Origin of the sequence: Eudoraea sp. (assembly GCF_039969275.1) — a bacterium.
Lineage (GTDB): Bacteria > Bacteroidota > Bacteroidia > Flavobacteriales > Flavobacteriaceae > Eudoraea.
In genome coordinates this window covers 115344-172767 of the sequence record NZ_JBDVOC010000014.1, presented here as the reverse complement: position 1 = coordinate 172767, position 57424 = coordinate 115344, and the positions used below count along the sequence as shown (strand labels likewise).

The window sequence follows — 57424 nt, the reverse complement described above, 5'->3', positions numbered from 1 at the left end:
GTGATGTGTCATATTACACTGCTGAAGGATTAAAAAATCTCAAAGAAGAATTAAATTACCTGAGGGATGTTGAAAGACCTAAATCCTCTCAGGCAATCGCTGATGCAAGGGATAAGGGTGATTTATCTGAAAATGCCGAGTATGATGCGGCTAAGGAAGCACAGGGATTACTAGAATTAAAGATAGCTAAACTGGAGGAAACTTTGTCAAATGCCAGATTAATTGATGAAACTCAACTAGATACTTCTAAAGTACTGGTACTTTCGACTGTAAAACTTAAAAACCAACAAAATGGCATGGTTTTAAGCTATACACTTGTAGCTGAAAGTGAAGCGGATTTAAAGTCTGGAAAAATTTCTGTTACTTCACCAATTGGCAAAGGCCTTCTTGGTAAAGAAGTTGGAGAGGTTGCGGAAATTACAGTACCCAATGGGACACTAAAATTTGATATTCTTGAAATAAGCAGGAATTAAAAAACTTTAATTTTTTATATTTAATCCTGTCAATATTGACAGGATTTCTTTTTAACAAATAATTGATTGTGGCAAGTATTTTTACTAAAATAATAAATGGCGATATACCTTCTTACAAAATTGCAGAAGATGATAATTATTTTGCCTTCCTGGACATTAATCCTAACGCAGCGGGGCATACCTTATGTGTACCTAAGAATGAAGTGGATAAAATAATGGATATGGAGGAAGCTGAATATTTAGGGTTAATGGCATTTTCCCGAAAGGTTGGTAAAGCCATCGAAGCAGCTATAGACTGTCAACGAGTGGGGATTACAGTGATAGGTTTGGAGGTGCCCCATGTGCATGTACATCTTATTCCCTTAAGTAAAATGGCAGATGCAACCTTTATGAACAAAATGAAATTTTCATCAGAAGAATTTGAAGATATTGCCCGGAAAATTCGTTCTAAAATGAAATAATACCGCTTTGGAATAGGTAGAATAAAGCACTGACAATAATAATAGGCGACAGTATAAGAATATAAAATAATGCAGTGAATTTTGTACTCGCTTTTTCCGGATTAACCATTTTTTGGTAATACTCAAATATCCGCTCAATATCTTCAGTCCAATTTACGGGGTAAATAATACTTTCACATGTATTGCATTTAATTTGATGACTAACCTTAGCGGTAATCTTATGATAAAGCCTTCCAAATAAGTGCTTTTGATAAAACGTGATTTTCATGTCCTGATTAAAGCATTCAGGGCAATTATTCGTGATGTCGGCCTCTTTAATAACAACTAATTTTTCTTTTGCCATTATTGCTGATCTGATTTTATTGATATCTGCATTATAGTACCTTCCTTGCTCGAAGAAAGCACTCTTACTTTTCCTTTATGATACTCCTCAATTATCCTTTTAACAAGAGATAATCCTAAACCCCAGCCTCTTTTTTTTGAAGTGTAACCAGGATTAAAAATAGAATTGAAGTCTCCTTTCGCTATTCCATGTCCGGTATCTGAAATTAATATGTTAACAAATTTGCCGTCCGGAACAATTTCGATGGCAATATCACCTTTGCCTTTCATGGCGTCAATTCCATTTTTGACCAAATTTTCAATGGTCCAATTATATAAAGAACGGTTTAAAAGTACGGGAAGTTCTTCAACCTTAGAGGAAAAAGTAAAATGAATAAGTTTAGAACTTCTGAGTTTTAGATATTCAAAGGCACTCCTGGTTTCTTTAACAATGTCGTGTTCTTGAAGTTTTGGGAGTGAACCTATTTTAGAAAAACGATCTGTTATGTTCTGTAATCTTCCAATATCTTTCTCAATTTCTTTGGTAATATCCGGGTTTATTTGTTCGCTCTTCAATAGTTCATTCCAACCAAGAAGTGAGGTTAACGGGGTGCCAATCTGGTGGGCAGTTTCCTTTGCCATTCCCGCCCATAGTTTGTTTTGTTCCGATGCTTTGTTGGTTTTAAAGAAAAAGAAGATAACTGCAGCAAACAGAAATATGATTAATAAAAGAGCAATAGGGTAGTATTTTAATTTATTTAATACTTCTGAATTACCGTAATAGAGTGTAGCTAATTGCTCATTGTTATAATCAATAGAAATAGGTGTATTTTCTGCTTCAAATTTTTTTATCTTTTTCTTTAAATAAATTGTATCAACAACTAATTCTTCCGGCATGTTGTTGGTCCTTATGGATCCATCCATATTTACCAGAATCATAGGGGTAGAGGTATTGTTTTGAAAGATTTTAACGTGTAGATTCCCCAGATCCCTGTCCTCTGAAGACTGCAATAATTCGGACTGAGCTGTAGCCCAAATCTCCATTTTATGGCGCTCTTCTTCCTTGAATTTTTTAAAAAAACTATTGGTATTCCAAAGAATAAGACTCACAATAACAAAAGATGCTATTAATAGAAATAGATTTGAAGTCTTCTTTTGGGAATTAAAATTCATCCTTTCGGTTAATTAGCATTAAAGATAACTGAAATTGGCCTAAAATGTTGTGTTCTACAAGCGAGTTAAAGTTTTAAATGGGATACAATTTATATACCTTTGTTTTGATGCAAAAAGCTATATCGTTAATCCCTTCTGAAATTACTACCGGGCAGTTACATTCTTACCTTTTAGGTGCGGTTGGACCCAGGCCGATAGCTTTTGCAAGTACTATTGACGAAAAAGGAATTCCAAACCTTTCACCCTTTAGTTTTTTTAATGTCTTTAGTGCTAATCCACCTATTTTAATTTTCTCACCTGCCAGAAGAGTACGGGATAATACTACTAAGCATACACTAAATAATGTGCTTAAAACAAAAGAAGTGGTTATCAATATTGTAAATTACGAACTCGTACAACAAATGTCTTTGACCAGTACGGAATATGGTCAAAATGTAAATGAATTTACAAAGGCCGGATTAACCATGTTAGACTCAGATTTGGTTAAACCATTCAGGGTTGCGGAATCCCCTGTCCAGTTTGAATGTAAAGTTACAAAGGTTGAGACTTTAGGCAAGCAAGGGGGAGCTGGTAATCTGGTTTTTGCAGAAGTTGTTAAAATGCACATCCAGGAATCCATTTTAGATGAAAATGGTTCAATAGACCAATTTAAGATTGATCAGGTTGCACGAATGGGAGGTAATTGGTATAGTAGGGCCAATAAGGGCATGTTTGAGGTTCCAAAACCACTTTCCAAGCTTGGAATAGGGGTTGATAATATACCTGAAGACATAAGATCAATGAAAATGCTTACAGGGAACGATTTGGGCTTATTGGGAAATGTTGATAGAATTCCGGATAAAAATGATGTTGAAGAATTTAAAACAACAAATGATCAAATTAGGTCAATTGTCAAAAACAAGGATACAAAGGAATTACGTAGAATAACAAGAGAATATTTAGATAATAATAAGATACTTTCGGCATGGAAAGTATTGCTAATAAATACAGATTTAAATGGAAATACAAGGAAAAATTAAATTGATTGATGAGACTAAAACCTTTGGAAATAACGGTTTTAGAAAAAGAGAGGTGGTTATTACAACTGAAGAACAGTATCCCCAACATATATTGGTGGAATTCGTTCAGGATAAGTGTGATTTGCTTAATAAGCATAATGTTGGAGAAACTGTAAAGATTAGCATTAACCTAAGAGGAAGAGAATGGACAAACCCTCAAGGGGAGGTTAAATATTTCAATTCTGTTCAAGGATGGCGAATTGAAACTTTACAACCCGATCAAGGGGATAGTGGAATACCACCTGTGCCTCCAATTGAAGCATTTGAACCGGCCGAAGAACTAAATGAAGAAGATCATGACGATCTGCCATTTTAGATAAACGCCCTTTTCAGCTGCGGATTATTTTTAAGTTGACGGGTAATTTTAAGAACTGTTTAACTTGAAAAACAAGAATAGCGATATTTACTTTTTAACAGAGCTGTTAGAATTTCCTCCGGCGGAAAATGCTAATGCCGATGGTTTACTGGCAGTTGGAGGGGATTTATCTCCTGAAAGATTACTGCTGGCATATAAATCAGGGATATTTCCCTGGTTTAATGACGATTCTTTGATCTTATGGTGGAGCCCGGATCCCAGGATGGTCTTATTCCCTCATAAGATTAGGATTTCTAAAAGTATGCGACAAATTTTGTCGGGTACCCGGTTCACTTTAACCAGGAATAAATGTTTTAAGGAAGTTCTGGAAGCCTGTGCCGAAATAGAGAGAATGGGGCAGGAAGGTACCTGGATTACCAATAGTATGAAAGAGGCCTATTTACGATTGCATGATCTCGGGTTTGCAAAGTCGTATGAAGTTTGGGAAAATGAAAAATTAGTAGGAGGCCTTTACGGAATTGATCTGGGACAGTTATTTTGTGGTGAAAGTATGTTTTCTAAGGCGAATAACGCATCCAAATTTGCATTTATTAATCTGGCCAGGGACCTCGAAGAGCGTAACTATAATTTCATAGATTGTCAGGTTTATACTAAGCATTTGGCAAGCTTAGGAGCCGAAGAAATCCCGAGGAAGGAATTCCTAAAACTATTGCAGAACAGCATTTAGCGTTGTAAGAAAGAGGAATCTGTTTAGAGTGGATCAAGAATAATTATAGTATAGGTTGTATTTTTTCTAACCTCATGAAACCAAGTAGAAATCGTTTATTCCTGGTTAATATAGAACATGATCATAATTGGCCGGAAGGGATTCCTTCATTTTTTTAAAAGCTCCATCCGCTCCAAATAAAATTTCATAGTCTATAAACGCATCTTGAATTTTTCCTCGTACGATTAAATCGTAATTTACAGATGGGATTAACAGATTTTGAAATGCATTTTTAAATGTAGTTTCAATCATTTCACTGGAGGTAACAATATACTGCTGGTAAATCTTTCTTATTTTATGTTTCACAAACTTTTCTTTTAGAAACTTTGTGATTTCCATCCATGAATCTGAAGGGACATCTACTTCTTTAATTAGAATTTCAAAATTCAGAGGACTGCCCCATTTATCAAATTCAATACTATAATTCAATTTATCCTTTTTAAACTTTGCTCCATAAGTTGTTCGAGAGGTATCGGTTTCTTTATAGAAACGCATTTTTTTATAACCTTGAAGTTTGTCATTAATGAAAGTATGAGCTGCCTCTGGGAACTGATTTTTTTTAATGCGGTGTTCCCGCTCAACCTTTACCTGAGAATTAACAATTGTGAACTGAAATAAGATCAATACTAAAACTGGCAAACTCTTATACCTCTTCATATCTAAAACAATTTATCTCATGATCATTTACCATTCCTGTAGCTTGCATATGGGCATATACCACTGTACTACCCACGAATTTGAAGCCTCTTTTTTTAAGGTCTTTGCTAATGGTGTCAGATAAAGCCGTATTTGCAGGGCCTTCTTTGTGGTTCTCAATTTTATTTTTTATGGGTTGGTCATCTACAAAGTCCCAAATGTATGAACTGAAACTTCCTAATTCTTTTTGTATCTCGAGAAATGCCCGGGCATTGGTAACGGTAGCTCTAATTTTAAGTTTGTTCCGAATGATACCTGCATCCTGCAGCAAAGCGTCAATTTTTAGTTGATTGTAGGTTGAAATCTTTTTATAATCAAAATTGTCAAAGGCTTTCCTAAAATTTTCTCTTTTCTTAAGTACAGTCAGCCAACTTAGTCCTGCCTGAAAGGTTTCAAGGACAAGGAATTCAAATAAGGTTGCATCATCTTTTACCGGCACGCCCCATTCTTTATCGTGATAAGCTTCATACAGCTCATTTCCCAAACACCAACCACATTTGTGAATTTGCATTAGTCCAGATCTTTTATATAAAGATATGGCATAAATCTGAATTGAATTATTTAAGCAAGATATGCTGTTCAGAGTCAGATAAGGATTGTTGTCATGAGGAGCAAAAATTAATATATATGTTGTTATTTTACAAACCAAACGACTAAACCGAAATGCAAAAAAACAATACAAGAACAATGACAGATTTAATAAGGGATAGCTTATATAATGCCATGTCTTATTACGAATATCGAAAATTAGTAGACGAGTTCGCACAACTGGGAAAAACAACCGGTAACGAACAGCAAGAATCTCTGATTAACTATACGCAATTAAATAGTAAGCGTATGAAGCGTTGGGATAAAACAATTAAACTCCCGGAATGGGGAAACGAACTACTAAAGAAATTTGACAAACCGGTTCTTTGGATCGTTTTAACCGAAAGTTGGTGTGGGGACGCTGCCCCTTCAATTCCTGTAATGAACAAATTGGCAGAATCTTCGGCAAATATTACATTAAAGTTGGTTTTGAGGGATGAGAATCCCGAATTAATGAATCTTTTTCTTACTAATGGTAGCCTGTCAATTCCTAAACTCATCATGGTGGATCAGAAGAGTATGCAAGTCTTAAATACATGGGGTCCAAGACCTTCTAAGGCAACCAAAATGGCAGAAGCATATAAAGCAGAATACGGTGAACTTAGTCCGGAATTTAAGCAAGACTTGCAGCTTTGGTATAATAAAGACAAAGGTGTAAATATCCTGGATGATCTAAAGGAATTACTTACTTTGAAATAGGTAGGTAATAGTTCCTTTTTGTGTAGTTCTTGACGAGGAACTGAATTTTGCCTTTAGGGCATAGGAAATAGCGTTATCCACAAGGCAGCCATTGGATGTATTAGAGCTTTTTGCATTAAAATTAGCATCAACTACATTGCCTGAAGCATCTACTTCAATATTCACCACAACTCTACCCCCCTCAATACAGGTGTAAATGGGTGGCGGAAGCACATAATTAGAACGATCAACTAATGAATATGAAATGGAAGTCTTTCTTTTTTCAAGCTTATTTGTAAATTCTTTTTTCTTTGCCTCAGCTTCCTCTAGTTGTTGTTTTTTTTCCTCTCTATTTTTTACTAGATCCTTAAGACTGGCCGCATATCCCGAATCTGAATTCAAAAATTCTTTGAATTCATCTTCATTCATCGAAGCTTCTTTTTCTTCTAATATTTCTTCAAGTGTTTTTAGAGGTTCCGGTTCTTCCAAGCTGGATTTGGCTGTTTCGTTAAAAGCCATGTGACTTTTTATGGGATCTGCTTTTGCCATCTCTTCCTGCCTCTCCAATTCTTCAATTATTTTTTCAAGTTCCTCGTCGGCCAAGCTCAGTTCAATTATATACTCTTCCTGCTCCTTAGTTCCCAAGTGAATATTAAAAAGTAACAATATCACTATAGAAAGAGAGAAGAAAGTAATTATAATAGAAAGCTGACTTCGATTCAGGTCCATATTGCTATAACCAACTTTTTAATAATATATTTCACTCAATAGCTCATTTTAAAGCTGTTAAACTTTCATCATTTCTTTAAAATTAGCCGGTGTCACCGCATTATTTACGTTATAACCCCCTATTTTGGTTCTTCTAAGGGATGATAAGTGGCCTCCGGAATTCAATGCTTTTCCAAAATCATGGGCGATAGATCTAATATATGTGCCTTTACTACATTTTATCCTGAATTGTAATTCGGGCAGATTTATATCCAAAATCTCAAATTCCAATATTTCTACAATCCGGGCTTTTATCTCCAATTCCTTACCTTCTCTTGCATATTCATACATTCGCTTTCCATCTTTTTTCAAGGCTGAAAAAACAGGAGGTTTTTGAGCGATCTGTCCGAGAAACAAAGCTTTTGTCTTGTGAATTAGTTCATGGGTGATATGATCTGTTGGATATACATTATCCACTTCTGTCTCTAGGTCGTAAGAAGGGGTTGAAGAACCTAATGTTATGGTGCCCTCATATTCTTTGGGCATACCTTGAAATTCATGAATCCGTTTCGTGAATTTCCCCGCACAAATTAATAAAAGCCCACTGGCGAGGGGGTCTAGAGTTCCGGCATGGCCAACTTTAATTTTTTTTAATTCGTATCTTTTTCTAATCGCCCATTTTACGGCATTAACAGCCTGAAAGGATGACCATTCCAAAGGTTTGTCAATTAGAATAAGTTGCCCTTTTAAAAAATCTTCCTTGGTTTTCAAGACAATAAATTAGGAGAAAAGATACATAATTAAGGATTTAACCCCAAAGACCAAAGCCAATGGCAATACATCCAACAACAAAACAATAAATAGCAAAGTAACTTAACTTGCTTTTTTTTACGAGTTGAATCATCCAGGTACATGCCGCTAAACCAGCTATGAAGGCAGCTATAAAACCTGCGCCCATTGCAATAGTTTGCTCACTTTGAAACTGGAGCTCTCCACCAATAATATCTTTAGCCATTTTACCTATTATAAGAGGCACAACCATTAAAAATGAGAATCGGGCAGCTTTAGTCTTATCTACACCCAGCAATACGGAAGTGGATATTGTAGCTCCACTCCTGGAAATACCCGGTAATATGGCAATTGCCTGAGAAACGCCTATGACAAAAGCATTTAAATATGTTACTTTTTTCTGAGTTTCTCTAGCCTTATCCGCAAGATATAGGAGCAAAGCTGTAATAAGAAGCATATAGCCTACAAATGCTACATTACCTCCAAAAAAACCTTCCAGCTGCGATTCGAACAGTAATCCCACTAGTGCTGCAGGAATCATAGATATAACGATCTTTAAAGAAAAACGGGTTTCCTCGTTCCACTTAAATTGAAATAATCCTTTGATAATTTCCCATACGTCTTGCCTAAATACTACAATTGTACTTAGGGCTGTGGCAAAATGCAGCACCACAGTGAACAATAGGCTTTCCTCCGGGATAGAGTTATCGCCCAAAATGGCCTTCCCTAATTCCAGATGACCACTGGATGAAACAGGTAAAAACTCCGTTAATCCCTGGACTATGCCAAGGATAATTGCGTCTATGATTTCCAATTAATTATTTTTCTTCTTATGCGGATTTAATAAAATGGCATATATCTCAATCCCTAAACCTATTAGGACTAACGTTGGTGCCAATCGAATTCTTCTGAAGTTATATATATCCGGATTAAATACATTTGGGTCATCACTTCCTCCTCCGCTCATTAAAATAAATCCAAGAGCCATACAGGCAAGCCCTATAAACATAAAGAGATAGTTTCTTCTCTGGAAGATAAATTCAGGCTTTGGAGCCTGACTTTGCTTATTTTTTTGCTTTTGACTCATGCTGCAAATTTAATAATATAAATCATCTGTTCTGAGATTAAGAAAACGTTGTGTGGCAAAATAAGTACTAATTAATGAAATAAGCACACCTAAAACAAAAACACTAACAAAGAGGATACTCAATATCATAAAGTCCTGTAAAAGGTTTAATTCTGGGAAATTCATGTCAACATAATAGAGAACAGTTCCCAATGCCATAAGTGCTATTAATGAACCCAGCATTCCTAATTTAATATTTGTCCAAATAAAAGGCCTTCTGATAAACCTTTTTGTAGCACCCACCATTTGCATTGTTTTTATAATAAAGCGTTTAGAATATATGGACAAGCGGATAGAACTATTAATTAATAAAACAGCTATAAGCGTAAAAATGGCACTAGCTATTAATATCCAGAAGGAAATCCTTTTTACATTATCTGTGAGCAGCGCAATAAGAGGCTTGTCATAACTTACTTCTTCTACATAGTCCTTTTTGGCCAATTCTGATGCAATTTCCTCTACTTGTTCTGTGGATACAAAATCTGCTTTTAAAGCCACATCAATTGAATTTTTAAGAGGATTATATCCCAAAAAGTCCAGGAAGTTTTCACCAATTTCTGCACTGTGCACCTCAGCTGCTTCTTCTTTGGAGACATAGACCGCAGATTTAGTATAATCTGACATTACAAGGCTTTTCTGCAATTGATCAACTTCAACTTCCTTGGCATTGTCCTTTAAGAAAACAGATATTTTGATTTGTTCTTTAAAATGATCCGCTAATTTTTTGGTGTTTAGTACCAGAAGACCTAAAACACCCAATAAAAAAAGCACAAGTCCAATACTCAAAACCACTGAAAAGTAGGAAGAGATCAATTTGCGTTTTTGATAGCGTTCAAAAGATTTGCTCATAGTGGCATATGAATACGTAAAAATAGGAAAGTAAATTGAATAAACTTATTTTTGCGCGGTATCGGTTATAAACAAAAATTATGAGCTATAATTTTAGGGAGATTGAAGCTAAATGGCAAAGATATTGGGCGCACAAAAACACATTTAAAGCGATCAATGGCTCGGAGAAGGAGAAGTATTATGTTTTGGATATGTTTCCTTATCCCTCAGGGGCTGGTCTTCATGTTGGACACCCTTTAGGTTATATAGCCAGTGATATTTATGCCCGTTACAAAAGACATAAAGGATTTAATGTTTTGCATCCAATGGGCTATGATTCCTTTGGACTTCCGGCTGAACAATACGCCATACAAACAGGACAACACCCATCTATTACCACGGAAGCCAATATTGCCAGATATAGAGAGCAACTGGATAAACTGGGATTCTCATATGACTGGCAGAGGGAAGTTCGCACTTCTGACCCAAATTATTACAAATGGACACAATGGGTATTTATTCAACTTTTTAATTCCTGGTACAATAAAAGCAAGGATAAAGCTGAAAAAATAGAACAGCTTATAGAAATTTTCAAAAAAGAAGGGAATACCAATATCAACGCATCCTGTGACGAAGACACCCCATTATTTACTGCCGCAGAATGGAATGAGCTGAATTCAAAAAAACAGGAAGAATTATTATTAAAGTACAGGTTGACCTACTTAGCAGATACAGAGGTTAATTGGTGTCCTGCCCTTGGAACTGTTCTTGCTAATGATGAAATTGTTAATGGAGTCTCTGAGCGTGGAGGACATCCAGTGGAACGAAAAAAAATGACCCAATGGAGTATGCGTATTACGGCATACGCACAACGCCTGCTCGATGATTTACAAAAAGTAGATTGGCCTCAGTCTCTTAAGGACGCCCAGGCAAATTGGATTGGCAGGTCTGTAGGTGCTTCGGTTACTTTTAATACAATACCTTCAGATAATAACAATATCTCCCACCCCATTGAGGTATTCACTACCCGGCCGGATACAATTTTTGGGGTTAGTTTTATGACTCTTGCTCCAGAGCATGAATTGGTATTAAAAATAACAACAAAAGAACAGAGAGAGGAAGTTGACAACTACGTTCAAATCACTTCCAAACGATCTGAACGAGATAGGTTGGCAGATGTAAAAACTATCACTGGTGTTTTTACGGGCGCATTTGTTGAACATCCTTTTACCAAGGAATCAATACCGATTTGGATAGGAGATTATGTTTTAGCCGGCTATGGGACAGGAGCGGTTATGTCTGTACCAAGTGGCGACCAACGCGATTATGATTTCGCAAAGCATTTTAATATCCATATTCCTAATATTTTTGAAGGCATAGATATATCCGAAGAAGCATTTGCAGATAAGGAATTGACCATAATTGCCAATTCTGAGTTTTTAAATGGATTAAATTATAAGCAAGCCACTAAAAAAGTAATCTCCGAACTGGAAAATATTGGTCAGGGGAGAGGGAAAGTTAACTATCGGCTTAGAGATGCAGTTTTTAGCCGTCAACGCTATTGGGGTGAACCTTTTCCCGTATATTATGTTGATGGAATGCCTAAAATGATTGATGAAGACTGCCTTCCCTTGAAGTTACCGGAAGTAGAAAAGTATTTGCCAACAGATACCGGGGAACCACCATTGGGGAATGCTACAGAATGGGCCTGGGATATGCAGAAATCTAAGGTGGTGAACAATAGTTTAATTGACCATGTAAAAATTTTCCCCTTAGAGCTCAATACAATGCCCGGATGGGCAGGGAGCTCACAATATTTTAACCGGTATATGGATCCGGAAAACGATAAGGCAATCTTCTCCCAGGATGCTATTAACTACTGGAAGGAAGTAGATCTTTATATTGGTGGTGTTGAACATGCCACAGGCCATTTATTATACTCCCGTTTTTGGCAGAAATTTATGTTCGACAAGGAATTGGTTCCTCATGAAGAGTATGCTAAAAAATTGATTAATCAGGGGATGATTCTGGGTACAAGTGCCTTTGTTTATAGAGAGGAAGGAACAAATAAATTGATATCCAAAGGTTTAATAAATGACATAAATGTAAGTCCATTACATGCCGATGTATCTTTGGTTAATTCTTCAGATGAATTGGATATTGAAGCATTTAAAGAGTGGAGACCAGAGTTTAAAGATGCTGAGTTTGTTTTGGAAAATGGAAAATACATTGTTGGCCGTGAGGTTGAAAAAATGTCCAAATCTAAATACAATGTCGTAAACCCGGATGAAATATGTGAGGAATATGGTGCAGATTCCCTGCGTATGTATGAAATGTTTCTTGGGCCACTGGAACAGGCGAAACCGTGGAATACGGCCGGGATCTCAGGAGTATATGCTTTTCTAAAAAAACTATGGCGGCTTTATCATTCCGGCCCTGATGGTGATTTTCAGATTACGGAGAAGCCACCTTCAAAAGAAGCGCTAAAATCACTTCATAAAACAATCAAAAAAGTGGAAGAGGATATTGTAAATTTCTCATTCAATACTTCGGTAGCAACCTTTATGATTTGTGTTAATGAGCTTTCTGCCCAAAAGTGTACGAGCAGAGATATACTAGAGCCCCTTGCAATTTTGATCTCACCCTACGCACCTCATATTTCTGAAGAACTTTGGGAGAAGTTAAGGCACATAGAATCTGTTTCAACAGAGCCATTTCCAAAATTTGAGGCAGACCACCTCATTGAAAATAGTAAGGCCTATCCGATTTCATTTAATGGGAAAATGCGTTTTACTATTGAACTTCCTTTAGATATGGGTAAAGAAGAAATAGAGTCCGCCGTTATGTCTCATGAAAAAACTAAGGCACAACTTCAGGGTCGAATTCCCAAAAAGGTGATTGTGGTACCGGGGAAAATTGTAAATATTGTGGGCTAACTTTGCGGGCTATCGTTTATTTTTTGATTTGTGGACTCAATTCCTGTGAAAATGACAGTGCTGTATTATCAGCAGCTCAATTCTTTTTTTCATGATTTTACTACTGCACAATATTATTACATAAAAGAAATTTTGCGATAGAATAAATTGAAAAAGGTACATTTTGTCAGTATGAAAGACCCTGCACTAAATTGGCTGGGTTTTTGTTATTTAATAAGTACTTTTAAATTAGCAAAAAACGAAATTATGACGATTTATTATATATTACTCGGTGCCATTGCCCTCGTAAGTTGGTTGGTAAGCAGAAAGCTAAAAAGCAAGTTTAATTATTATTCCAAAGTTCATTTGCGCAATGGTATGAGTGGTGCAGAAATTGCAGAAAAAATGTTGAGTGATCATGGCATAAGAGATGTTAAAGTAGTCTCCACTGCTGGAATGCTCACAGATCATTATAACCCAAAAACCAAAACAGTTAATCTTAGCGAAGGGGTATATAACCAGCGAAATGCGGCAGCAGCTGCCGTTGCAGCCCATGAATGTGGCCATGCAGTTCAGCATGCACAGGCCTACGAATGGCTTTCAATTCGCTCTAAATTAGTTCCTGTAGTTAGCGTAACATCGGGGATGTCTACTTGGGTAGTTTTTGGAGGGCTTATATTGGCGGCTTCAACGGAAGGTGCGGGTGGACAATTAGGGTTTTATATTGCAGTAGCAGGGCTAATTATGATGGGGTTTGCTACCTTATTTAGTTTTATTACGCTCCCGGTTGAATATGATGCCAGTAATAGGGCTTTGGCATGGTTAAAAAGGAAGAACATAGTTTCACAGGAAGAATACAAGGGTTCTGAGGATTCCTTGAAATGGGCCGCAAGAACTTATGTCGTTGCTGCAATTGGCTCTCTTGCATCTTTGGTTTACTGGGGCTTTCAGGTATTCGGTGGAAGAGATTAGTTCCTGTACAGGAATATTTTTGGCCTGCTAAATTGTAATTTGACGGTCTATTTGCTGATCCAGAGATATGAAGGTTTCTGTCCTGGAAACACCCTCAATCTGCTGAATGTTTTTGTTCAACAAATGCATAAGATGTTCATTGTCTTTGCACAAAACTTTGATAAGGATAGACCAATTGCCAGTAGTATAATGGCACTCCAGGACTTCTGGTATTTTTTCCAATTGCTTCACAGCTATCGGATTACTCATGGCCTTATCCAGAAAAATTCCAATATACGCCATGGTCGTATAACCCAAAACCTTTGGATTTACAATGAATTTAGATCCGGCGATTAGACCGGATTTTTCCAGTTTTCTTAGTCTTTGATGAATAGCAGCTCCTGATATTCCAATATTCCTGGCAATTTCTAATATTGGCTTTCTTGCATCCGCCATAAGAAACCTTAGGATTTTTTTATCAATCCCGTCAATTTTTACATTTTCATTACTGGATTTCATGTACAAGCTTTCATATAATGCCTAAAGATACCAAAATTAGTTGCAAATATTAACCTGCGACAGAATCAGGATTATAACCTAAATAAGGTACATAATACTCCTTAAATACTACTCCATAGGTGGCTAACTCTTTTAAAATTGGTTCATAAACTTCCTTGGATATAGGAATCTGTACTCCCGGAGTTGAAATTTTTTTATTAAGTATCAGTAAAGTTGCAATAGCCACAGGTAAGCCAACAGTTTTTGCCATTGCTGTATGTGTATGATTTTCACCAATCACCACCATATTAGCATCAAGCTGTTGTTTTTTCCCATTCAATTCAAATCCGAATTTATGGTACATGACTATCATATCTTTATCATCATGCGCCATGGTCCAGCTGTCTTCCAATACTTTTTGCAGCATCTGAGCCGGAGAGGCATTTTTTATAGGAATAGTTTTTTTTGAATCAAACAAATTTAATTCCAGTAGTTTACCCCACATGATATCGTCCTGATCAATTTTGAGATAGTGTCTGAGTTTAAGTTCAACGGAATCGGTTGGTGAATAAGGTAGAAAAAGATTGGTAAATTCCCTGTAGGACATACCTTCAGAATTTTCTATAGTATAACTATCATCTGTCATACCTAATTGAACAAACATATTCCACGCTTTGGAAAATCCAACACGTCTCATGGTGCCCCTGTAAAGAGTTAGCGCATCCTCCAAACCATATACTTCCCTGTAGTTCAAAGAATCTCTGTTTGCATAGGCTTCGAATGCTCCATACCCTTCTATAGTCATAAATTCCGTCCTTCTGAAAAGTTTATGATAGGGTATATATTTATAGGTGCCCTCCTGTATAAATTTAGCAGTTCCACCTTGTCCGGCAATTACAACATTTCTTGGATTCCAGGTAAATTTGTAATTCCATAGGTTATTATCACTTTCAGGAGCAACCAGGCCACCTGTAAAAGATTCAAATAGCAACATTTTACCCCCCTTGTCCCTTATTCTATTAATAAGTTGCATGGCACTCATATGGTCTATCCCAGGGTCTAAACCAATTTCATTCATAAAAATTAATCCGTTTTTTTTAGCTTCAGCATCTAATGCTTTAATTTCTTTACTTACATAGGATGCGGTAACCAAATGTTTTTTAAAACGAATGCAATCTTCGGCCACTTTCATGTGAAAACGTGCCGGGAGCATAGAAATAACAATATCTGAGTTTTTAATGGCCCTCTCTCTTTCATCATCCTTAAAAATATCCAACTTTATAACTTTACACGAAGGATGGTTTTTTATCTCATCAGGAATTATCTTGGTATTGAGATCACCAATAGTTAAATGTAGTTTTTCTGAATCTGCTTTTTCCAGAAAGTAATCCAACAAATATGAGGTAGATTTTCCCGCCCCTATGACTAATATTTTTCGTGACATCAAATTTATTTTCTGTTCGAAGTATTGCGGGGACTAAGGTATCAAATTGTTACATTTGTCAGAAATATGGCCATTTAAGTTATGAACAAAACAATTTTCTGTACAGGGGTTTTCTTTGGAGTATTGGCCGTGGTTTTAGGTGCTTTTGGGGCTCATGGATTGAACAATCTTGTGTCTTCAGGCGAGATAGATACTTTTAAAACAGGTGTGACTTATCAAATGTATCACGCACTATTTTTATTAATCCTTGGTGGTGTGAAAAGCATGCCCGAAGAGGAGAAGAAACTGGTTTATTATTTGATTGTTTCAGGGATAGTTTTTTTCTCATTTTCTATTTATTTGTTAGCTACTAACAGCCTGACTGGCTTTGATTTTAGAACGATAGGCTTTATTACACCAATTGGCGGCCTTCTTTTGATTTTGGGATGGTTGATTTTTGGCTATCGTGCTTATAGAAAATTATAATAATCAAGGAGAATGGCTTTAATAACTGATCCACGATTTGATACGTTTTTAGCTACTAGAACAAAATATAAATGGCAATAAAGAGCATTTCAATGAATTCAATTTCGTTAAAAGAGTACGGCCTGGAAACCGATCGGATATTTTACCAATTAGATCCTGAACAACTTCATCAGATGACCCTTGAACGTGGTATGGGTAAGGAGGCATCAAACGGAGCCTTGGCTGTTAACACAGGAGAGTTCACAGGACGTTCCCCAATGGATCGTTTTATTGTTAAGGACGATATAACCGAAGATAAAGTCTGGTGGGGGAATATAAATATTCCATTCTCTCCTGAGAAATTTGATTCGCTTTATACTAAGGTGATCACTTACTTAAAGGACAAGGATGTATTTGTAAGGGACTGTTATGCCTGTGCAGATAGTAAATATCAATTAAATTTAAGGGTCATCAATGAATACCCATGGTCCAATTTATTTGCACATAATATGTTTCTTAGACCTCAGGAAGAGGAATTAGCGAATTTTGAGCCGGAATGGACTGTGATGAATGCACCTGGGTTTATGGCAGATAGTGTGGTTGATGGAACTAGACAACACAATTTTGCCATTCTTAATTTTACGCGAAAGATTGCTTTAATAGGTGGTACGGGTTATACTGGAGAGATTAAGAAAGGAATTTTCTCTGCTTTAAACTTTATCTTGCCTTTATACAAGGATACTTTACCTATGCATTGTTCCGCCAATGTTGGGGAAAAAGGAGATACAGCCTTGTTTTTTGGACTTTCCGGTACCGGTAAAACAACCTTGTCTACAGATCCATTTAGAAAATTGATTGGAGATGACGAACACGGATGGACTGAAGAAAATACAGTTTTTAATTTCGAAGGCGGATGTTATGCCAAGGTTATCAATCTAAGTGCGGAAAAAGAACCAGAGATCTATGCCGCAATTAAAAAAGGCGCAATTTTGGAAAACGTTATTCTGGATTCAAGAGGGAAAGTCGATTATGATAACACGTCCATAACTCAAAACACCCGGGTAAGTTATCCTATTGATCATATTTCCAATATTAAAAGACCTTCAATTGGAGAAGACCCCAAAAACATTTTTTTCCTTACAGCAGATGCCTTTGGAGTATTACCTCCTATATCAAAATTAACTCCCAGTCAGGCTGCATATCATTTTATGTCAGGATATACCGCTAAGGTGGCCGGGACAGAGGCAGGGGTAGTTGAACCTGTACCTTCATTCTCTGCATGTTTCGGAGCGCCGTTTATGCCTTTACATCCGGCAGAATATGCAGAAACATTAAGCAGAAAAATGAAAGAATCTCAGGTTAATGTTTGGTTGGTTAACACGGGATGGACCGGTGGACCTTATGGGATTGGAACACGAATGAAATTAAAATACACAAGAGCCATGATTCGCGCTGCACTTAGTGGTGACTTAGGATTGTACACCTATGATTCCTACCATATTCATTCTGTTTTTGGTGTAGCACAACCACGGACTTGCCCGGGTGTCCCTACTGATGTTTTAAGCCCGAGAGCAACCTGGAATGACGATAAGGCATATTATGATACTGCATTTAAACTTTCCAATGCTTTTCGTGAGAATTTTAAAAAGTTCGAGTCTTATGCCAATGAAGAAATAAGGAGAGGGGGACCCCAGCGTTATAACTATTAATTAAAAAGGTCTCAGTAAATGAGACCTTTTTGTCGAGTTTTTATTTTTTATTGACACTGGTAATGTACTTCTGTAAAGCCATTGTCATCGATGGAGTTTCAGGTGTCGGAGCTTTTATATCAATTCGCAGACTGGCTTGAGTTGCTGCTAAAACGGTTGAATTTCCGAATACCGCAATTCTCGTATCATTTTGCTCAAAGTCGGGAAAATTTTTAAGTAATGATTCTATACCTGATGGGCTAAAAAATACCAGAACATCGTAATAGACATTTCTTAAATCCGAGAGATCGCTTATAACAGTTTTATAGAAAATACCTCGATCCCAGTTAATACCCAGTTCATTTAAGGCATCGGGAATAGCTTGTTTTAAAACATCTGATGAGGGCAGTAAAAAAGATTCCTCTTTATATTTTTTAAATAAATGAAGTAATTCACTAAAATTTCTTTTGCCCACATAAATTTTTCGTTTCCTGTAAACTACATATTTCTGGAGATAAAAAGCTACTGCCTCAGATTGGCAGAAGTATTTCATGGAATCCGGAACTTTAAAACGCATTTCTTCAGCTATTCTAAAGAAGTGATCAACAGAATTTCTACTGGTGAGGATTATGGCCGAATAATTTTTAAGATCAATCTTCTGTTGCCTTACGCTTTTGGCGTCTACCCCTTCAACATGTATGAAAGGCCTAAAGTCTACCTTTACTTTTTCCTTTTCAATTAGCCTTAGGTATGGAGAATTTTCCATTTTTGGTTCTGGTTGGGACACCAAAATCGTTTTTACCTTCATGTATCTTAGTCTTTTAGATAATTCGCGATGATTACAAAGGGTGCAATTTCGAGAGCGCAAAGGTACAAAATAAAATAGAAAAAGTAGCCTGAGATTAATTTTTGATAATTTTTTATAATAGTTATCCAGCCAACAACATTCACTACTACTATTAGAAAAATGGCAATAAACACTACAATTTTCGAATCTTTAAGTACATAAGTAAGGATAATATTGGCTGCTAACATGATGATACTGCTGTAGTTAAGGTAGGACAGCTTTTTAAAAATGAATTCGGAGATTATCTTATTATTATTGAAGACAAACCCACCCCCCATTTGCAGCAATATTTTACCAAATAAGAACAAGAATAGAAACCCGAGAATAATTGAAAAAACAACTGGATATAGGTCACTTTCTGAACTGGACAAAATAGTTGAAGCCAAATAGATGAAAAGTGAAAAATTTAGAAGTTGGAATATTGTAAAAAAGATATTAAACCAATTTAATAGTTTATCCTTTTTATTGTACATAAAAATATACTTGTTATTAAAAGGGAGTATAATAAAATTTAAAAACCTGTTGTAAAATAAATTCTTAGCAATAACCATAAATAGTATACTGGAAAAGATAATTACTGTTATCCAATCTATATTATTGATTACTCTTTGAACAGGTTCCATTATGGCAATTTAACGTTTTCCCCATTTAAACCCCAATAAAGTCCGTTTTCAGAAATACTAATCTTAAAATAGTAAGCATCGCCAATGTTTGGTTTTGGCATTAGAAGTCTAAAGCTCGTCGTATCTTTAGATTTAAGTAAGTTTTTTTCTGCCTGGGTAGGATTGGCCGGAATCTTTTGGACTTCTCTGACGTTTTTATATTTGTTTAGAAATATCACCCCAAACTCAAGCTTGGATATTTCAATATCCTTAGCATATGGATTGTAGATTGAAAAGTTTAAATATTTGTCCTCCGATAATTCAAGAGGAGTATTAACAATAGTTCTCAACTTTCTAAACGATTCAAAATTCTCTATATAGACACCATAATGCTGATCTCCTTTTGCATCGTAATAAGAAATGTCGCCTTTGTCTAAGAATTTGGAGACATAAAGTATTGTTTGCCCTTGTACCAGATTTTCAGACTCGTCTAATGAATACTGGTTTGGCCTAAATCGTATATTATTGAGTGAATAGGAGGTGTTACCGGAATAGAACGTATACATAGGTGCGTCGGTATAAGAATTTTCGAATACTACAGGAGTTGTCCCAATCTGAGAGCTTATTTCATTTACCCAATCTTTATTTCCATGTGATTCATAAACAATGGGAAAAAGCGGGAGATAGATCAATCCAATTCTGAGGAACATTAAAATTACAATGTTAGCTGTACCAAGGATCAGAATCCATTTTCTCGTAACCTTATCCAGGAGTATTTGATTGTAAACCACTACAATCATTGGAATACAAATAACAACTAACCATTGTGTTTGTATGCGTCTGTTAAAACTGGAAATGAAAAAGAATAGGATGATACCATAAATCAAAAACAAAAGTGCACTGTTGAATTTATCAGACTTTTTTGTTTTAAAAAGAGCCCTGTATATCCATGGAAAAGTTAAGCCGAAAAGTGCTATTAGGTTAACAAAAAACCCTAAAGAAAAATCGCCAAATTCGTAGGCTCTGTTTGGCCTTTCAAACAAATGATACTTTATAGAAACAAAGTCATTATTAAATAACCATATAAAATGGGGGGTATAACTAACCAGTGCAATTAGTACAGAAAGCCAGGCATATTTGTTAAAGACAAGGCGTAGATTAGATATCAATACCAACAGTATTACCAGAACAGCATTGTATTTGCTGTACATTAAGCCAGCCATGACAAGTCCCAAAAGAATAGATAAACCTATGGATGGGGACTTTAAAAACTTCTTATATATCAATAAAAATACCGCAGTAAAGAAAAGTAATGGTGTATCAGGTAGTGTTAGGAATCCATAAGCATGAATAAGGGTCATTGAGAAAACCAAACTAAAATAATGAAGTATATATTTATTCTTTCTATGGTCATCTATTAAAAACCAGAGGACTATATAGGTGCCAGCAGAAAGAACAATACCTATAAGGCGAACTCCTAATTCTCCATTAAAAAACAGGCTGCTCATCTTGACGATCAAAGCAACCATTGGTGGATGATCAAAGTAGCCCCAAGCCATATGTTGAGCATAATACCAATAGTAAGCTTCGTCAAAAATTAGTTCAGTAAAATAACCCTGTAATAGATTTATTATAAAAATTGCTGCTAATAAATAAAGGAAAATTCTGGGTAGTTTAAGTTTCATTACGGTTACCGATTCGCTTCAAAATTACAAATTATAGCACTAATTAATTCCTTTAAAGAAACGATAAAATTACTTTTGTATTTTCTGCTAGACCTTTTAAAGTAGTATTTTTGTCAAAATTACCAAAAGGCAAATGACAGATAGCTTAGTAATAATTCCAACGTTTAATGAAATTGAGAATATTGAAGCTATTATAGATGCTGTTTTTCAACTTAAAAAAGAATTTGATGTCTTAATTGTTGATGATAATTCCCCGGATGGTACTGCAAATAAGGTCATTGAATTACAAAATAAATATCCTAAGCAGTTGTTTCTCGAAGTAAGAAACGGCAAATCTGGTTTGGGGACTGCTTATATTCATGGTTTTAAATGGGCATTGGCAAGAAAATACGATTACATTTTTGAAATGGATGCCGATTTTTCTCATAGACCCTCAGATTTACAACGATTATACAGAGCGTGCCTTAATGGTGCAGATGTGGCCATTGGGTCGCGCTATAAAAAAGGAGTAAATGTAGTTAATTGGCCACTTTACAGAGTTTTATTGTCCTATGGAGCCTCTTTTTATGTAAAACTAATTACTGGAATGCGAATTCATGATCCTACAGCAGGCTTTGTCTGCTATAACAGAATCGTTTTGGAGGCGATTAACCTGGATACAATAAAATTTGTAGGATATGCTTTTCAGATAGAAATGAAATTTAGGGCATACCTAAAAAAATTTAAAATTGAAGAAGTCTCCATCATTTTTACAGATCGGGAGCTGGGCAAATCTAAGATGAGTTCTTCAATTATCTGGGAAGCAATATTTGGTGTTATCACAATGAAATTCAGAAGTTTTTTTACTAAAGATTAAGTTATGGATAAAACACTCATTAAAAATGCTATTATCATAAATGAAGGAGTAAGATTTGAGTCCGATATTCTAATTCAAGATGAGATTATCACAAAAATTGGCAGTAATCTTTCTTCAAACGGGGCAAAAATTCTGGACGTAGCCGGGAATTTTGTTTTACCTGGGATAATAGATGATCAGGTGCATTTTAGAGAGCCCGGACTTACCCATAAGGGCGATATAGCTTCAGAAAGCAGGGCGGCCATTGCAGGTGGAATAACCTCTTACATGGAACAACCCAATACGAATCCGCAAACGACCACTATAGAAAAATTGGAGCAAAAATTTGAATTAGCTTCCAGGACTTCATATGCTAATTATTCCTTTTTATTTGGTGGTACCAATGACAACCTTGAGGAAATAAAAAAACTTGATAAATATGCCTGCTCAGGCATAAAATTGTTTTTGGGATCTTCTACAGGAAATATGCTGGTGGATAATGAAGAGGTCCTTGAGCGAATATTTAAGAATACAGAACTAGTGATTTCAGCACATTGTGAAGATGAAAAAACTATTAGAGAAAACACACAGAAATACAGAGCTATATATGGCGATGATATTCCTGTTGAATTACATCCGTTAATACGAAGCGAACAGGCTTGTTACCTTTCTTCATCCCGGGCGATTGCCCTTGCAGAGAAAACGGGGGCTAGATTGCACGTTTTTCATGTTTCAACAGGCAAAGAGACCAATCTTTTTAGAAATGACATTCCACTTGAACAAAAAAAGATCACGGCAGAAGTTTGTATTCATCACCTTTGGTTTTCAGATAAAGATTATTCGGAAAAGGGAATGTTAATTAAATGGAATCCTGCTATTAAGACCTCCACAGACAGAGATCAATTATGGCAGGCATTATTGGATGATAGAATTGATGTTGTGGCAACAGACCATGCTCCACATACTCTGGATGAAAAGAAAAATATTTATATGAAGGCACCCTCTGGTGGCCCCCTTGTTCAGCATGCATTAACGGCTATGTGGGAAAAAGTTTTTGAAGGAAAAATCACTGTAGAGAAAGTTGTTGAAAAAATGTGCCACAATCCTGCTAAATTGTTTCAAATTGAGAAACGTGGTTATATAAAGGAGGGCTTTTATGCAGATTTAGCAATAGTAGATGTAAACTCACCCTGGACGGTTGATAAAAACAATATTTTATATAAATGTTCATGGTCACCTTTTGAAGGTAATAGGTTTAGAACAAAAGTCACTCACACATTTGTTAATGGACATTTGGCTTATGATAAAGGACAATTTTCCAGTTTCAGGAATGCTAAAAGGCTTACTTTTGATAGATAATGATGCGTAAAATATTCCTCTTAATAACATTTATAATTCTTTTCTCATGCGGAGAGGAGGTCATTGAGAAGCCCGTCAATCTTATTTCTAAAGAGAAAATGATTGATATCCTTCACGATCTGGCTATTATAAATGCGGCTAAGACTACCGGGCCCCGGGTAATGGAAGATAAGAATTTTGCTCCCATGCAATTTATTTACGACAAATATGAAATTGATAGTATACAGTTTGTCTCGAGTGATTTATATTACGCATCCAGGCCTTTGGAATATGAAGATATTTATAAGAAAATAGAAGAGAGAATTATAAAGCAAAAAGAGGGTTTTGAAAAACAGAAAGAGAAAAAAAAGGACAGTTTAGATCAGGAGAAGGAGGAAGAGTGAGCCTCTATATATTTTTGACATGAATAGGAAACACATGATTGAATTAATTCATATTCCATATTAAGTGCTTCCTGTACTTTTAAATTATCATACACCTGTGGATGTCGTAAAGATGTGAGCCCTTGTTTAGTTAACTTCCTTTTTTTGGATATAAATAAATTTATAGCCCAGTCCATTCTCCAGAAAACTTCTAATTGCCAAAATTTCAGCCCAATCTTAGGTGCTGGTTTGTTAAACGCGAGCGAGATTGTCTCTAAAATACTTTTATAGGACAAATTTTCTGCTACAGCAATAAAGCGCTCATTTTTAATAGGAGAATCCATAAGTTGATCCATTATTTTAACAACATCTCCTACCGAAATAAATCCCGTACCACCCGGGAAGTAATATTTCATACCTTTCGCAGCCGTTTTAAATAGTAACCCACTACCGCTTTCCCAATATCCGGGACCCAGGATAATACCAGGATTAACAATTACTACAGAGAGGCCTTCCTGAGCACCCCTCCAGACTTCCATTTCGGCAAAGTGTTTTGAAGATGCATATACATTTGCATAGGTATCATTCCATTCATTTTCTTCATTGATCCGTTCACCTGTTGTAGATTTGCCTATTGTTGCAATAGAACTTACATAGCACAATTTTTTGATATTCTTATCAATACAAAGATTTACAATATTCTCCGTACCCTTCTTATTTATTTTTTGTAGAGCATTAAAATCACCGGGATCAAATGAAATAAATGCAGCACAGTGATAAACCAGAGTAACTTCCTTAAATGCCAATTCAAGAGCAGGGATATCATTAATATCGGCTTCTATCCATTGAATCTTATCAAATAACATCTCAGAATTTTCATGATAATATGAAAATACCTCCTTTACTCTCTGAATATTGCTATTTTTTCGATGAATAGCCTTAACAGATGCACCCTTAGTGAGCAAATGCAACATTAGATGGGACCCTACAAGTCCAGTTCCTCCTGTGACTAAAACCATGGGTCTAATTTACTCATTTCGGTTGGATAAATTTGTTCAATGAGTCAAGCTGCTGGCTATTTCTATTATATTTGCAGCAACTATTTTAATAGATTACAAAATGACTTCAAACTTTGTTTCGGAACTAAAATGGAGGGGAATGGTACACGATGTTATGCCGGGAACCGAAGAGCATTTACTTACTGGGATTCAATCTGCCTATGTTGGGATAGATCCAACTGCAAATTCACTTCATATTGGTCATTTGGTAAGTGTAATGATGTTAAGACATTTTCAGCTCGCAGGTCATAAACCCTATGCCTTGATTGGCGGAGCAACAGGTATGATAGGTGATCCTTCCGGTAAATCAACTGAAAGAAATTTATTGGATGAAACTACCTTGCGATTAAATCAGGAAGCAATTAGAGAGCAATTGTCCCGTTTTCTTGATTTTGATAGCCTGGCAAAAAATTCTGCGGTACTTGTTAACAACTATGATTGGATGAAAGATTTCACTTTCCTCGATTTTATTCGCGATGTTGGGAAACACATTACAGTTAACTATATGATGGCCAAAGAATCTGTCAGGAAAAGGCTTTCACCAGATGAAAAAGAAGGTATGTCTTTTACTGAGTTTACATATCAGCTGGTTCAGGGGTATGATTTTTTATATCTGTTTCAGAATTATAATTGTACGCTTCAAATGGGTGGGAGTGACCAATGGGGAAATATTACAACCGGAACAGAACTAATTCGCAGAATTGGAGGGGGTAAAGGATATGCACTCACATGTCCTCTTATTACTAAGGCTGATGGAACTAAATTTGGAAAAACTGAGGGCGGTAACATCTGGCTGGACGCCCATAGAACATCGCCTTATAAATTTTATCAGTATTGGCTAAATACATCAGATGAAGATGCAGAAAAATACATTAAAATCTTTACTTTTTTGTCTGAAAGTGAAATTGAAGATTTGATTATAGAACAGTCTCAGGCACCTCATTTACGAATATTACAAAAACGCCTGGCGCAAGAAATTTCCATTCTGGTTCATTCCAAAGAAGAATATGAAAATGCAGTGATTGCCAGTTCTATTCTTTTTGGAAAATCAACTTCTACAGATCTTAAGAGCTTAGACGAGAATACTTTTTTAGATGTTTTTGACGGAGTCCCTCAAGCGGAGATTTCCAAATCTGAAATGGATAATGGATTGGATATGATTGCTGCATTAGCTGCCAAAACAGGATTTTTAGGTTCTAATGGTGAAGCACGGAGAGAACTAAAACAAAATGCCATTTCCGTTAATAAGGAAAAAGTAAAAGAAGATTATTTAATAACGGAAACAGATTTGATAAACAACAAATATGTTTTACTTCAGCGAGGTAAAAAGAATTATTTTATCCTGGTTGTAAAATCTTAAATTGGGGGTATTAATGGAGGAAATTGATTTTTTTGACTTCAGAGCAGTACTGCTTTTAACCTTTGTTCTGTTCCTGATTATATTTATTCGCTTTTTAATTGTTTCTGGAGCGTATCACTATGCATTTTTCTTTTTGTTTCGAAAAAAATTTGATAAAAGAATATTAGATCATACTGCGTTAAAGAAGAAGCAATTATACAAGGAATTATATTGGTCTGCTATAAGCGGGTTGATTTTTGCGATTTTTGGAATATTGATTTATTTTTTATGGTCAAAAGGGGTTACGGCAATCTATGTGGATTTAAACGCCTACCCATTATGGTATTTACCAATTAGTGTATTATTAACGCTATTTATTCAGGACACCTATTATTATTGGATACACCGTTGGATGCACAAGCCGTCTGTCTATAAGTATTTTCATAAGATTCATCATAAAAGTGTACACACTTCAGTATTGACCTCTTTCTCATTTCATCCATTGGAGACTGTGTTACAGGCTATTATTCTTCCATTAATAGTTTTGTTTATACCTATGCACTATTACGCTTTGCTATTTATGCTATTAATCATGACTATTTCAGCGACAATTAATCATGCCGGAGTTGAAATATATCCTTCAGGAAAATATGGAAAGTGGTTTGGACATTGGATAATTGGCGCTACTCATCACGATCAGCATCACAGAAAGTTCAATTATAACTTTGGATTATACTTTACATTTTGGGATAAGTGGATGGGAACGGAAAGTCCCGAAAGTATTGGGAAATGATTTAAGTAATTTTAAACCCCTGATACTAAAGCACCATTAAATTACAGCCGCGGACGTCTGAATGATCAAATCTGCCTAATACTTCAAAACTCCCATCTTTATAGATCCTGCCAAGATCCTGAGTTGCAATAAACGAACACGAATAAATATTGGCGAGATCTATGATGTTTATTCCTCCTACTTTACCAAAAGATTCAGTTGTCAAAGGATCTTCTGTTTCTCGTATAGAAACAGACATCCAGGGAGGACAATTGAAAATTCCGTTAGCTTTGGAATATGCCTGAGAAAGAAGTTCAGTCATGCCGTATTCCGAGTGAATGGCATCAAGGCCAAAACTGTTTTTAAGGATATTATGTAATTCATCCCGCACCAATTCAGTTCTCCTGCCTTTCATCCCGCCTGTTTCCATAATAATGGTATTTTTTAATTTCAGTGAATGATGCTCGGAAATGTTTAGTAAGGCATATGAAACACCAATAAGGATGCTTTTACCAGCAGATTGATCCAGGCTTTCGAGGGTCTTTAATAGATCAACTTTGTTATCAAGATAAAAACCACTCTTCGGATTTTCACTTTTTTTAATAAGGTCTTTTACCATATAGATAAGTGAAGAGCCTTCACGTTCCATATAAGAAGGTAATAATGCCAGAACGCAATAATCCTCAATATTTCCATAGAAATGTTCAAAGGTTTTCAAATAGCTTTTCACATAAATAGACAGCTCTGAAACATAATGTTTGCTAACAAGTTGTCCCGTTGTCCCGCTGCTTTCAAAAACGATCTGAGGTTTTTGGTTCTTGGCTATTACTTTTTTGGATTTGAAAAATTCAATTGGTAAATATGGAATATCTTTTACTGTATTTACATTAGACCTAGATTTACCCAAATAACTGCAAAACTTCTGGTAAATAGGATTGTTGTCATACTGAAAATTAAAAATCTCCAATGCAAGATTGTTGAACTGAGATAATGTTTTGATCTCAAAAATTTTATTGATATCCATATCGACTTGAAGACTACAAAAATAGTTAAAATAAAAAAAGCTCCTCTGGGGAGCACAATAATGGATATTTGTGAAATGCTATTTAACAACCAGTTTTCTGGTCATTGTTTTGTTATTCTCTTCCACTTGAATTACGTAAACACCTGGTGAAAGCCTTCCTATATTGAGCATATTTGTTGAAATCCGATCCTGAAGTACTATTTTACCAAAAACGTCGTACACGGTTACATCTTTACTCTGATTATTTAAAGTTTTAATGTAAACGATGCCATCAATAGCTGGATTTGGATAAAGCGTAAAATTGGAAATTTCTTGTTCCTTTTCACCTATAGCCCGTGGCTTTTCCTGTCCGGAAAGCACTAAAGTAAAGACCAGTAAAAAGAATACGTAGGCTTTTTGCATCAACATTGATTTGGGATCAACTAAGTAAATATATGATAATAGCTTTTCTCCTGATAGAAATTGTTGTGAAAGCTAAATTTTTGTAGGTAAACTTTTATAGTTGTAACATTCATCGATGAATTATGCATTTAATCGATAAATAATAAATTTTATAAGGAAGTTGTACCGAATATTTTTTTGAGGGAGTAAATCTATTTAATTATCAATTTTCTAGTTGCTACCCTATCTTTTTCATATACTCTTAGGACATAAACCCCGGCAACTAAATTAGAGACATTCAACTCCTTTCTTAGAATTGTTGTCTCAAGCCTTTGAGTGCCAAAAACATCAAAGATTAGTATTCTTTTCGGGGCATTCGATGCAGTCTGGATATAAACTTTTCCAGTGGAAACGGGATTTGGATATAGCTTAAAACCCTCTATTTCGCCCCCAGGGTTTTGCGCTTCCTGGCCGTAGCTAAAAGAGATAAAAAGAAAAAATAAAACAAGGTAGATTTGCTTCATAAACACTATTCAACAATAGTAATTATCACAAATATAGAAATTTTAGTTCTCCATTATACTCCATGAATTTGTTAAATAACTAATATTCGATAAAATGCATCCATAGATACTGTTAAACTGGAATAGAACTTTAAAACCCCTAATATTTGACTCTTTGGTGTTATTTTAATGTTATCAGCATTAAATCAACGTTAAGTAATTAAAGCATATTAGTATTATCTTTACTTTTGGTCTGAATGATCAAAGAATAAACCCATGAAAAAGCAGGACATTAAAATTCTATTGGTAGATGATGAACCGGATATTTTGGAGATTCTAAAATATAATCTTTCTTCCCAGGGATATCAGGTATTTACTGCTAAGAACGGAATTGAAGGTGTAGAGAAGGCAAGGAAAAAAACTCCCCATTTGATACTTTTGGATGTAATGATGCCTGAAATGGATGGGATAGAAGCTTGTGATGTTATTCGAAATACAAAAGGATTGGAAAATACCTTAATTACCTTTTTAACAGCCAGAGGAGAGGATTATTCTCAGGTAGCTGGTTTTGATGCAGGTGCTGATGATTACATCACCAAACCGATAAAACCAAAATTATTGGTAAGTAAGATAAAGGCTTTGTTAAGGCGATTAAATGAAGAAAAGAATCAGGATGAAGATATTCTGAAGGTCGGAAATATTGAAATTAATCGCGAGGAATACAAAGTAATCAACAACGGGAAAGAGATTATTCTCCCAAGGAAAGAATTCGAGCTTTTGGCCTTATTAGCCTCAAAACCAGACAAGGTATTTAAACGTGAAGTAATATTGGATAAAGTCTGGGGACAGGAAGTAGTTGTTGGAGGCAGAACAATTGATGTACATATTAGAAAACTACGCGAAAAAATTGGGGACAATCATTTTAAAACTGTCAAGGGTGTAGGCTATAAGTTTGTATTGTAATGTCTACAAGGTTAAAAAAGTCATATAAGTTTGCATTCCGTTCCGCACTCTTAATTACTATCATTCTTGCATTATCTTTAAGTCTTTTTCTGTTGTACAAAAAACAGTTAGAAGACACCTGGCTTGAACTACTGGTTTTTACTATAATGGTTTTTGTAATATCTTTTACTATAATTCAGGTTCGTGTCGAGAAATATATCTACCGAAGGATTAAGAAAATTTATGATGATGTTTCTTTATTGGAGTCTACTTCTTTTACCACCGATCCTGTTACAACAGACATGAAAACGCTGACAGAGGATATAGAAAAATTTGCAAAGGACAAAAAAATTGAAATAGACACACTAAAAATCCGTGAGGAATACAGGAAGGACTTTTTAGGTAATATTTCACACGAACTTAAGACCCCTTTGTTTACAGTACAAGGCTATATTCTTACACTTCTAGATGGTGCCTTGGCGGATAAAGCAGTTAGGAAAAAATATTTACAGCGAGCCCAAAAAGGTGTGGAAAGACTTATTTATATTATCAAGGACCTTGATCTGATTACAAAATTAGAGGTTGGAGACTTAAACTTGGAATTAGGTGCCTTTGATATAATTGAACTTATACAAAGTGTATTTGAATTGGTAGAGATGAAGGCAGGTAAAAAAAACATCTCGCTTACTTTTGACATGAATTATGAAACTCCAATCTATGTAAAGGCCGATAGGGATAAAATACAGCAGGTGTTGTCTAATTTGATAGTGAATTCTATAAAATATGGTCATCGTGATGGTACTACCGAAGTAAGTGTGGAAAACCTTATCAGGAATAAAGTGATTGTAAGAATCACCGATAATGGTGAAGGAATTCCTGAAGAACATATCCCCAGACTTTTTGAGCGATTTTACAGGGTTGATAAAAGCGGTAGCAGGAAAGAAGGCGGCTCCGGTTTGGGATTGTCAATCGTAAAACACATAATTGAGGCACATGGCGAAAAAATATATGTTGAAAGTGTGGTGGGTGTAGGATCGGAATTTTCATTTACCTTAGAAAAGACTCAACTTAAAGCTGACTAAATCTGCTCTCCGAAAGAATTCCTTAGTTTTACTGAAACAAAATAATACCCTTTGCTTTGGGAAGTAAAAATAAACTCAAACGATTTGAACAAAACAAGACTTTCAGCCATGTTATTGAACCTGGCAGGGATGAACTAATAGAGGGTAAATTTCCTTTAAAAGGAAAATGGAAGAGTTTTTTTAATAATGACAATCCGATAGTTTTGGAACTGGGTTGTGGTAAAGGAGAATATACCATTGGCCTGGCCAAGCTGGATGGATCGAGGAATTTTATAGGTATTGATATTAAGGGTGCCAGGTTGTGGAGGGGGGCTAAAACCGCCCTGGAGGAGAATTTAGGGAATGTTGCCTTTTTACGAACGCAGATAGAACTAATAGATTTAATCTTTGCCGAAAATGAGGTAGATGAAATCTGGATTACTTTTCCAGACCCACAACTAAAGTATAAACGAACGAAACACAGGCTTACAAATAAGGCCTTTTTGGATAAATACAAGTTTGTACTTAAAGATAAAGGTATAATCAACTTAAAGACCGATAGTGAATTTATGCATGGGTACACTTTGGGATTATTACATGGCTTAGGTTGTGAGATTTTATATGCAAATCATGATATTTACAAGAATGAGGGGAGTCCAAAAGAAGTGATGGATATAAAAACTTTCTATGAAAAGCAGTATCTTGAAAAAGGAAAACCAATTACATATATAAAGTTTACTGTCAATTAACCAATGACGCATTTAATTATACTTTTTTTTGTGACTTTTTCAGCTGCTTTTATGGCAACTGTTCCTCCGGGATTGCTAAATATGAATGCTGCCCAAACAAGTGTTAAAAAAGGGAAACTAAACGGAATTATGTTTAGTCTAGGGGTCGCTACCATGATCATGATGCAGGCGTACATTGCAGTAATGATTTCAAAATTTCTATTCAGACATCCTGAAGTCATAGATTTACTACTTAAGATCGCATTAGGTGTTTTTACTTTTTTTGCACTTTATTTTTTTATTTCAGCAAAACGGGAAAAAACAAAAAAAATAAAAATTGTAAATGTTAGTAAAAGGAATAGTTATTTTAAAGGAATGCTCCTCGCTGCTCTTAATTTACTTACCATTCCTTACTATAGCGGGCTTAATGCTATGTGGAATGCATCTGGCTGGATTAAATTTGAAATTTGGGATATTCTAACGTTTATTATAGCAGCCGGTAGTGGAACTTTTACAGTGCTTTATTTGTACACCGTATATTTTTATAAATTAGAAGCCAAAACAGACCGCTTTTCTAAAAATTCGAATTACATTCTTAGCGCTTTAATGATGGTCTTACTGGTAATTACGATTTTTAGAATATTTTATTAATAATATGAATCCGGAAAATAAAAACTTCTTTCAGAAAGTTTACGAAATATCCAGGCAGATTCCCTATGGGAGAGTTACTTCTTATGGCGCTATAGCAAAGTATTTGGGAGCGGCCAGGAGCGCAAGGATGGTGGGATGGGCTATGAATGGAGCAGGGACAATTGAAGGTGTTCCCGCACATAGAGTTGTAAATAGAAAGGGTTTATTAACCGGAAAACATCACTTTGACGGCACCAGCTTAATGCAACAATTGTTAGAAAATGAAGGCCTCAAAGTAAAAGATAATCAAATAGTAAATTTTGAAAAATACTTCTGGGATCCCGCCAAAGAATTGCCTTCAGAGATCTATTAGTTTTGTTTCTACTAAAATTTAGAATACTTCCTACACTATATATGGCAAATCTATATTGATATTGTCCTTTTCAATACCACAACTTTATAGTTTCGCACCTATAACTTATCTTTGTTGTTTAGAATCATTTTACATAAAGACATAAATACCACAGCTCATGAAGTTGGATAAGAAAGAAATACTAAAAGCTTTAGAAACTATTACAGTGCCAGGTGAGGGGATGAATATGGTCGAAAGTGGGGCTGTAAATAATATTCAGGTGTTTGGAGATGAGGTGGTAGTAGATATTGCCATAAATAATCCAAGCCTTCAGGCAAGGAAGAAAACAGAAGTCGAAATTTTGAAGGCCATTCACAGGGAGGTTTATGAAAAGGCAAAAATCACTGTAAATATTAAGGTTGATGCTCCGGTTAAGCCAGAGGTGAATGAAATTAAAGGAAAACCAATACCCGGAATACAAAATATAATTGCTGTCGCTTCCGGAAAAGGTGGTGTTGGGAAATCTACAGTGACAGCCAATTTGGCCGTAACGCTGGCAAAGATGGGATTTAAAGTTGGTTTGCTGGATGCAGATATCTATGGTCCTTCAATGCCCATTATGTTTGATGTTGCAGGTGAAAAGCCCTTAGCAACGAATATAAATGGAAATTCAAAAATGTTACCTATAGAAAACTATGGGGTAAAGCTTTTATCTATTGGTTTTTTCACTCAACCTAATCAGGCAGTAATCTGGAGAGGGCCTATGGCGTCAAAAGCTTTAAATCAAATGATCTTTGACGCGCATTGGGAAGAATTAGATTTTATGTTGGTCGATTTACCACCGGGTACAGGTGATATACATTTAAGTATTATGCAATCTATGCCGATTACTGGTGCTGTAGTTGTAAGCACACCTCAGGAGGTAGCTCTTGCAGATGCACGTAAAGGCGTAGCAATGTTTCAACAGGAGGCCATCAATGTACCTGTTTTAGGAATTGTTGAGAATATGGCTTACTTTACTCCGGAGGAGCTTCCAGATAACAAATATTATATCTTTGGAAAAACCGGGGCAAGAAATCTGGCTACTGATCTGAATGTTCCATTTTTGGGAGAAATACCTTTAGTTCAAAGTATTCGTGAGGCTGGAGATATTGGAAGACCTGCTGCTCTTCAAAAAGCCACTCCGGTCGAAAAAGCCTTTGAGGAACTTACCAAGAATGTAGTTCAGGAAGTTGTTTCACGAAATAAAAGTTTACCACCTACTGAAGCAATTAAGATAACAACAATGGCCGGTTGTGCTGCTGCTAAAAAGAACTGATCATGACATCTGAGGAACTCAAAAGTACTGTTGAAAAAGCGTTGGATGAAATTCGCCCATTTTTACAAAGTGATGGGGGAGATATTTCATTAATATCTATTGATAACGATAAATTGGTAACAGTAAAGCTGGAAGGAAATTGCGTAGGGTGCAGCGTTAACCAAATGACGCTGAAGAGTGGGGTGGAAATGACAATTAAAAAGCATGCTCCGCAGATAGAAAAGGTGATCAATATTGATTAGAAGACGCCCTTCTTAGCATGATACTGACATTATAGTTAAATACAGATCATTCTGCATAACTAAATTCTTGCCTGGTAAGTAAATAAATTATAATATCTCCCTTCTTTCGCAATAAGTGATTCATGTGTACCTTGTTCAACAATTCTACCGTTCTCAATTACTAAAATCTGATCAGCTTTTCTAATGGTACTCAATCGATGGGCAATTACAAAAGTCGTTCTTCCTTCTGTAAGATGCGATAAACTTTTCTGAATTAAAGCTTCGCTTTCTGTGTCTAAATTTGATGTAGCTTCGTCTAAAATCAGTATACGGGGATCCGCTAAAACCGCTCTGGCAATGGCTATTCGCTGTCTTTGACCCCCTGAAAGTTTTATGCCTCGCTCACCAATTAGTGTGTCCAAACCATCTTCAAAACGATCCGTAAATTCGTCAACATAAGCCGCTTTAACAGCCTCCTGTAGTTGTTCTTCGGAAGCGTTGGGTCTTGGAAACAAAATATTCTCCCGTATGGTTCCTTCGAACAAAAAATCGTCCTGCAGTACCACGCCAAGATGTTTACGAAAACTGTTAAGGTCTACTTTTGACAGATCCTTACCATCTACTGTTATTGTACCACTCTGCTGGGTTAAAAAACTTGCAGCAAGCCCGGCAATGGTACTCTTACCAGACCCTGAACTTCCTACAAGTGCTACAACGGTACCTGCGTTTACTGAAAAATTAATGTCATGTAGCACTTCTTTTTCTTCTTCATATGCGAATGAAACCGAGTCAAATATCATATCTCCTTTAATCTCTTTCAATGCCAAAGTGCGTACCTCTTCGTTAGATTCAGGTTGCATATTCATTAATTCCTCTGTTCTGTCAAGCCCGGCCAGTGCTTCAGTAAGCTGACTACCAATATTACTCATTTGCACTATTGGGGCAATCATCAATCCCAACAGGAAGGTAAACGTTAAAAATTCACCCACCGTGAGTTCATCAATCATAATTTTATATCCTCCCATACCCATTATGCCTGTGGTAGCCAGTCCCAGGAGAAAAGTAGAAGAACTTGTCATAAAGGCGGTTGCGGTAAGACTTCTTTTTACATTTTCAAACAACCGGAGTACACCTTCTTCAAAAACGCCATGTTCCTGAGCTTCGGCGTTGAAGCCCTTGATAACCCTAATTCCTCCTAGTGTTTCCGTAAGCCTGCCTGTAACTTCTGCATTAATTTTCCCCCGATTGCGGAATATTGGTCGAATTATTTTAAAGGCCTTTAGTGCAATTACGGCGAAAATAGCCAGGGGGACTAATGCGAACAAGGTCATACTGGGGCTTATATTCAGAAGAAGAATCAATGAAACCACTGCAGTAATCGTTCCTCCTACCAACTGCACCAAGCCTGTCCCAATTAGATTTCGTACGCCTTCCACATCAGTCATTATTCTGGAAACTAGTTCACCTGATTTTGTATTATCAAAAAACCGAATTGGTAAAGACAAAATTTTCTTTTGTACCTGAGCCCGTAATTCAGAGATCATATATTGGGCCTGAACACTAAGTATTTTCGTTAACAGAAAGGAAGTTACGGCCTGTACTAAAATAGCAAATATGACCACCCCTAATAGAATTTTAAGGAATTCCATGTCTTTATTCGGAATAATGTCATCCATTAAATATTTAAGGGACAATGGTGCAACAAAACTGGCAGCCTTGCTCACTATTATCAATGCTAAACCTATAAAAACCAAATTCCTTCTGGGCCAAATGATGGTCTTAAATGCTTTTAGGATACTTACTCTTTTATCAGACATTGGAGATTTAGCTATATTTTATTATGAAAGGGTACAATTTACAGTAAAATTGCCATCCATTGGCCAAATCGATAATCCATGGTCATATTTTAAGGAAGAATTAGCATATATGTTTTAATACTTTTAATTTCACAAATACTTAAATTAAATTATGGAATCAAAAGACAGCAATGGAAATATTCTTGGAGATGGAGATAATGTACATGTAATCAAGGATTTGAAGATTAAGGGGATGTCTAAAACCCTAAAACGAGGTAATATCATAAAGAATATAAGGCTAACGAACAATCCACAGGAAGTGGAATGTAGAATAGGTAAAAGTCAGATTGTGCTCAAAACCCAGTTTTTGAAAAAAGCCTAAAAGAAATATTATTTTCTTATTAAAAAAGATAGAAGCACCTATGAAATATCCTCTAATTAAGTATATCAAATTTCTATCCCTTTCCGGATTACTTTGGCTTTTTGTATGCTGTAATACTTCACAAGGCCAATCCGAAACAGATCTATGGAAGGAACAGGCCGAGAACATCACAATTATAAGAGATGATTTTGGTATCCCCCATATTTACGGCAAAACTGATGCAGATGCTGTATTTGGCTTGCTTTATGCTCAATGTGAGGACGATTTTAACAGGGTAGAACAAAATTATATAAGGGCAATTGGCAGATTGGCGGAGGTTGAAGGAAAAGGGGCATTATACAGTGACCTCCGGGCAAATATGTTCATGAGCAAAGAAGAAGCAATAGCAAATTATGACAGTAGCCCTGATTGGTTAAAAAAGCTCTGTGATGCATTTGCGGATGGGATAAATTACTATTTGCATACCCATCCCGAGGTGAAACCCAGGTTATTGACCAGGTTTGAACCCTGGATGCCTATGTATTTTAGTGAAGGCTCAATTGGGGGAGATATTGAAGGGATAAGTACAGATAAAATACGCGCTTTTTACGAAGATGGAATGACATTTAGTAAAACAGAGGAAGCGAAAATTAAAAAACGCAAAGAAGAGCTAGAGCCTCAGGGATCTAATGGTATTGCTATCTCCGGAACATTAACACAAAGTGGTAACGCCATGCTACTAATAAATCCACATACTTCTTTTTATTTCAGGGGAGAAGTACATGTCGTAAGTGAAGAAGGCCTTAATGCTTATGGAGCTGTGACCTGGGGACAGTTTTTTGTCTATCAGGGATTCAATGAGAAAACCGGATGGATGCATACATCAACCTATACAGATGTAATGGACGAGTATGTTGAGGTAATTGAAGAAAAAGATAAGAAACTTTTTTATGCATATGGAGATGAATTGCGCCCCGTGATTCAAACCGAGATCGTTTTAAAATATAAGAATGGAGACGGATCGAAAGAAAAAATGTTCCCTGTCTACCGTACGCACCATGGACCTATTACCCATAAAGAAAATGAGTCGCCTGTGGCTTCGGCAATGATGTGGGAACCGATAAAAGCATTGGAACAATCCTATACCAGAACAAAGCAAAAGGATTATAAGGGTTTTCTTAAGATGATGGATATCCGCACCAATTCCTCTAATAATACTGTATATGCCGATGCCGATGGCAATATTGCATATTTTCATGGAAATTTTGTGCCGGTTCGAGATACCATTTTTGATTTTAGCCGACCTGTTGATGGAAGTAATCCAAAAACTGACTGGAAAGGATTGCATGCTGTTAATGAAAATATCCTTGTTTTAAATCCTAAAAATGGATGGATTCAAAATTGTAATTCTACTCCTTTTACGGCTGCCTTGGAAAATAGTCCAAAACGGGAGAATTACCCGAAGTACATGTCAATAGACCGGGAAAATTTTCGCGGGATCCATGCCATTGAATTGCTAAAGGATAGAAGTGGGTACACTATAGATAGCCTTATTTCTCTGGCCTATGATTCATACCTGCCTGCGTTTGCAGCATTAATTCCCGGGTTGGTATCTGCCTATGACGAATCTGAGACCAGACTTCCTGAACTGGCAGGGGCAATTGACATATTGCGCAACTGGGATTACAAAACTTCTGAAGAATCCGTAGCCATGACCCTGGCACATTTCTACGGTACTTCGTATGGCAGAAAAGGGAAGCGACCAGCCCCAATGAGCGATATGGAATTAATGTCATATTTTGGGTCATATTCTCCAGCAGAAGAGCGTTTGTACATTTTTAAAGAGGTAGTTGCACAATTAGAAAGCGATTTCGGGAATTGGAGTATTCCCTGGGGTGAGGTTAACAGGTATCAGCGTTTAAATGGTGATATCAGGCAGGCATTTGATGATAATAAACCCAGTATTCCAATTGGTTTCTCATCTGGTCGCTGGGGTGCTCTAGCTGCCTATGGGGCTAGATATAACAACAACACAATGAAGATATATGGTACCAGGGGGAATAGTTTTGTAGCAGTAGTAGAATTTGGTCCAAAAGTTAGCGCTAAAACAATTTTGGCCGGGGGACAAAGCGGTAATCCAAAATCACCTCATTTTGATGATCAGACAATGCCTTACGCCAGGGTAAAGTTTAAAGAAGCGGCATATTACAAAGAAGATGTACTTAAAAGAGCTAGGAATTCATATAAGCCGGGGATGAAATAGGGAGTAGAATTTTATTGCTTGACAACAATTAAAGACGCTTTAGAGCCCGTTGAAAGTAACCATTGATTAGAATGAATCAATGCCCCTTTATCATCATAAACATTTACCTGAGCTGTATTTGGCCCGGAAGAGCCCTGGTTTAAAGCTTCGAAATCTAATCGATTAAAGCCTTTTTCCAGGTCTATATTTATCCCTTTAAAACCTCCGGTAAGAAGGATATTGTACTCAACCACTTCACCATTTACGTAGACTCTTACACGATCACCATCAACATATTCATGATCCCGACAAACTATTCCCACGAAATTACCACCAGTTTTAACATCACCCAAATACATATTTCCAAAGTGCTTTTTGGAATTATTATTTTGGCGTTCACCCACTTTAGTATCCAATTTTAAATCAAAACCTGCTTGCTTCAACTCCTTTTCAGGAAGCATTTTTACATTCCTTGAATTTTTGGTTTCTTTAATACTTGCATTGGGATTATAATCTAGTATAGAGGGCATTTTCAAGGCCGTTCCACTATTGGGATTACTCTTTAAATCCAAATCTTTATCAGCCTCTATTTTTAAAGGCTGGGTTTTTGGAAAATCAGTTTGAGCGTTCACGCAAAAAACTGATAAAAAAAATAATGTTTGTAAATATTGGTGTTTCATAACCCTAATTCTACGGGGTAAAGTTAGCAAATACCTTGCCATAGGGGCTTAATTTGCTGTTAAAATCGATGAAATTAAGATTTTGGCATGAGGAAAATCACCAACTATTTTACTAGATAAGCTAACTATCTTTCGGGGTTTTCCAATATTGTGGCGGAGTAATTTCTGAGCGTTGATTCCAAAAATCGGGTGAAACTTTGTGCCCGTCAAATGTCATGAGCTTACGTTGATATACCCAAATAGTAGGATTGAATACCATATCGGTGACTCCTATTGTATACAATTGCGGTACTTCTTCCGAAATGCGTTTTTCTTCCTGAATAAGGACTTCAAACCCGTTATGTTCCAAAAGTTTTTTTAAAAATTCTACTCGTTCTGCAGTTACTTTCTTTTCAACAAAAGTTACCCTAGTTTCGTTAATACTACCGAATAAATGTTTACCTCCTAAACTCATAACCACTAATTAAAAGCACTACTTAATTCATAAATATAATCGTATAAGGGACTGTATATACCAAGTAACAAAATACCAAGGACTGTAATTACCAGCCCAATTCTCATATAAATTTTATTTCTGAAAAAAGGAATTGGATTATCACCTTTACGCAAAAACATTGCCCTTACCACTAACAAATAGTAATACAAAGAAATAGTTACATTCACTACCGCTAAAAAGACAAGAAAGTAGAACCCTTTACTGGCTGCAGCTGTAAAAAGAAAAAACTTCCCAAAAAATCCTGCTACCGGAGGGATACCCGCCAATGAGAAAAGGGCCAGCATAAGTACCAAACTCAGTTTGGGGTTAGTTCTGTATAAACCTTCGTAATCTTTTATGTTTTCTTTACCCGTTTGCAAAGAAATTGCCTGCACAACGCCAAATGCTGCTAAATTTGAGAAAATATAAATAAGCACAAAGTAAACCACCGTGGCTGTGCCTAATTGAGAACCGCCAATTAAGCCTAATAAAATAAACCCGGCCTGAGCTATAGATGAAAATGCCAAAAAGCGCTTCATATTCTGTTGCCTTAAAGCGAATAAATTTCCAATGAACATTGTGGCGATGGCAATTACATAAATTATGTTCTCCCAAAAATGAGCCAACGACTGTAAAACTGTAAATAGTAATATCATTAAAATGAAAACGGCCGCACCTTTTGATATGACAGATAAATAGGAGGCAATACTAATAGGGGCTCCTTCATAAACATCGGCCGTCCAAAAATGAAATGGCACGAGAGAAATCTTAAAGCTAATTCCAGCAAATAATAATACAACACCCAGAAGGGTTAAGTTTGCTGAAGTGAGCATATGGGCAATTTCACTAAAATAAATAGAGCCTGTGGTGGCGTAGAGTATTGAAATACCGAACAATGTAATTCCCGAAGCAAAAGCGGACGAAAGTATTAGTTTAATCCCTGATTCACTTGAAATTCTTTTCATTGTTTCATAAGCAGCAAGCGCAGCTACCGGAAGTGTGGATAACTCAAGCCCAAGATAGAACATTAAAAAATCACCTGCTGAAATCATAAAATATATTCCAAGCAACGAGGAGAACAATAAGATAAAGAATTCGGAACCCTTATTTTGATTCACTATTTTTTCCTTTATCCAGTCTGCAGACTGCAACAACAGGATAAGGACTCCGATGTTCAATACGTTTTTGAAAAAATGAATCAGGTGGTTGGTGCGAAACATTCCTCCAAATAAATTACTTTCATCAATCTCAAAAAACCCGACAATGGTGTGTATACCAAACAAAAAGATGACAAGGTGTATTATGCTTACTTTTTTGTGTTTTGGGATAAAAATCTCGGCTATAACCAGAAGCAGGATAATTGCCAGTAAAGCAATTTCTTGTCTCATTAATAAAAAGCTGCTAAAATTCATTTTTGGTTATTTAATTTTCAGGTTATAAAACTCCTTTTAAAAACGGATCGAGACTTTTCAGGATCATTTCACTTAACCACAGTGGCGCAACGCCAATAGCAATTATTGGTAAAAGGAGTAATAAAATACCTAGTTTTTCATACCATCGTACTCTTTCAATATTTAAGTAGGCTTCATTTTTTACAGGGCCCATTAACATGATGCCAACCACACGCAATATATATACCGCCGTTACAACTATTGCAGAGACCGCTATCACAGTAGCAATTCTATAAAAGATATCGTCCTTTTCAAAGGCACCTACGAAGATGTTCATTTCAGCGACAAAACCACTAAAGCCAGGCAATCCCAATGAGGCTAAACCGGCAATAACATAGACCGCCGAAATAAAAGGAATTACCTTTAATAGTCCTCCTAATTTGGTAACATCACGAGTATGCGTTCTTCCATAAATCATCCCTATTAAAGCAAAGAAAAGTGCTGTCATAAAACCATGTGAGAGTGATTGCAGAATGGCACCATTCCAGGCCGTTTTATTCAACATAAGTAATGCAAAAAGTACCAGTCCTAAATGGCTCACGGAGGAATACGCATTAATGTACTTTAAATCTGTTTGTTTAATAGCAGCAAATGCCCCATAAATGACACCAAAGGCAGACAAAATAATAAAGAACCATGACCAGTGCAATGCTCCCTCTGGCAACAAAAAGATAGCTACTCTAAATACACCATACCCACCCAGTTTCATAAGGACCCCCGCATGTAACATAGAAACTGCAGTAGGCGCCGATGCATGACCGTCAGGAGACCAGGTATGGAATGGGAATAAGGCTCCAATTACAGCAAATCCAATAAAAGTAATCGGGAAGAATAATCTTTGTGCTTCTACAGGAATGTTCACTTTAGCTATTTCCAGGATATTAAAGGTTAATGCACCTCCGTCTGCATTTGAGTTAAAGTAAATGCCCAATATCCCAACCAGAAGTACAGCAGATGCACCCATAAGCATGAGTGTTAGTTTCATTGCAGAAAATTCCCTTGGGCCGGTACCCCATATGCCTATTAATAAATACATTGGTATTACGGCAATCTCAAAGAATACAAACATTGTAAAGAGGTCAATGGAAATAAAGAAGCCATAAACACCAATAGAAAGTACAATTAGAGATATGAAAAACTCCTTAGGCAAGTCTTCCATTTTCCAGGAAATAAAGACTCCGGCCAGTACTACAATCGCTGTCAATAACAACAGCGCTACGGAGATACCATCAACTCCAATATTATAATGAATATTGAAGTTTTTGAACCAAACCACGTCTTTTGTAAAAACCATAATAGCTTCATTAATCTCCCTCTCTTTGATATAAGAAAACAAAAGGTTAATTGCCATTCCCAGCTGAACAAGACTTCCTGCCAAAGCAACCATTCTGGCCTGTTTTAGATTTTTTGTAAAAATTAAAACCAAAACAGTTAATGCAGGCACTACAATAAAAAGGGATAAAATATCCATATTATTAATTTAATTTGTCCATATATAGATGAATATAATAGCAATTACTACAGCTCCTGCGATAAATGCAAAAGCATAATCCTGGACCTTACCAGACTGCAAACCTTTAATTTTCTCAGATGTATTAACAGTTTGATTTCCAATTCCAACCATTGTCCCGTCCACATATTTTTTATCAAATCTTGCCGCGGACCTTGCAATAATATTGAACAGTATTTTTTTGGTGACAAACAGATAGAGTTCATCAAAATAGAACTTATGAAAAGCCGATGTAAAGAGTACTCCTAAACGATTTGCAAATTTATCTGCAAGTTCATTTTCTTTTTTATAAAATAGCCACGAAAGACCAATTCCAATTAGTCCGGCAAAAACTGCAATGGCGGCTAATGGATAATTCATGTGAGTTTCAAACCCAGCTTGATCTGCACTAATAAATTCACTAAATGGAATAAACCCACCAACTATACTTAAAAATGCTAATATTAAAAGAGGAGTAGTCATAGACCATGGAGATTCGTGTGGTTTATTTTTGTAAGCACCTTCTTTTCCCCAAAATATTCCAAAATAGATTCTAAATATGTAAAATGCGGTAAGACCGGCTACGAATAATCCAATTATGTATAAGAACTTATTGTGTTCAAACGCAGCCACAAGAATTTCATCTTTACTCCAAAAGCCAGCTAAAGGGGGTACCCCTGCAATGGCCAGAGCCGCTATTAAAAATGTAATATTTGTAATTGGCATGTATTTTCGCAATCCACCCATGTCTTTAAGGTAATTACTATGGATAGCATGAATCACAGAACCAGCGCATAAAAACAGCAATGCTTTGAACATGGCATGGGTAAACAAGTGGAACATGGATGCCATATAGCCCAAACCTTCATGTCCTTCGTATCCTGAAACTCCCAGAGCCAGCATCATATATCCCAATTGTGACATGGTTGAAAATGCCAGGACCCGTTTGATATCTGTTTGCGTGATTGCAATTACAGCGGCAAAAAGAGCGGTAAAAGCTCCTACAAAGGCCACAATATTTAATGCAAAGCCATCTTCAATAAAATAGTACATAGGGAATAAACGAGCTACCAGGTAAACACCTGCAACAACCATTGTAGCTGCATGGATTAATGCTGACACCGGGGTTGGTCCTTCCATTGCATCCGGTAACCAGATATGCAAGGGAAACATGGCCGATTTTCCTGCCCCTCCAATAAAAATCAAAACCAGCGCCCAGGTAAGAGCAGATAGTCCCATGAACGAAGTGGATGCCCAGTTTAAAATACTGGTTCCTTCAGGATTGTTCAAAGTTTCAAAATCAAATGTCCCTGTATAGTAACCAATAATCAAGATTCCTATTAGAAAGCCCAGATCTGCAAAACGAGTAACAACAAAGGCCTTTTTAGCAGCAGCAACGGCAGATTCTTTGGTATAATAGTATCCTATTAATAAATAGGAGGATACACCAACTAATTCCCAGAAAATGTAGATTTGGAATAGATTGGTTGCCAAAACCAAGCCATACATGGAAAATGTGAACAAGGATAGAAAGGCGAAGTATTTGGTGTAACCCGGGTCACCCTTCATATATCCTCTGCTATAAATATGAACCATTAAGGATATTACAGAAACTACAATTAACATCATAACTGAAATAGGATCAACCAGAATTCCCATATCAATATGAAGGCTATCTGTAAAGTTCATCCAAACTGTTTTTTCTACAATAGTTTGATAAACCCCTTCTGTTTTTCCGATTATAAAAAAGTAATTATAGGCTGAATAAAATGCCAGGGAGGTGGAGATAAGTAAACCTAAAACTCCTACATAACCGGAAACCGCTGGTTTAATTTTGTTATAAAAAAGCCCGAGGATCAAAAATACCGCCAGAGGTATAAGTGGAATTAAGATGATGTGATTCAGATTCATGCTCGGTTATTTAGTATTTCATAGTTTCAATGTCCTTGACTTCCACTGAGCTAATTTGCCTGTACAGATTAATAATAATAGAGACAGCAAGAGCTGTTTCTGCAGCTGCGACGGCTATTATAAAAATTGAAAAATAAACGCCCTGCAGGACTTCAGGAAACAAATATTTATTAATGATCACAAAGTTTACTACTGAGGCATTTAGCATTAACTCAACGGAAATTAAAATGGAGATCAGATTGGTTCTTGTGATAAAGCCATATACCCCTATAAAAAAAAGGATTGAAGTTACCGTAAGAATTTCATATATGCTTATTCCAGGTATCATTGTGGTTGATTATTTTTCTCGGTTAATTTTTTCCCTTTGGCAATTACTATGGCTCCTATCATTGCTGCCAATAAGAGTACACTAATCACCTCAAATGGCAATATAAATCCACCGGCCTCATAGCTTAGTAGTCCGGCACCAATATCGGCCGTGGTGGTGGTTAAAGAGTTAGTGATAACATTAAAATCATAGGAGTAAATGGCCGTTAAAAAAACGCCCAACCCTATTATACACGCAATAGCTGTCACTATTTTTTTCGATGCTTTGGCCATTTCCAATTCCATTTCAATATGGTGCACCAGCAATACTGAAAATATGATTAGCACAACAATTCCACCTGCGTAGACCGTTAATTGAATTGCAGCAAGAAAATTATAATCTATCAAAAAGAAAATCCCCGCGATACTTACTAGAACAAAAGAAAGGTAAATCACAGAACGAAGCATTTTTCTACTCGTTACTGAAGCTATGCCAAATGCAATAATTACTGCGGCCAGGCAATAAAAAATAATTCTCTCCATACTTAATCTTCTACACCGGCTTGTAACTTGGAATCCGGTTCGTTTAATACTCTTGTAAGTGCAGTTCGGTCATATACAGAATTCTCAAAATTTTGACCCCATTTAATTGCATCTGTAGGGCAGACATCTATGCAGAGTCCGCACATGGTACACATACTTAAATGATACACAAACTGATCTATTTTTTTCTTCTTTTTACCCGTATTTTCGTCAATACCCCTGTCCCATATGATTTCAATCGTTCCATTAGGGCAGGCTATTTCACATTTTTGACAGCCCGTACATCGATGCTCGTTATTTTCATTATGTGGCATAATGACTTCACCGCGAAAACGATCAAACATCTTAAGAGTTTCTCTATTATCCGGATATTGTTGCGTGATAGCACCCTTCCTGGAGGTCACAAAATACTTCCCGGTAACACTCATGCCGGTGAGCAAGGTTTTTATGCCTCTATAGATATCTGAAAAGTAACTCATAATCTTAAAAACTTATAGTTAAATTGAGCCATACCAATAAGGCCATTATCACAATATTTGCCAGGTTTAAGGGCAATAGATACTTCCATTCCAATGTAAGAAGTTGATCTATTCTCAACCGGGGGAACGTCCACCGAAACCACATCATTAAAAAAACCAGGATAAGCGCCTTAAGTAAAAACCAAAATACTCCCAACAAAGGAATAGATTCTGTTATTCCAAAAGGAGACAACCAGGCACCAAAAAACACAGTGGTAGCAATGGCAGCAATAATAAACATATTTATAAATTCGGCTAAAAAGAAATAGGCAAACTTCATTCCTGAGTATTCTGTATGAAATCCGGCCCCCAATTCTGATTCGGCTTCAACCATATCAAAAGGTGCTCTGTTGGTTTCAGCAGTACCGGCAATCATATATATCATAAAGGCTATAATTGCAGGGATATGCCCCTGGACAATTAACCAACCCGACTTTTGAACTTCTACAATCTCTGAAAGCTGAAGGCTTCCTGTTATTAAAACCATGGTTAGGAGTGACAGCCCAATAGAGAGTTCATAGCTAATAGTTTGTACTCCACTTCGCATTGCACCGATCATAGCAAATTTGTTGTTGGAACTCCATCCACCTAATAAAATACCAATAACTCCTATGGATGAAACAGCAATTAAAAAAAAGAGTCCAATATTAATGTCGAATGCCTGAAATTCCTTGGTAAAAGGAAAGACACTCAACGCCATTAACGAAGTAATTATTACAAAATACGGCGCTAAATTATAGAGAAATTTATCTGCCTTGGTAGTACCGGTTAACTCCTTGGACAGAAGCTTTATGGCATCGGCCATTGTTTGTAACAAACCCTGAAACCCCACTCTATTAGGTCCTATTCTTAATTGAAACCAGGCAGCAACCCTTCTTTCCAGTAATACTAGGAATAAACCGGCAATTGCAAAAATTCCCAAATAAACAAGCGCTATCAATACCATCTCAGCAATATTGGCTGCCGCTTCGGGCATAATGCTAAAGAGCCAATCGTGAATATTTTTTGTTATACTTAAAGCACTATTCATATTATTCTTTTATCTATCTATATCTGGTATAACAAGATCAAGCGTAGCCATAGTAGCTACCAAATCGCCTATTTTACCACCTACCGCAATATGGTTGAGTAACGAAAGATTTGAAAATCCAGGAGACCTGAATTTTAAGCGATACGGACTTTTAGTTCCCGTACTTATTATATAAACACCTAATTCGCCTCTTGCTGTTTCCACTTTTTGGTAATATTCTCCCTTTGGCAATTTTATTACCGCATTTGTTGCTACTCTGTGCTCTCCTTCCGGGATGTTGTCTATTAATTGCTCCACAATTGACATAGATTCCCACATTTCCTGAATCCTTACCAGATAGCGGGCATATGTATCGCCCTCTGTTCTTAGTGCTTCATTAAATGTTACTTTATCCAAAGCGCTGTAGGGATGGTGTTTTCTTACATCACAGGAATACCCGGAAGCTCTGCCTACAGGCCCGGAGGCCCCATAAGATATAGCGTCTTCCCTACTTAGGACACCTACACCTTTAGCTCTTTTTTGAAAAATGATATTATTTGTTAGTAGACGGTCGTATTCCGGAAGTTTGGTCCTGAAATGGGTGATAAATTCTTTAACCCTTTTTACAAAATTTGGATGAATATCGAACATTAGTCCACCAGGGACGTTATAATTCATGGTTAGGCGAGCACCACAGGTTTCTTCAAATATATCATTAAGGAGTTCCCGGTCCCTAAAGCCGTAAAAATAGGTGGTTAAGGCACCAACATCCATACCCATAACTCCCCACCATAAACAGTGCGAGGATATTCTTGTAAGTTCACCAATTATTGTTCTAATTACTTTTACCCGATCCGGAATTTCAAGTTGCAGGGCATTTTCAACGGTGAGACAAACAGCTTCATTATTAATGTTGGCGGACAAGTAATCCATTCTATCCGTTAAGTGAACTATTTGCTGATAGCTATCGCGTTCACACATTTTTTCAATGGAACGATGAATATAACCCAGGTCTGGTTCAACTTTTTTTATAATCTCGCCATCTATTGTTAGCAAAAGTCTGAGAACACCATGTGTTGCAGGGTGTTGTGGCCCCATATTTATGAAATATTCTTCAGATTTAAAGTTGCTGTTAGCAGTGACTGTCTCCATAACTGATTATTTGATAATCATATTAATGTTGTCTTCATAATCCTTTCGCAATGGAAAACCATCCCAGTCATCTGTTAAGAAAAGGCGTTTTAAGTTAGGATGATTGGTAAATTTTATTCCAAAAAAATCGAATACTTCACGTTCATGAAACTCAGCTGTTGCCCAAATATCATAGACTGAATCTATAACAGGATTTTCTCTTTCTGCCGTTTGCGTTTTTACTACAAGGCTGTGCCTGAAGTTTGTAGATTCCAAATGGTAAACCACGCCGAGTTCTTCTCCCCAATCAATGCCACTTAAGCAAAATAGATAATCAAGACTTGTTTGATCATTATGTTTTAGTTTGAACATGATGGCATGCAATTCTTCTATTGGAACCGTTACATTGAGGTATTGGGACCCTTCTTCAGTAAATTCCAAATTGGGACTCCAACTGTCTATTAATTCCTGTAATTCTTCGTTCTTCATCTATTTTTTATAAGCCTTCATCAAACCCGTCAATTGGATTTATTTTATGTTTCATATTTTCTGTCCTTATTTTATCCTGCAGCATTAGCATGCCTTCTAGCAATGCTTCAGGTCTGGGAGGGCAACCAGGCACATATACATCAACGGGGATAACATGATCTGCACCTTTTACCACCGAATAAGTGTTGTAGAAAAAGGGACCTCCCGAAATGGCACAGGCTCCCATGGCAATAACATATCTTGGTTCAGCCATCTGATCGTATAAGCGTCTGAGTACAGGGGCCATTTTGTTCACTATTGTCCCTGCTATTATTATCAAATCGGCTTGTCTGGGGGAAGGTCTGGCAACTTCAAATCCAAACCTGGAGTAATCATGGCGCGATGCACCGGTCTGCATCATTTCAATAGCACAACAACTAGTTCCAAAGTATAAAGACCATAAAGAATTGGATCTGCCCCAGTTAATTATTTTATCTAATGAGGTCACAATAACGTTGGCGCCGTTGCCCGCCGGGATCACTTTTCCCGGAAAATCTTCGGGAACTTTACCCGGCTGACTCATGGGGTCATTTGTCTTATCTATTCCCATCTTAATGCTCCTTTTTTCCATGCATATAATAAGCCTAACCCTAAAATGACAAGGAAGATTAATATTTCAAGAAATGCAATTGCTCCAATATCTTTAAACACCACAGCCCAAGGAACCAAAAAGGCCACCTCTACATCAAAAATCAAAAATAGTATAGCAAACAAATAATAACCCACCTTAAACTGAACCCATGTTGGGCCGATAGTGGTCATACCACTCTCGTAAGGTTCCCTTTTCTGAGGGTTATCTGACTTATGTGAAATTAAATTTGATAAAAAATTCGCTCCCGCAACCAGGACAATTCCAGCAAGAAAAAATACAATAATGGCTTCTGAACCCATAAGCTAATTTATGTTATTTAACTTCATAAGTTTCTCCTGAGAAGAATAAATCATCTGTCTTTGCAAAGCTTGAACCAGCTTTTACTGCGGCCGTTAATTCAGTAACCCGTTCTTCGAAAGTAACGTCTGGAAAACTTCTAATGATACCGGTAACTAATGGGTATTCAGATCTTACCAACATTTGATGTAAGGTTGGATCTTGGGCTTCAGCATCATGAACAAGCAGATCGGCTTCAGTAATTCCATTTTCTCCCAGGGTCACCACTTCCAATTTTAAACCGTTTAAGACCAGACCTTTGTTTCGTTCTTTGCCAAATATCATCGGTTTTCCATGTTCAACAAATAATTGTTTGTCTTCTCTTACCGCCTTATCTGTATATTTTGAAAAACAACCATCATTGAAAATCGGACAATTTTGAAGGACCTCGATTAAAGAAGTGCCTTTAAATTTTTCGGATTTAATGAACATGTCTGTCATTTCTTTTGGAGTATTTCCCCCAATTCTGGCAAAAAATCGAGCTTGTGCACCAATAGCCAACTCCCCTGGTAAAAATGGTGGTTGAGTATTACCATAAGGAGATGATTTTGTCTTTTGCCCAACCAGTGAAGTTGGGGAGAATTGCCCCTTGGTTAAACCGTAAATTTCATTATTGAACAATACAATATTCAAATCCAGGTTTCTTCTTAACACGTGAATAAAATGGTTACCACCTATAGCCATTGAATCTCCATCCCCGGTTATTATCCAAACACTGAGGTCAGGATTGGCAAGCTTTACTCCCGATGCTATTGCCGGGGCCCTTCCATGAATACTATGCATACCATAGGTGTTCATGTAATAAGGAAAACGGGAAGAACACCCTATTCCAGAAATGAATACCACATCTTCTTTTTTAAGGCCCATTTCGGGAAGTGCCTTTTGCATGGAGCGGAGGATGACATAGTCGTCACAACCAGGACACCACCTTACTTCCTGATCACTGGCAAAATCTTTAAACGTATATTCTGGCGTTGCTGTTGTCTCCATTATTTAGATATTATTTTTTTAAATTCCTCTATAAGTTCACTGTTGCCAAAAGGTAATCCTTGAACCTTATTATATTGTAAAAACTCAATGCCATGAAAATTCATTCTTAAAACTGAAGCAAACTGGCCTGTATTTAATTCGCATACGATTATTCGTTTAAATCTTTTTAAGACCTCCTCCGTATTTTTAGGTAAGGGATTTATATAGTTAAAATGTGCAAGCCCAACAGAAGAATAGCCTTCCTGCCCTAACTCTTTTACCGAAGAATATAAGGTGCCATAAGTGCCACCCCATCCAATTACCAGTAAATCGCCTTCATCAGCAAATTCTGTTTTAAGTTTTGGGATATAATTTTCAACCCTCTTTACCTTTTCAGCTCTGACACTGGTCATGTGTTCATGATTCTCGGGGTTATAAGATACCTGACCAGTCACTTTATTTTTTTCCAACCCACCAACTCTGTGTTCCAAACCAAATGTTCCTGGAATTGCCCAGTCGCGCGCTAAAGTTTCTTCATCTCTGTCATAAGGATTCCATGTTTCTTTTGCTTCTTTTATCAGCTTGGTTTTTATCTCGGGCATTTCAGATACAGATTGTATTTTCCAGGGTGCAGAACCATTGGCAATATAACCGTCGGTCAATAGGATTACAGGAGTCATATGTTCAATAGCCAGTTTTGCTGCTTCATAAGCATAATTAAAACAATTAGAAGGAGTACTGGCTGCTATAATAATAACCGGACTCTCACCATTTCTACCATACAATGCCTGGAGTAAATCTGACTGTTCAGTTTTAGTAGGCAAGCCTGTAGATGGGCCTCCTCTTTGAACATCAACAACAACTAATGGCAATTCTAGTATCATCGCTAGACCAAGTGCTTCGCCTTTTAATGCCAATCCCGGACCTGAAGTGGTAGTTATTGCTAAATCGCCTGCAAAAGCCGCACCTATAGCAGATGTGATCCCTGCAATTTCATCTTCCGCTTGTAAGGCTTTAACGCCAAAGTGTTTATGCTTTACCAGTTCGTGAAGAATATCAGAGGCAGGAGTAATAGGGTAAGAACCCAAAAATAATTCCAGACCCGATTTTTCTGCTGCTGCTAAAAAGCCCCATGCAGTAGCAGTATTTCCCATAACTATTCTGTACGTGCCTGCAGCCATTTTAGCGGGAGCAACAGTGTACGAATTGGGAATTAATTCCAGGGTTTCTGCAAAATAGAAACCTGCATTTAACACCTTTGTATTGGCTTCTATTAATTCTGGTTTGTTTTTAAATTTTTTATTGAAAAATCCTATGGTATGCTCCGTAGACCTGTTGTACATCCAATAAACCATTCCCAGGGCAAACATATTTTTACTTCTGGTGATACTTTTATTGTCTAGTCCCTCAACCTCTTTTAGTGCTTCTTTTGTAAGCGAAGTCATTGCAACTTCAATCACATGATAATTTTCCAAACTACCGTCTTCGAGTGGATTGGATTCATACTGCGCTTTTTCTAAATTCTTTTTAGAAAAGGCATCTGAATCCACAATTACGGAATGGCCGGGGTTTACGGCGTGTAAGTTAGTTTTGAGCCCTGCAGGATTCATGGCAACCAAAAGGTCCACATTTTCGCCCGGAGCACTTATTTCAACACTGCCAATATGGACCTGAAAACCCGAAACTCCATAGAGGCTTCCCTGAGGGGCCCTAATTTCTGCCGGGTAATTTGGAAATGTGGCAATATCATTACCAAACATCGCAGAAGTATCGGAAAACTGCGTGCCGGTTAATTGCATACCATCGCCGGAATCGCCTACAAATCTTACGACTACGGCTTCCAGTGTCTCTTTTGGTTGTTTTGTTTTTGTAGCAATCATCTATACATATTTATTTTTTGCTTATTTTTATCTTAAATGCCATCTAATCAAAAATATTGGTGCCAAATATAAAATGGACGTTTATAAAGAAATATGACTTTTATCATTAGATGGATATTTGTGGTACCTTAAATTTACGGACAATTATTTCAAAAACATATAATTATGGCTATTATCATAACAGATGAATGTATTAACTGTGATGCTTGCGTTTCAGAATGCCCGAATAATGCTATTTATGAACCGGATCAGGAGTGGTCGTATTCAGACGAAACTTCTTTAAGCGGTGTAGTAACAACTCCAGGAGGAAATGAAGTTGACGCTGATGAAGAAAATGAACCTGTTTCAGACGAGTTCTATTTTATTGTCACCGACAAATGTACAGAGTGTAAAGGTTTTCATGATGAACCGCAATGCGCTTCTGTCTGCCCGGTAGATTGTTGCGTACCAGATGAAGACCATGTTGAAACTGAAGAAGAATTATTAGCAAAAAAAGTCTGGATGCACGGCGAGTAGCTTTTAGTTTCAGACATTTATACAAATTGGCGCCCGATTGAATTTCAATCGGGTGTTGTTATTTAAGGAATTTAATGAATCTTCTGAGATAGCTCCGGTCCTTTTCTTTTCGGAATCTAAGCCATGTTATCTACTTTTTATCGCATCTAATTACCTGACATTTGTCATAGAATGCCTTTGGTTTTGGCCTTAATTTTATCGGAAATTTAAAACTTGTATCACCAGCAGTTTTTGTAATAAGAACATTTTACAATGACACTTATTTTTTCTAAACTGCTTGTTTCTGAAATAATTAAGTCACCATGAAGAAAAAATTTCCAAAATTAATTTGCGATGCTAACGAGGCTGTAGCGCGAGTTGCTCACAAAACAAATGAAGTATGTGCAATCTATCCCATAACCCCTGCCTCACCCATGGGAGAACATGTAGATGTGTATAGTTCTAAAGGGCAAAAAAATATTTGGGGAAATATACCGCGCATTGTTGAAATGCAAAGCGAAGGTGGCGCTGCCGGTGCAGTACATGGTTCTTTACAGGCCGGGGCGTTAACTACTACATTTACGGCCTCACAAGGTTTGCTTTTAATGATACCTAATATGTATAAAATTGCCGGAGAATTATTGCCTTCTGTGATACATGTGGCAGCAAGAACAGTGGCAACTCATGCCCTGTCTATTTTTGGGGATCACTCAGATGTTATGGCAACAAGACAAACCGGTTTTTCTATGCTGTTTGGTGGGTCTGTGCAGGAAGCAATGGACTTTGCATTAATTTCTCAGGTGGCTGCTTTACGTACAAGAGTTCCTTTTTTAAACATATTTGATGGTTTCAGGACCTCACATGAAATCTCCAAGATTGATGCAATTCCCGATGATATAATTGAAGCAATGATGCCTGAGGATAAGATCATGGAGCATAAAAAAAGATCACTGGATCCGGATCATCCTGTTATAAGGGGAACATCTCAAAACCCTGATGTTTTCTTTCAGGCAAGAGAAGCATCAAATCCATTTTATGAAAAAGTTCCGGGAGTTGTTCAGGAAGTTATGGATGAATTTTACCAGCATACCGGAAGAAGATACAGCATATTTTATTATTTGGGACATCCTGAGGCCGAGCGCGTTGTTGTAATTATGGGATCTGGCCAGGGGGCTGTAAGAGAAGCTGTTGAGGCAATGGCAAATAAGGATGAGAAGGTTGGTGTAGTGTTTGTTCGTTTATACAGACCATTTTCTGTATCTCATTTTATAGAAAGCCTACCCTTTTCTGTAAAGAAAATTGCAGTTCTGGACAGAACTAAAGAACCGGGAAGCACCGGCGAACCATTGTATCAGGATGTAATTACTGCCCTGGTAGAGAGCGACAGAAATATATCGGTTGTTGGAGGCCGATACGGTTTGTCTTCTAAAGAGTTTACACCACAAATGGTAAAAGGTGTATTTGATGAGCTAACAAAGGATAAACCCAAAAATCATTTTACAGTTGGTATAAATGACGATATATCTCATACCAGTCTGGAATCTGATGATAATTTTAAGGTGAGAAGTACAACTATCAATTGCATGTTCTATGGACTTGGATCTGATGGTACTGTTGGAGCGAACAAAAACTCCATTAAAATAATAGGTGATACTACCGAGAATTATGTTCAGGGATATTTTGTATATGATTCCAAAAAAGCAGGAGCACAAACTATTTCCCATTTACGCTTTGGACCGGAACCAATTTACTCTTCGTATCTAATTGACAAAGCCGATTTTATAGCAAGTCATCAATTTAATTTTATTGAAAGATATGATATGCTTGCCGATTTAAAACCCGGAGGTACCTTCCTGTTAAATTCTCCGTTTTCGAAAGAAGATATTTGGGACAAACTTCCCAAAAAAATGCAAGAGGGAATCATTGAAAAAGAGGCAAAATTTTATGTAGTAGATGCTACAAAAGTGGCCCATGAAGCCGATCTTGGGAAAAGGACAAATACGGTATTACAAACTTGTTTCTTTGCAATATCTGGTATCCTGCCGAAAGATGAAGCTATTCAAAAAATAAAGGATGCCATTGTTAAATCATATACTCATAAAGGTGATGCGGTAGTTCAGATGAATTTTAATGCCGTAGATAAATCACTAGAGAATTTATTTCAGGTAGACTACCCAAAAGAAGTGAGTAGTGAGAAAGGATTACTTTCAGCAATGACCAATGCTCCGGATGGTTTTGTCAAAAATGTACTTGAAAAAATATTAGGAGGGCATGGAGACGAATTGCCAGTCAGTGCTTTTCCGGTAGATGGAACCTTCCCAACCGGCACTACCCAATATGAGAAGAGTGGAATAGCCAATTTTATTCCTATTTGGGACGATGAAGTACTTTGTACACAATGTAATAAGTGTGTGGCCATATGTCCGCATGCTGCAATTAGAGCCAAAGTTGTCCCTAATGAGGAAATGGCAAATGCTCCGGGTAGTTTGAAATCAGTTCCTGCCAAGGGAAGGCCATTTACCGCAGAAACAGAATCTTATGTATTACAGGTTTCCCCTGAGGATTGTACAGGATGTGACCTTTGTGTCGCCGTTTGTCCTGCTGAAAGCAAGGAAATTGAGGATTTTAAAGCCATCAATATGAGGAAGAAACTCGATTTTGATGAGGTGGAAAATGTAAACTGGGATTATTTTATCAATTTGCCAGATTACGATAGAGCTGCCCTGCAAATAACTAATGTTAAAGGGTCTCAATTTTTAGAACCTCTATTTGAATTTTCAGGGGCTTGCTCTGGATGTGGTGAGACTCCTTATATTAAGATGCTAACCCAATTATATGGCGATAGTATTCTCATTGCCAATGCAACAGGTTGTTCCTCAATATATGGAGGAAATCTTCCAACAACTCCTTACAAAACCAACAAGGACGGAAGAGGTCCTGCCTGGGCAAATTCCTTATTTGAAGACAATGCCGAGTTTGGTTTTGGAATGAAACTGGCTCTAACAAAGAAACAGGAAATTGCAGTTAATCTATTAAAACATCTTAAAAATGTGGTTGGCGCTGAGTTGACAGAATCGATTCTAACCAATCCGGAAGAAACTGAAGCGGAACGCAGCCAGAAATTTGCTGATATTGATAGACTTAAAGAAGTATTAACAAAGAAAAAAGATAATCCGGATGCTGTAAAACTAAGTCAACTTACAGAATATCTCCGTAAAAAAGGAGTCTGGATACTTGGTGGCGATGGTTGGGCTTATGATATAGGATTTGGAGGTGTTGATCATGTTTTAGCTTCTGGTGAAGATGTGAATATCATGGTTCTTGATACTGAGGTATATTCCAATACTGGAGGTCAGACATCTAAAGCTACTCCTTTAGGGGCAAGTGCTAAGTTTTCGGTATCCGGAAAACGAACAGGTAAAAAAAGTCTGGCACTTCAGGCCGTTTCTTATGGGAATGTATATGTGGCTCAGGTAGCAATGGGCGCAAAGGATCTTCATACGCTCAAAGCCATTGAAGAGGCTGCAGCGTATCCAGGGCCATCGCTGATTGTAGCTTATTCGCACTGTGGTGAACACGGATATGATCTAAAAGATGGGGCATCGCAGCAGCAAAAAGCGGTTGAGACCGGATATTGGCCATTATTCAGGTTTGATCCTTCTAAACCTAAAGGGAAAAAGTTCAGATTAGATTCTAAGGCACCCACGGCTCCGATAAGTGATTTTATGTATAATGAAACCCGTTTTACAAGGGTAGTAAAAGAAAATGCAGAATTAGGTGCAGAACTCTTGAAGCAGGCTCAGGAAGAGGTGGAAACCAAATGGGAACGCCTGGAACTTTTTAGAGATATGTAATTCTGTCATTCAGAACCAGAGCTAAATAATGATGTAGTATTTAAAGTCAATTATAAATTAACACAGTTTATGGAAGACAAAGCAAAAAGACTTTATGAAACTGCCATTCAGAAACTGAAAGAAGCCAATGATGAATTATGCAGGCCTGCGGAAGACGTTGTTTCTTTTATGGTATGCCAGAATTCTCATATTGCCATCGATAATTACCTAAAGGGGTTTTTAATAGAAAATGATATAGAGCCGGACACAGGCGCATCAGTTGATAAGTTATATGAACAATGTAAAGCTGTGAACAGGAATTTTGAAAAAGTAAATTTATCCGGTTTTGATTGTGAGGCTCATCATTTAGATTCCAGATTCTGCAATGGCGTGACTAATGTTAGTAGATGTTATGACATTGCAGATAGCCTGGATACATTTCTTAGAGAGGAAAAAATCATTAGTTGAGCACTATTGTATTTTCTTTGGGTAAAAAGAACCTGTACTTCGGACAATTATATGTTGCATTCGTCCTAGAATACTTCGTATTGTTATAATCTTTTCATTACTTGTATTAAACCATTAATATTCAAGAAGATGAAAAAATTATTTATGATTATAGTAATAGCCTTGTTCAGCACAATGGCTATAGCACAGGATTCAGAACCACTTTATCTGCTATTCGAGTTTATGCATGTAGACGAAGGCCAGGGTGCCGCATATGCGGAAACAGAGAAATTTTGGGAAAAAGTTCATGAGCAAAGGGTAAAGAATGGGGACTGCATAGGTTGGGATCTTTGGCGTCTGGAGCCAAGCGGACAAAAACAGGGGGCTCAGTTTATGACTGTAAGCTTGTACAATGACCCGGTTAAAATGATGGCCGGGGGAGATTTTAATAAGGCCTGGACCGGTGCTTATCCCAATTTATCAGATGCATTA

At 36.8% G+C, this 57424-nt stretch carries 62 protein-coding genes (2 of these 62 only partly in view); 28 read left to right on the top strand and 34 right to left on the bottom strand.

The window, feature by feature from the left end:
* Positions 1–473: the 3' portion of a transcription elongation factor GreA gene (gene greA / locus ABJH90_RS12910; RefSeq protein ID WP_348141437.1), read on the top strand. The gene continues 4 nt to the left of window position 1, outside the view; 473 of the gene's 477 nt are visible here — the last part of the coding sequence; its start codon lies off the left edge, out of view; the stop codon is at positions 471–473.
* A gap of 68 nt (positions 474–541) precedes the next feature.
* Positions 542–934, top strand: a complete 393-nt coding sequence (locus ABJH90_RS12905; RefSeq protein WP_348141439.1) for an HIT family protein — start codon at positions 542–544, stop codon at positions 932–934.
* Here the strand turns inward: ABJH90_RS12905 and ABJH90_RS12900 are convergent.
* Together ABJH90_RS12900 and ABJH90_RS12895 are read right to left on the bottom strand one after the other, a co-directional pair.
* The gene (locus ABJH90_RS12900; protein WP_348141441.1) at positions 921–1277 is read right to left on the bottom strand and encodes a hypothetical protein; all 357 of its coding nucleotides are present in this window, start codon (positions 1275–1277) and stop codon (positions 921–923) included. The genes ABJH90_RS12905 and ABJH90_RS12900 overlap by 14 nt on opposite strands.
* Positions 1277–2428, bottom strand: coding sequence for a HAMP domain-containing sensor histidine kinase (locus tag ABJH90_RS12895; protein WP_348141443.1), 1152 nt, complete (start codon positions 2426–2428; stop codon positions 1277–1279). The genes ABJH90_RS12900 and ABJH90_RS12895 overlap by 1 nt, the downstream gene beginning before the upstream one ends.
* 107 nt (positions 2429–2535) lie before the next feature.
* On the opposite strand from ABJH90_RS12895, the gene ABJH90_RS12890 reads away from it, so the two are divergent.
* From ABJH90_RS12890 to aat, 3 genes are all read left to right on the top strand, one after another.
* The gene (locus ABJH90_RS12890) at positions 2536–3447 is read left to right on the top strand and encodes a flavin reductase family protein (RefSeq protein WP_348141445.1); all 912 of its coding nucleotides are present in this window, start codon (positions 2536–2538) and stop codon (positions 3445–3447) included.
* Positions 3425–3802: a DUF3127 domain-containing protein gene (locus tag ABJH90_RS12885; protein WP_348141447.1), complete on the top strand. Its 378-nt coding sequence runs from the start codon at positions 3425–3427 to the stop codon at positions 3800–3802. The genes ABJH90_RS12890 and ABJH90_RS12885 overlap by 23 nt, the downstream gene beginning before the upstream one ends.
* Positions 3803–3866: 64 nt before the next feature.
* On the top strand, positions 3867–4529 hold the full coding sequence (gene aat / locus ABJH90_RS12880; protein ID WP_348141449.1) for a leucyl/phenylalanyl-tRNA--protein transferase: 663 nt from the start codon (positions 3867–3869) through the stop codon (positions 4527–4529).
* A 105-nt stretch (positions 4530–4634) separates the two neighbouring features.
* Here aat and ABJH90_RS12875 read toward each other — a convergent pair whose 3' ends face one another.
* Entirely contained in the window at positions 4635–5225 is a 591-nt protein-coding gene (locus ABJH90_RS12875) for a hypothetical protein (protein WP_348141451.1), read from the bottom strand.
* Positions 5212–5775, bottom strand: a complete 564-nt coding sequence (locus ABJH90_RS12870) for a DNA-3-methyladenine glycosylase I (protein ID WP_348141453.1) — start codon at positions 5773–5775, stop codon at positions 5212–5214. Before ABJH90_RS12870 ends, ABJH90_RS12875 begins: the two co-directional genes overlap by 14 nt.
* A 152-nt stretch (positions 5776–5927) precedes the next feature.
* Between ABJH90_RS12870 and ABJH90_RS12865 the strand changes: the two genes are divergently transcribed.
* Positions 5928–6551, top strand: coding sequence for a thioredoxin family protein (locus tag ABJH90_RS12865; protein ID WP_348338104.1), 624 nt, complete (start codon positions 5928–5930; stop codon positions 6549–6551).
* Here ABJH90_RS12865 and ABJH90_RS12860 read toward each other — a convergent pair.
* Genes ABJH90_RS12860 through ABJH90_RS12840 form a run of 5 tightly spaced genes read right to left on the bottom strand, consistent with a single transcriptional unit; the run spans position 6534 to position 10002 of the window.
* Positions 6534–7259 (bottom strand): hypothetical protein, encoded by a 726-nt coding sequence (locus ABJH90_RS12860; RefSeq protein ID WP_348141457.1) that lies wholly within the window; start codon positions 7257–7259, stop codon positions 6534–6536. The two genes, ABJH90_RS12865 and ABJH90_RS12860, sit on opposite strands and share 18 nt — an antisense overlap.
* A gap of 57 nt (positions 7260–7316) precedes the next feature.
* On the bottom strand, positions 7317–8009 hold the full coding sequence (gene truB, locus ABJH90_RS12855) for a tRNA pseudouridine(55) synthase TruB (RefSeq protein ID WP_348141459.1): 693 nt from the start codon (positions 8007–8009) through the stop codon (positions 7317–7319).
* A 37-nt stretch (positions 8010–8046) separates the two neighbouring features.
* Positions 8047–8841 (bottom strand): undecaprenyl-diphosphate phosphatase, encoded by a 795-nt coding sequence (locus ABJH90_RS12850; RefSeq protein WP_348141461.1) that lies wholly within the window; start codon positions 8839–8841, stop codon positions 8047–8049.
* A complete protein-coding gene (locus ABJH90_RS12845; RefSeq protein WP_348141463.1) occupies positions 8842–9114 on the bottom strand; it encodes a DUF3098 domain-containing protein in 273 nt (90 codons plus the stop codon).
* 9 nt (positions 9115–9123) lie between these two features.
* Positions 9124–10002, bottom strand: coding sequence for a permease-like cell division protein FtsX (locus ABJH90_RS12840; protein ID WP_348141465.1), 879 nt, complete (start codon positions 10000–10002; stop codon positions 9124–9126).
* Positions 10003–10082: 80 nt separating this feature from the next.
* Between ABJH90_RS12840 and leuS the strand changes: the two genes are divergently transcribed.
* Both leuS and ABJH90_RS12830 read left to right on the top strand, forming a co-directional pair.
* Positions 10083–12917 (top strand): leucine--tRNA ligase, encoded by a 2835-nt coding sequence (leuS, locus tag ABJH90_RS12835; protein WP_348141467.1) that lies wholly within the window; start codon positions 10083–10085, stop codon positions 12915–12917.
* A gap of 246 nt (positions 12918–13163) precedes the next feature.
* Complete coding sequence (locus ABJH90_RS12830) at positions 13164–13868, top strand: zinc metallopeptidase (RefSeq protein ID WP_348141469.1); 705 nt, start codon at positions 13164–13166, stop codon at positions 13866–13868.
* A 27-nt stretch (positions 13869–13895) separates the two neighbouring features.
* Here the strand turns inward: ABJH90_RS12830 and ABJH90_RS12825 are convergent, their stop codons facing one another.
* On the bottom strand, positions 13896–14366 hold the full coding sequence (locus ABJH90_RS12825; RefSeq protein ID WP_348141471.1) for an Lrp/AsnC ligand binding domain-containing protein: 471 nt from the start codon (positions 14364–14366) through the stop codon (positions 13896–13898).
* Positions 14367–14415: 49 nt separating this feature from the next.
* On the bottom strand, positions 14416–15789 hold the full coding sequence (locus ABJH90_RS12820; RefSeq protein ID WP_348141473.1) for a saccharopine dehydrogenase family protein: 1374 nt from the start codon (positions 15787–15789) through the stop codon (positions 14416–14418).
* Positions 15790–15870: 81 nt separating this feature from the next.
* Between ABJH90_RS12820 and ABJH90_RS12815 the strand changes: the two genes are divergently transcribed.
* Positions 15871–16254 carry a DUF423 domain-containing protein gene (locus ABJH90_RS12815; protein ID WP_348141475.1) on the top strand — a complete coding sequence of 128 codons (384 nt, stop codon included), beginning with the start codon at positions 15871–15873 and terminating at the stop codon, positions 16252–16254.
* A 71-nt stretch (positions 16255–16325) separates the two neighbouring features.
* The gene (gene pckA / locus ABJH90_RS12810) at positions 16326–17942 is read left to right on the top strand and encodes a phosphoenolpyruvate carboxykinase (ATP) (RefSeq protein ID WP_348338102.1); all 1617 of its coding nucleotides are present in this window, start codon (positions 16326–16328) and stop codon (positions 17940–17942) included.
* 40 nt (positions 17943–17982) lie between these two features.
* Here pckA and ABJH90_RS12805 read toward each other — a convergent pair whose 3' ends face one another.
* Genes ABJH90_RS12805 through ABJH90_RS12795 form a run of 3 tightly spaced genes read right to left on the bottom strand, consistent with a single transcriptional unit; the run spans position 17983 to position 21055 of the window.
* Entirely contained in the window at positions 17983–18729 is a 747-nt protein-coding gene (locus tag ABJH90_RS12805) for a uroporphyrinogen-III synthase (protein WP_348141478.1), read from the bottom strand.
* Between the two features lie 5 nt (positions 18730–18734).
* Positions 18735–19391 carry a DUF4271 domain-containing protein gene (locus tag ABJH90_RS12800; protein ID WP_348141480.1) on the bottom strand — a complete coding sequence of 219 codons (657 nt, stop codon included), beginning with the start codon at positions 19389–19391 and terminating at the stop codon, positions 18735–18737.
* Positions 19391–21055 carry a glycosyltransferase family 39 protein gene (locus ABJH90_RS12795; protein ID WP_348141482.1) on the bottom strand — a complete coding sequence of 555 codons (1665 nt, stop codon included), beginning with the start codon at positions 21053–21055 and terminating at the stop codon, positions 19391–19393. Before ABJH90_RS12795 ends, ABJH90_RS12800 begins: the two co-directional genes overlap by 1 nt.
* Before the next feature lie 133 nt (positions 21056–21188).
* Here ABJH90_RS12795 and ABJH90_RS12790 point away from each other — a divergent pair, with 133 nt between their 5' ends.
* From ABJH90_RS12790 to ABJH90_RS12780, 3 genes are read left to right on the top strand one after another with little or no spacing between them, the layout of a single operon-like run.
* Positions 21189–21911, top strand: a complete 723-nt coding sequence (locus tag ABJH90_RS12790) for a polyprenol monophosphomannose synthase (protein WP_348141484.1) — start codon at positions 21189–21191, stop codon at positions 21909–21911.
* Between the two features lie 3 nt (positions 21912–21914).
* Entirely contained in the window at positions 21915–23249 is a 1335-nt protein-coding gene (locus ABJH90_RS12785; RefSeq protein WP_348141486.1) for a dihydroorotase, read from the top strand.
* Positions 23249–23632 (top strand): DUF4296 domain-containing protein, encoded by a 384-nt coding sequence (locus tag ABJH90_RS12780; protein WP_348141488.1) that lies wholly within the window; start codon positions 23249–23251, stop codon positions 23630–23632. Before ABJH90_RS12785 ends, ABJH90_RS12780 begins: the two co-directional genes overlap by 1 nt.
* Here ABJH90_RS12780 and ABJH90_RS12775 read toward each other — a convergent pair.
* Positions 23611–24630 carry an NAD-dependent epimerase/dehydratase family protein gene (locus ABJH90_RS12775; protein ID WP_348141490.1) on the bottom strand — a complete coding sequence of 340 codons (1020 nt, stop codon included), beginning with the start codon at positions 24628–24630 and terminating at the stop codon, positions 23611–23613. The two genes, ABJH90_RS12780 and ABJH90_RS12775, sit on opposite strands and share 22 nt — an antisense overlap.
* Positions 24631–24730: 100 nt before the next feature.
* Between ABJH90_RS12775 and tyrS the strand changes: the two genes are divergently transcribed.
* Positions 24731–26029: a tyrosine--tRNA ligase gene (gene tyrS / locus ABJH90_RS12770; protein ID WP_348141492.1), complete on the top strand. Its 1299-nt coding sequence runs from the start codon at positions 24731–24733 to the stop codon at positions 26027–26029.
* A 13-nt stretch (positions 26030–26042) separates the two neighbouring features.
* A complete protein-coding gene (locus ABJH90_RS12765; RefSeq protein WP_348141494.1) occupies positions 26043–26801 on the top strand; it encodes a sterol desaturase family protein in 759 nt (252 codons plus the stop codon).
* A 25-nt stretch (positions 26802–26826) separates the two neighbouring features.
* Here ABJH90_RS12765 and ABJH90_RS12760 read toward each other — a convergent pair whose 3' ends face one another.
* The 3 genes from ABJH90_RS12760 to ABJH90_RS12750 form a co-directional block, all read right to left on the bottom strand.
* Positions 26827–27804 (bottom strand): acyl transferase, encoded by a 978-nt coding sequence (locus tag ABJH90_RS12760; protein WP_348141496.1) that lies wholly within the window; start codon positions 27802–27804, stop codon positions 26827–26829.
* Positions 27805–27882: 78 nt separating this feature from the next.
* On the bottom strand, positions 27883–28206 hold the full coding sequence (locus tag ABJH90_RS12755; protein WP_348141498.1) for a T9SS type A sorting domain-containing protein: 324 nt from the start codon (positions 28204–28206) through the stop codon (positions 27883–27885).
* Positions 28207–28397: 191 nt separating this feature from the next.
* Positions 28398–28709 (bottom strand): T9SS type A sorting domain-containing protein, encoded by a 312-nt coding sequence (locus tag ABJH90_RS12750; protein ID WP_348141502.1) that lies wholly within the window; start codon positions 28707–28709, stop codon positions 28398–28400.
* A 255-nt stretch (positions 28710–28964) separates the two neighbouring features.
* On the opposite strand from ABJH90_RS12750, the gene ABJH90_RS12745 reads away from it, so the two are divergent.
* The 7 genes from ABJH90_RS12745 (at position 28965) to ABJH90_RS12715 (ending at position 33961) form a co-directional block, all read left to right on the top strand.
* Complete coding sequence (locus ABJH90_RS12745) at positions 28965–29651, top strand: response regulator transcription factor (protein WP_348141504.1); 687 nt, start codon at positions 28965–28967, stop codon at positions 29649–29651.
* Positions 29651–30712, top strand: coding sequence for an ATP-binding protein (locus ABJH90_RS12740; protein ID WP_348141507.1), 1062 nt, complete (start codon positions 29651–29653; stop codon positions 30710–30712). The genes ABJH90_RS12745 and ABJH90_RS12740 overlap by 1 nt, the downstream gene beginning before the upstream one ends.
* 56 nt (positions 30713–30768) lie before the next feature.
* Positions 30769–31440: a tRNA (guanosine(46)-N7)-methyltransferase TrmB gene (gene trmB, locus ABJH90_RS12735; RefSeq protein WP_348141509.1), complete on the top strand. Its 672-nt coding sequence runs from the start codon at positions 30769–30771 to the stop codon at positions 31438–31440.
* A gap of 3 nt (positions 31441–31443) precedes the next feature.
* A complete protein-coding gene (locus ABJH90_RS12730) occupies positions 31444–32070 on the top strand; it encodes a LysE family transporter (protein WP_348141511.1) in 627 nt (208 codons plus the stop codon).
* Between the two features lie 4 nt (positions 32071–32074).
* Entirely contained in the window at positions 32075–32422 is a 348-nt protein-coding gene (locus ABJH90_RS12725) for an MGMT family protein (protein WP_348141513.1), read from the top strand.
* A 157-nt stretch (positions 32423–32579) separates the two neighbouring features.
* Positions 32580–33719, top strand: a complete 1140-nt coding sequence (locus ABJH90_RS12720; protein WP_348141516.1) for an Mrp/NBP35 family ATP-binding protein — start codon at positions 32580–32582, stop codon at positions 33717–33719.
* A 2-nt stretch (positions 33720–33721) separates the two neighbouring features.
* On the top strand, positions 33722–33961 hold the full coding sequence (locus ABJH90_RS12715) for a NifU family protein (protein ID WP_348141518.1): 240 nt from the start codon (positions 33722–33724) through the stop codon (positions 33959–33961).
* A gap of 59 nt (positions 33962–34020) precedes the next feature.
* On the opposite strand, the gene ABJH90_RS12710 is transcribed toward ABJH90_RS12715, so the two are convergent.
* Positions 34021–35757, bottom strand: coding sequence for an ABC transporter ATP-binding protein (locus ABJH90_RS12710; protein WP_348141520.1), 1737 nt, complete (start codon positions 35755–35757; stop codon positions 34021–34023).
* Between the two features lie 151 nt (positions 35758–35908).
* On the opposite strand from ABJH90_RS12710, the gene ABJH90_RS12705 reads away from it, so the two are divergent.
* A complete protein-coding gene (locus tag ABJH90_RS12705; RefSeq protein WP_348141522.1) occupies positions 35909–36118 on the top strand; it encodes an alkylphosphonate utilization protein in 210 nt (69 codons plus the stop codon).
* A gap of 40 nt (positions 36119–36158) precedes the next feature.
* A complete protein-coding gene (locus tag ABJH90_RS12700) occupies positions 36159–38360 on the top strand; it encodes an acylase (protein ID WP_348141524.1) in 2202 nt (733 codons plus the stop codon).
* An 11-nt stretch (positions 38361–38371) separates the two neighbouring features.
* On the opposite strand, the gene ABJH90_RS12695 is transcribed toward ABJH90_RS12700, so the two are convergent.
* The 15 genes from ABJH90_RS12695 to ABJH90_RS12625 form a co-directional block, all read right to left on the bottom strand.
* Positions 38372–38971 carry a hypothetical protein gene (locus ABJH90_RS12695; protein ID WP_348141526.1) on the bottom strand — a complete coding sequence of 200 codons (600 nt, stop codon included), beginning with the start codon at positions 38969–38971 and terminating at the stop codon, positions 38372–38374.
* Positions 38972–39140: 169 nt separating this feature from the next.
* On the bottom strand, positions 39141–39473 hold the full coding sequence (locus ABJH90_RS12690) for a hypothetical protein (protein ID WP_348141528.1): 333 nt from the start codon (positions 39471–39473) through the stop codon (positions 39141–39143).
* A 5-nt stretch (positions 39474–39478) separates the two neighbouring features.
* Positions 39479–40906 (bottom strand): NADH-quinone oxidoreductase subunit N, encoded by a 1428-nt coding sequence (locus ABJH90_RS12685; protein WP_348141530.1) that lies wholly within the window; start codon positions 40904–40906, stop codon positions 39479–39481.
* A gap of 22 nt (positions 40907–40928) precedes the next feature.
* Complete coding sequence (locus tag ABJH90_RS12680; RefSeq protein WP_348141532.1) at positions 40929–42416, bottom strand: NADH-quinone oxidoreductase subunit M; 1488 nt, start codon at positions 42414–42416, stop codon at positions 40929–40931.
* A 9-nt stretch (positions 42417–42425) separates the two neighbouring features.
* Positions 42426–44345, bottom strand: a complete 1920-nt coding sequence (gene nuoL / locus ABJH90_RS12675) for an NADH-quinone oxidoreductase subunit L (RefSeq protein WP_348141534.1) — start codon at positions 44343–44345, stop codon at positions 42426–42428.
* A 10-nt stretch (positions 44346–44355) separates the two neighbouring features.
* On the bottom strand, positions 44356–44673 hold the full coding sequence (nuoK, locus tag ABJH90_RS12670; RefSeq protein WP_348141536.1) for an NADH-quinone oxidoreductase subunit NuoK: 318 nt from the start codon (positions 44671–44673) through the stop codon (positions 44356–44358).
* Entirely contained in the window at positions 44670–45194 is a 525-nt protein-coding gene (locus ABJH90_RS12665) for an NADH-quinone oxidoreductase subunit J (protein ID WP_348141538.1), read from the bottom strand. Before ABJH90_RS12665 ends, nuoK begins: the two co-directional genes overlap by 4 nt.
* A 2-nt stretch (positions 45195–45196) precedes the next feature.
* Positions 45197–45673 (bottom strand): 4Fe-4S binding protein, encoded by a 477-nt coding sequence (locus tag ABJH90_RS12660; protein ID WP_348141540.1) that lies wholly within the window; start codon positions 45671–45673, stop codon positions 45197–45199.
* 4 nt (positions 45674–45677) lie between these two features.
* Complete coding sequence (gene nuoH / locus ABJH90_RS12655; protein WP_348141542.1) at positions 45678–46742, bottom strand: NADH-quinone oxidoreductase subunit NuoH; 1065 nt, start codon at positions 46740–46742, stop codon at positions 45678–45680.
* 9 nt (positions 46743–46751) lie between these two features.
* Positions 46752–47873: an NADH-quinone oxidoreductase subunit D gene (locus ABJH90_RS12650; RefSeq protein WP_348141544.1), complete on the bottom strand. Its 1122-nt coding sequence runs from the start codon at positions 47871–47873 to the stop codon at positions 46752–46754.
* 6 nt (positions 47874–47879) lie between these two features.
* Positions 47880–48341: an NADH-quinone oxidoreductase subunit C gene (locus tag ABJH90_RS12645; protein WP_348141546.1), complete on the bottom strand. Its 462-nt coding sequence runs from the start codon at positions 48339–48341 to the stop codon at positions 47880–47882.
* A 7-nt stretch (positions 48342–48348) separates the two neighbouring features.
* Entirely contained in the window at positions 48349–48930 is a 582-nt protein-coding gene (gene nuoB, locus ABJH90_RS12640; RefSeq protein ID WP_348141548.1) for an NADH-quinone oxidoreductase subunit NuoB, read from the bottom strand.
* The gene (locus ABJH90_RS12635; protein ID WP_348141551.1) at positions 48921–49271 is read right to left on the bottom strand and encodes an NADH-quinone oxidoreductase subunit A; all 351 of its coding nucleotides are present in this window, start codon (positions 49269–49271) and stop codon (positions 48921–48923) included. Before ABJH90_RS12635 ends, nuoB begins: the two co-directional genes overlap by 10 nt.
* A 13-nt stretch (positions 49272–49284) precedes the next feature.
* Complete coding sequence (locus ABJH90_RS12630; protein WP_348141553.1) at positions 49285–50298, bottom strand: 2-oxoacid:ferredoxin oxidoreductase subunit beta; 1014 nt, start codon at positions 50296–50298, stop codon at positions 49285–49287.
* A complete protein-coding gene (locus ABJH90_RS12625; RefSeq protein WP_348141555.1) occupies positions 50298–52157 on the bottom strand; it encodes a 2-oxoacid:acceptor oxidoreductase subunit alpha in 1860 nt (619 codons plus the stop codon). Before ABJH90_RS12625 ends, ABJH90_RS12630 begins: the two co-directional genes overlap by 1 nt.
* Before the next feature lie 165 nt (positions 52158–52322).
* On the opposite strand from ABJH90_RS12625, the gene ABJH90_RS12620 reads away from it, so the two are divergent.
* The 4 genes from ABJH90_RS12620 to ABJH90_RS12605 form a co-directional block, all read left to right on the top strand.
* Positions 52323–52673: a 4Fe-4S dicluster domain-containing protein gene (locus ABJH90_RS12620; protein WP_348141557.1), complete on the top strand. Its 351-nt coding sequence runs from the start codon at positions 52323–52325 to the stop codon at positions 52671–52673.
* A 302-nt stretch (positions 52674–52975) separates the two neighbouring features.
* Positions 52976–56506, top strand: a complete 3531-nt coding sequence (gene nifJ / locus ABJH90_RS12615; RefSeq protein ID WP_348141559.1) for a pyruvate:ferredoxin (flavodoxin) oxidoreductase — start codon at positions 52976–52978, stop codon at positions 56504–56506.
* 69 nt (positions 56507–56575) lie between these two features.
* Positions 56576–56953 carry a HEPN domain-containing protein gene (locus ABJH90_RS12610; protein WP_348141561.1) on the top strand — a complete coding sequence of 126 codons (378 nt, stop codon included), beginning with the start codon at positions 56576–56578 and terminating at the stop codon, positions 56951–56953.
* 129 nt (positions 56954–57082) lie between these two features.
* On the top strand, positions 57083–57424 hold the 5' end (the start) of the coding sequence (locus ABJH90_RS12605; RefSeq protein WP_348141563.1) for a hypothetical protein. It continues 438 nt past the right edge of the window; the window shows 342 of its 780 coding nt (coding positions 1–342); the start codon lies at positions 57083–57085; its stop codon lies off the right edge, out of view.

Bases quoted from the DNA above. Each gene is read 5' to 3' on its own strand.
- ABJH90_RS12620 (WP_348141557.1), top strand. From the start codon at position 52,323: ATGGCTATTATCATAACAGATGAATGTATTAACTGTGATGCTTGCGTT.
- ABJH90_RS12680 (WP_348141532.1), bottom strand. From the start codon at position 42,416: ATGGATATTTTATCCCTTTTTATTGTAGTGCCTGCATTAACTGTTTTG.
- ABJH90_RS12890 (WP_348141445.1), top strand. From the start codon at position 2,536: ATGCAAAAAGCTATATCGTTAATCCCTTCTGAAATTACTACCGGGCAG.
- ABJH90_RS12830 (WP_348141469.1), top strand. From the start codon at position 13,164: ATGACGATTTATTATATATTACTCGGTGCCATTGCCCTCGTAAGTTGG.
- nifJ (WP_348141559.1), top strand. From the start codon at position 52,976: ATGAAGAAAAAATTTCCAAAATTAATTTGCGATGCTAACGAGGCTGTA.
- ABJH90_RS12750 (WP_348141502.1), bottom strand. From the start codon at position 28,709: ATGAAGCAAATCTACCTTGTTTTATTTTTTCTTTTTATCTCTTTTAGC.
- ABJH90_RS12775 (WP_348141490.1), bottom strand. From the start codon at position 24,630: ATGGTTTTAGTCACAGGAGGAACTGGACTTGTAGGGTCCCATCTAATG.
- ABJH90_RS12820 (WP_348141473.1), bottom strand. From the start codon at position 15,789: ATGTCACGAAAAATATTAGTCATAGGGGCGGGAAAATCTACCTCATAT.
- ABJH90_RS12720 (WP_348141516.1), top strand. From the start codon at position 32,580: ATGAAGTTGGATAAGAAAGAAATACTAAAAGCTTTAGAAACTATTACA.
- ABJH90_RS12755 (WP_348141498.1), bottom strand. From the start codon at position 28,206: ATGCAAAAAGCCTACGTATTCTTTTTACTGGTCTTTACTTTAGTGCTT.
- ABJH90_RS12650 (WP_348141544.1), bottom strand. From the start codon at position 47,873: ATGGAGACAGTCACTGCTAACAGCAACTTTAAATCTGAAGAATATTTC.
- ABJH90_RS12780 (WP_348141488.1), top strand. From the start codon at position 23,249: ATGATGCGTAAAATATTCCTCTTAATAACATTTATAATTCTTTTCTCA.
- ABJH90_RS12790 (WP_348141484.1), top strand. From the start codon at position 21,189: ATGACAGATAGCTTAGTAATAATTCCAACGTTTAATGAAATTGAGAAT.
- ABJH90_RS12740 (WP_348141507.1), top strand. From the start codon at position 29,651: ATGTCTACAAGGTTAAAAAAGTCATATAAGTTTGCATTCCGTTCCGCA.
- ABJH90_RS12635 (WP_348141551.1), bottom strand. From the start codon at position 49,271: ATGGGTTCAGAAGCCATTATTGTATTTTTTCTTGCTGGAATTGTCCTG.
- nuoH (WP_348141542.1), bottom strand. From the start codon at position 46,742: ATGAATAGTGCTTTAAGTATAACAAAAAATATTCACGATTGGCTCTTT.
- ABJH90_RS12630 (WP_348141553.1), bottom strand. From the start codon at position 50,298: ATGGAGACAACAGCAACGCCAGAATATACGTTTAAAGATTTTGCCAGT.
- ABJH90_RS12645 (WP_348141546.1), bottom strand. From the start codon at position 48,341: ATGAAGAACGAAGAATTACAGGAATTAATAGACAGTTGGAGTCCCAAT.
- ABJH90_RS12730 (WP_348141511.1), top strand. From the start codon at position 31,444: ATGACGCATTTAATTATACTTTTTTTTGTGACTTTTTCAGCTGCTTTT.
- ABJH90_RS12860 (WP_348141457.1), bottom strand. From the start codon at position 7,259: ATGGACCTGAATCGAAGTCAGCTTTCTATTATAATTACTTTCTTCTCT.
- ABJH90_RS12745 (WP_348141504.1), top strand. From the start codon at position 28,965: ATGAAAAAGCAGGACATTAAAATTCTATTGGTAGATGATGAACCGGAT.
- ABJH90_RS12715 (WP_348141518.1), top strand. From the start codon at position 33,722: ATGACATCTGAGGAACTCAAAAGTACTGTTGAAAAAGCGTTGGATGAA.
- ABJH90_RS12805 (WP_348141478.1), bottom strand. From the start codon at position 18,729: ATGAAGGTAAAAACGATTTTGGTGTCCCAACCAGAACCAAAAATGGAA.
- nuoB (WP_348141548.1), bottom strand. From the start codon at position 48,930: ATGGGAATAGATAAGACAAATGACCCCATGAGTCAGCCGGGTAAAGTT.
- ABJH90_RS12690 (WP_348141528.1), bottom strand. From the start codon at position 39,473: ATGAGTTTAGGAGGTAAACATTTATTCGGTAGTATTAACGAAACTAGG.
- ABJH90_RS12785 (WP_348141486.1), top strand. From the start codon at position 21,915: ATGGATAAAACACTCATTAAAAATGCTATTATCATAAATGAAGGAGTA.
- ABJH90_RS12865 (WP_348338104.1), top strand. From the start codon at position 5,928: ATGCAAAAAAACAATACAAGAACAATGACAGATTTAATAAGGGATAGC.
- ABJH90_RS12660 (WP_348141540.1), bottom strand. From the start codon at position 45,673: ATGAGTTACTTTTCAGATATCTATAGAGGCATAAAAACCTTGCTCACC.
- ABJH90_RS12875 (WP_348141451.1), bottom strand. From the start codon at position 5,225: ATGAAGAGGTATAAGAGTTTGCCAGTTTTAGTATTGATCTTATTTCAG.
- ABJH90_RS12795 (WP_348141482.1), bottom strand. From the start codon at position 21,055: ATGAAACTTAAACTACCCAGAATTTTCCTTTATTTATTAGCAGCAATT.
- ABJH90_RS12665 (WP_348141538.1), bottom strand. From the start codon at position 45,194: ATGGAGAGAATTATTTTTTATTGCCTGGCCGCAGTAATTATTGCATTT.
- ABJH90_RS12885 (WP_348141447.1), top strand. From the start codon at position 3,425: ATGGAAATACAAGGAAAAATTAAATTGATTGATGAGACTAAAACCTTT.
- ABJH90_RS12825 (WP_348141471.1), bottom strand. From the start codon at position 14,366: ATGAAATCCAGTAATGAAAATGTAAAAATTGACGGGATTGATAAAAAA.
- ABJH90_RS12705 (WP_348141522.1), top strand. From the start codon at position 35,909: ATGGAATCAAAAGACAGCAATGGAAATATTCTTGGAGATGGAGATAAT.
- ABJH90_RS12710 (WP_348141520.1), bottom strand. From the start codon at position 35,757: ATGTCTGATAAAAGAGTAAGTATCCTAAAAGCATTTAAGACCATCATT.
- ABJH90_RS12765 (WP_348141494.1), top strand. From the start codon at position 26,043: ATGGAGGAAATTGATTTTTTTGACTTCAGAGCAGTACTGCTTTTAACC.
- ABJH90_RS12870 (WP_348141453.1), bottom strand. From the start codon at position 5,775: ATGCAAATTCACAAATGTGGTTGGTGTTTGGGAAATGAGCTGTATGAA.
- tyrS (WP_348141492.1), top strand. From the start codon at position 24,731: ATGACTTCAAACTTTGTTTCGGAACTAAAATGGAGGGGAATGGTACAC.
- ABJH90_RS12800 (WP_348141480.1), bottom strand. From the start codon at position 19,391: ATGGAACCTGTTCAAAGAGTAATCAATAATATAGATTGGATAACAGTA.
- ABJH90_RS12610 (WP_348141561.1), top strand. From the start codon at position 56,576: ATGGAAGACAAAGCAAAAAGACTTTATGAAACTGCCATTCAGAAACTG.
- ABJH90_RS12700 (WP_348141524.1), top strand. From the start codon at position 36,159: ATGAAATATCCTCTAATTAAGTATATCAAATTTCTATCCCTTTCCGGA.
- ABJH90_RS12725 (WP_348141513.1), top strand. From the start codon at position 32,075: ATGAATCCGGAAAATAAAAACTTCTTTCAGAAAGTTTACGAAATATCC.
- leuS (WP_348141467.1), top strand. From the start codon at position 10,083: ATGAGCTATAATTTTAGGGAGATTGAAGCTAAATGGCAAAGATATTGG.
- ABJH90_RS12685 (WP_348141530.1), bottom strand. From the start codon at position 40,906: ATGAATTTTAGCAGCTTTTTATTAATGAGACAAGAAATTGCTTTACTG.
- ABJH90_RS12625 (WP_348141555.1), bottom strand. From the start codon at position 52,157: ATGATTGCTACAAAAACAAAACAACCAAAAGAGACACTGGAAGCCGTA.
- ABJH90_RS12900 (WP_348141441.1), bottom strand. From the start codon at position 1,277: ATGGCAAAAGAAAAATTAGTTGTTATTAAAGAGGCCGACATCACGAAT.
- nuoK (WP_348141536.1), bottom strand. From the start codon at position 44,673: ATGATACCTGGAATAAGCATATATGAAATTCTTACGGTAACTTCAATC.
- ABJH90_RS12815 (WP_348141475.1), top strand. From the start codon at position 15,871: ATGAACAAAACAATTTTCTGTACAGGGGTTTTCTTTGGAGTATTGGCC.
- nuoL (WP_348141534.1), bottom strand. From the start codon at position 44,345: ATGAATCTGAATCACATCATCTTAATTCCACTTATACCTCTGGCGGTA.
- pckA (WP_348338102.1), top strand. From the start codon at position 16,326: ATGGCAATAAAGAGCATTTCAATGAATTCAATTTCGTTAAAAGAGTAC.
- ABJH90_RS12760 (WP_348141496.1), bottom strand. From the start codon at position 27,804: ATGGATATCAATAAAATTTTTGAGATCAAAACATTATCTCAGTTCAAC.
- ABJH90_RS12895 (WP_348141443.1), bottom strand. From the start codon at position 2,428: ATGAATTTTAATTCCCAAAAGAAGACTTCAAATCTATTTCTATTAATA.
- ABJH90_RS12840 (WP_348141465.1), bottom strand. From the start codon at position 10,002: ATGAGCAAATCTTTTGAACGCTATCAAAAACGCAAATTGATCTCTTCC.
- ABJH90_RS12845 (WP_348141463.1), bottom strand. From the start codon at position 9,114: ATGAGTCAAAAGCAAAAAAATAAGCAAAGTCAGGCTCCAAAGCCTGAA.